Source organism: Micromonospora sp. DT63 (genome assembly GCF_049841615.1).
GTDB lineage: Bacteria > Actinomycetota > Actinomycetes > Mycobacteriales > Micromonosporaceae > Micromonospora.
The window spans coordinates 464884-521664 of the sequence record NZ_JBNCKQ010000004.1 but is presented as its reverse complement, the minus strand read 5'-3'; the positions used below and the strand labels follow the sequence as shown (position 1 = coordinate 521664).

The following is a 56781-nucleotide window of genomic DNA, read 5'->3' as shown; positions in this document are numbered from 1 at the left end:
CGCCCCAGACGCCGCCGCCCCGGTCTAGAAAGCCCCGCCGGGTTGCCCCCGTTCGCGCGCTGCGCGAACTGACGGGCTCGGTGGATGTTGTGAGGGTTGGCCCTGGGTGTGGGCTGGTTCTGGGGTGGGTGGGGTTGGCGGGTGTTGACGGGTTGGCCTGGTGTGGGGCTGGCCTGTGGCTGGCGGTGTCGGCGGGTGTTGTCGGTTGGCCCTGGGTGTGGGGCTCGGCGTGGCTGGCGGGGTTTGCGGGGTCGGTAGGTGCAGTCGAGCTGCACCGGGTTTGGGGCTGGCCCGGCCCTGCGGCTGGCGGTGTTGGCGGGTGCTGTCGAGCTGCACCGGATGTGGGCCGGCGCTCCGCTGCCCCTGCAGGGCGCTCCGGCAGTGGGGGGAACTGGCGCCTGGGTGGGCCGCGGCCGCGGCTCCCGGCCATGATCAACTCGAGATCGCCGATATCGGGGTGACCGGGCGCCCTGGACACCCCGATATCGGCGATCCCGAGTCGATCAATGCCTGACGTCGAGCCATCGGAGGCACTCCGCCCCACCAGCGGGGCAGCTCGACAGGGAACGCAGCAGGCGGGCAGGGTGCCGCTCCGGATCCACGGATCCGCAGGTCCGCGCGTCCGCAGGTCCGCGCCTGCACGGGTCCGCGCATCCGCGCATCCGCGCGCCGACGGGTCCGCGCGCCGACGGGTCCGCGCGCCGACGGGTCCGCGCGCCGACGGGTCCGCGCGCCGACGGGTCCGCGCGCCCGCGGGTCCGCGCGCCCGCGGGTCCGCGCCGCGCCTCCGCAGGTCCGAGCCTCCGCTTTAGGGCCGCTGCCTCGTCGTCGCCGGTTGCGGGCCGCCGGTTGCGGGCCGGCGGTTGATGGCCGCGCGAGGTGGCCGCCGGTCCAGGGTTTGTGGGGTCGAGGGGGCTTGGGGGGTGTTCGGCTGCGGGGTCGTTCGGCTTCGGGGCGGCCCGACCGTGCGGCGGCCGTGCAGCGGCCGTGCGGCAGCGGCGCGGGCGGGCCGCGAGGGGGCAGGATGGCGGGTGATGTCGGTCACCGTGGCCGGTGTCGATGGCCCAGGTGATCGCCGGGCGGGACGGGTACGAGCCCGCGCCGCCCCGGTCGGAGGGAGGCGCACGGTGAGCGACGAGTTCGACGTGGTGGTGGTGGGGGCGGGGCCGGCCGGGGCGGCTGCGGCGCTGACGGCGCGCAGGGCGGGCGCCAGTGTGTTGCTGTTGGACCGGGCGGACTTCCCTCGGGACAAGGCCTGCGGCGACGGGATCGCCGCGCACTCGGTGGACGTGCTCGCCGAGCTGGGCGTGACCGAGGCGGTGGCCGGCTACGCCGCGCTGCCCGCGCTGCGAATGGTCTCCCCGGGCGGCCAGGCGGTCGCTCGGGCGCTGCCCCGGCCCGCGTACACGGTGCCTCGGGAGGTCTTCGACGCGCGGCTGGTGGCGGCCGCGGTGGCCGCCGGGGCGCAGTTGCGCCGGCACAACGTCCGGCGGGTCCAGCCGCGCTCCGACCGGGTGGTGCTCGACGGGGAGCTGTCCGGCCGGGTGGTGGTGGGTGCGGACGGCGCCGGGTCGGTGGTGCGCCGGGCACTCGGCCACCCGGTGAACCCCGACCGGCACCTGGCGCTGGCCATCCGGGGGTACGCCCCGGCGCTGCCCGGCCCACCCGAGCAGCTCATCGTCACGTCGAAGGCACGCTGGCCGGCGTACGCCTGGTCGTTTCCGATCGGCGACGGGCGGGCGAACGTCGGGTACGGGGAGGTGCTGCGCGGCGAGCCTCTGAGCCGGGCGTACCTGCTGGACCGGCTGGCCGCGCTGCTGCCCGGCACGGACCTGTCGACGGTGACCGCGCTGCGCGCCCACCACCTGCCGCTGTCCACGCACCGGCCGGCACCGGGTCGGGACCGCACCCTGCTGGCCGGTGACGCCCTGTCGCTGATCAACCCGTTCACCGGGGAGGGCATCTTCTACGCGCTGCTCTCCGGTGCGCTGGCCGGCGCCGCGGCGGCCCGTGCGCCCGAGGCGGCGGCGCGGCGCTACGCCCTCGGTCTGCGTCGTCGCCTCGGCACCCACCTGCGGCACAGCTCGGTCGCCGCGTGGCTGGCACGACGGCGGCGGGTGGTCGACGCGGCGGTCCGGGCGGCCCGCCGGGACGACCGTGTGTTCGACGATGTGGTCGAGCTGGGGCTGGGCGACGGGCGGCTCACCGCCCGTACGCTGGGCATGATCGGCATCGAACTGTCCGGCGGGGATCGGCCTCCGAAGGGGTGATCCCGCTGGCGGGTCGCTACGCTGCTAGGTGATGACGCTGCGGAACCTTATCTACTCCGTGTACGAGCGCCGGCTCACGGCGAAGCTCGCGGGCAAGCCGGTGCCCCGACACGTCGGGGTGATGTGCGACGGCAACCGCCGGTGGGCGAGGGAGATGGGCTTCGTCGACCCCAACGACGGGCACCGGGTCGGCGCGGCGAAGATCAAGCATGTCCTCGGCTGGTGCGACCAGGCCGGCATCGGGCACGTGACCCTCTATCTGCTGGCCACCGACAATCTGCGCCGTCCCGCCAGCGAGTTGGACCCGCTGCTGCAGATCATCGAGGACCTGGTGGTGGAGCTGGCCGAGGAGGGCAACCCCTGGCGGCTGCGTATCGTCGGCGCGCTTGATCTGCTGCCCGCCCAGACGGCGGCGGCGCTCAAGGGCGCGGAGGAGCGCACCCGGGACCGCAGCGGCGGCGCGGAGGTCAACATCGCCGTCGGCTACGGCGGCCGACGGGAGATCACCGACGCGGTCCGTTCGCTGCTGCTGGAGCACGCCGCCTCGGGCGGCACGATCGAGGAGCTGGCCGAGGTGCTGGACGTCGAGCACATCGCCGAGCACCTCTACACCCGCGGCCAGCCCGATCCCGACCTGGTCATCCGCACCAGCGGGGAGCAGCGGCTGTCCGGTTTCATGCTCTGGCAGTCCGCGCACTCGGAGTTCTACTTCTGCGAGCTCAACTGGCCGGATTTCCGGCACATCGACTTCCTGCGCGCGCTGCGCTCGTACGCCACCCGCCAGCGCCGGTACGGCGCCTGAGCCCTGCTGCGGGCGGAGGCGAGCCCGGTCAGGGCAGCCGGGTCAGGGCAGCCGGGTCAGGGCCCGGGTGAGGAAGTCACCCAGCGCGGCCGGGGACTCGATGGTCAGGTCGGCGGCGTTGGCCACCTCCTGACCGGTCTCCGGGTTGGCGACGGCCACGCAGACGCCGAAGAAGTCCGGGTCCGCCTCGGCGCGGGCGCGTAGCGCCGCGAACGCCTTGATGTCCGAGACGTCGTCGCCGAAGTACCAGGCGCCGGTGGCGCCCTGGACCACCTCGCCGATCACCATTCCCTTGTCCCGGTCGACGGGCGGCTTGAGCTCCAGCACCATCCGCCCGGCCTGCACCCGGAGCCCCAGCCGGTCGGCCTGCGCCTGACCCCACTGCTGCACGGTCGCGCCGAGCTGCGGCGCGGTACGCCAGTGCAGCGCGACCGAGAGCCGCTTGAACTCGACGAGCGTGCCGGGTGGCAGTTCCGCCCGGGCCAGGTCGGCCAGCTCGGCCATGGTCGGCACCCACGGCAGGGCGGTGGGCTCGGTGACGGTCTCGCCACCGGAGTGGCTGTGCTCCAGCCCGTAGAGACCGTAGAGGTCGACGCCGCTCAGCTCGCCGAGGCGGTCCCGGAGGAACTCCACGGGCCGCGCGGAGACGATCGCGATCCGCTGCACCATCGGGGCCAGCGCCTCGATCGCGGCGAGGGCGTTGGGTGCGGGGCGGACCGCCGTCGGGTCGTCGTCGACGGGCGCGAGTGTGCCGTCGAAGTCGAAGAAGAGCACGGTCCCCGCCGCCCGGCCGGCAGTGAACTGCCATGCCTGATCGGCGTCCAACGGGGTCCTCGGCTGGTGGTTGCCCAGATTCAACGGTGGCACGCGCGTCAGCGTACCCCGGCGTTGAGGGCTCATTCCTGGCCGAGCACCACCGCTCGGCGGCGCGCGATCAGCGTTCGGCGGCTCCCCGTCCGCGGCGTCCGAATGGCACCACCGCAGCGTCCTGCCCGTGGCTGAGCAGGTAGCCCTCCACGAAGCCGGTGTTGCGGTCCCCGGTGCGGGTCTCGATCTCGTTGAGTCGTGCCACCAGGAACTCGGTGAGTGCGCTGATCCGGTCGTTGAGCCGCTCGTGCAGCTCCGCGACGACGGCCAGGATGACCGCCGTGCCGGCGCTGATGAGGGCGAGAAGGTTGACGGGCAGCGGCAGCTGCCCACCGTTGACCGCGAGGGTCACCACGTTGCCGGTCGCCCACAGTGTCATCGACACCGTGGCGACCACGACTGCCCACCACTTCAGGGTCATGGACAGACCCCTCCTTATGTCCCGCAGGGCTGGGTTCGGCCTTGTCCCGTCCCCCCGCCGATGACGAGCCCAAGCAGTACGAGTACGGACGCTAGCGTGCCCGTTCCGACCCCGGAGCGAAACGAATGAACCTGACCAGGCGTTCTTTCGCCATCTGAGGAACTAGCCTGCCTGATTGCCTCTATTTCGGACATCGACCGGCAACGTTGGGCGGTATGCGAGATATCTGATGGTTTCGCGGATGTGGAACTTCTCCGCGTCCGACACGTTCGGGTCGACGAGGCGGCGCAGCAGAGCCTCCACGTCCGGGTCCATCGGTGGGGCCGGCTGGCCGGCGCGCGGGCCGGTCGCGGTGCGGTCCCAGCCGAGCGCGGCGAAGGCGGCGGCGGGGTTCAGGCCCAGGCCCTCGCAGAAGGCGACGACGCGTTCGGCCTCGGGGTCGCTGGCCCAGTCTCCACGGACCCACCGGTTGATGGTCTGCCGGGAGACGCCGGTACGTCGGGACACCTCGGTGCCGCTCCAGGCCCGCGTCGCCCGCGCCTCGTCGAGGGCACGCCGAACGAAGGTGGCGAAGGCGATCTTTCGCGCATTGGCCGTCTCGGTCACCCCGTGACGGTACGACCAGCCTGGTTCGGGCGTACGCCCAGGCACGCTGCTGTCACGCTGACGTGACGGCTCTCTCGGATTCGTGGTAAACGATCCAGCGCCGCTCTGGAGGGGTGTCACCCGGGCAGAATAGATGCCCGTAGTGGCGAATGTAAGAGGACGAAAAGCTGATACTGTCACGCTCATGGGACAATCTACGGTGTGTCACGTGCATGAGACGACTGGTGCTCACATGCGTCACGCCCCCGGTGCCGAGGGGGTGTGGTGACCGAGCTCGCCACCCGAGCCCAGGCCTTCGGGCTGATCGCCGAGGGAGTGGCCGCGGGGCTGAGTGCCCCGTGGCGCCTCTATCTCGCCCGAGGCTGCCGATACCTGTCGCTGAGCGTGGGCGACCGCACCGAGTGGAACGCCTGGCGTACCCACCTCGGCTGCCCCGAGTTGAGCGTCCGTGTCTACGACGCCGGCGGGGAGATTCGCCGCTCCTCCGTCGCCGAGGTCGTGCTGGACGGCTGCCGGATCAGCGTCGAACTGGTCGAGGAGGTCAGCACCGACGACCTGGACCGGCTGCTGGTCGCGGATCCCACCGCCGACCCCACAGCGGCCGAGCCGGAGGAACGATGACGCGGCGTCCGGGCCGGGCCGGGGCCGCCCGATGAGCCCGTTCCTCGTGGTCTTCCTCGTCCTGGTGCTCGGTGCCACCAGCTACGCGGCTGGTCGGCTGCACGGGCAGCTCAGCTACCGCATCGGCTACCGCTTCGGCTATCGACAGGGCTACTTCGACGGTGACCGGGGCGCCTGGAACCGGCGTCGACGCGACGCCCAGGCGGCGATCGCCTCCGCCCTGTCGGTCTCCTCGGCGGGGGCCGTCCGCTCCGCCGGCACGGTGGCCCGCCCCGGCACCACGTACACCGGCTCGTCGTTCACGGCGCCGGCCGCCCCCATCACGGGGCGGCACCCGACCGGCACGCTCGTCCGACGGACCGGCTGAGCCGGCCGGCGGGCCGCCCCGGCGGTCCCGCCGACCGGTGCCGAAAAGCGCGGTGCGTCGTCCGCGGCGGACACGCACCGTCGGGGCCACGTCAGACCGGTGACGGTGGCCCCGGCCGGCCGGGATGCGCGCAGGGGGCATGCATCCCGGCCGGCTCGCCGCGCCCCGCTGTCGACCTGGCGGCGCGGTGTTCACAGGGCTGTCTCCGGAGATCCACGATCACGGCACTAGCCGGGACGGTCCGCCGCCGCTAGCGTCTAGGCATGGCACGGGGTTCTCCCGAGCCAGCCGGTCCGCCCGGATCTGCGACCTCGCGCACGGGGTTCCGCATCCGACCCCGTGTCCCCGGGCACCGGACGAGGCGGAACACGGGTGGCCGGGTGCCCATCCGTCGGAGCAGGCCTGTGACGACTCGCCGTACCACCGCCGGTGCCGACCAGATCCCGGCCGCGACTGCCACGACCCGCCGCGCCCCCCGGAGCCGCCGTAGCGCGGCAACCGCGCCGGCTGACCCCAAGGAGCCGCGACCAGCGGGCCAGGCTTTCGTTCTGGACACGTCCGTGCTGTTGTCCGACCCGGCGGCGTTCCACCGCTTCGCCGAGCACGAGGTGGTGCTGCCGCTGGTGGTCATCACCGAGCTGGAGGGCAAGCGGCACCACCCGGAGCTGGGCTGGTTCGCCCGGCAGTCGCTGCGCATGCTCGACGAGCTGCGGATCCAGCACGGCCGGCTGGACACGCCGGTGCCCGCCAACGACGCCGGTGGCACGTTGCGGGTGGAGTTGAACCACACCGACGACGGCGTGCTGCCCCCCGGGTTCCGCACCGAGAGCAACGACGCCCGGATCCTCTCCGTGGCGCTCAACCTCGCCGCCGAGGGCCGGGACGTCACCCTGGTCAGCAAGGACATGCCGCTGCGGGTCAAGGCTGCCTCGGTGGGTCTGCGCGCCGACGAGTACCGCCACGGCCAGGCCAGCGACCCGACCTGGACCGGCATGTCCGAGCTGGAGTTGGGCGAGGAGCAGATCTCCGCGCTGTACGCCGGCGACACGCTCGACGTCGACGAGGCGGCGGGTCTGCCCTGCCACACCGGCCTGGTGCTGCACTCGACGCGCGGCTCCGCGTTGGGCCGGGTGCTGCCGGACAAGTCCGTCCGGTTGGTCCGGGGCGACCGGGAGGCGTTCGGCCTGCACGGCCGCTCGGCCGAGCAGCGCGTCGCCCTCGACCTGCTGCTCGACGAGACGATCGGGATCGTCTCGCTGGGTGGGCGGGCCGGCACCGGCAAGTCGGCGTTGGCGCTCTGCGCCGGGCTGGAGGCGGTGATGGAGCGTCGCCGGCACAAGAAGGTGATCGTCTTCCGCCCGCTGTACGCCGTCGGCGGCCAGGAGCTGGGCTACCTGCCCGGGTCGGAGTCGGAGAAGATGTCGCCGTGGGCGCAGGCGGTCTTCGACACGCTCGGCGCTGTGGTGCACGAGAACGTGCTGGAGGAGGTCACCTCGCGGGGCATCCTGGAGGTGCTGCCGCTGACCCACATCCGGGGGCGCAGCCTGCACGACGCCTTCGTGATCGTGGACGAGGCCCAGTCGCTGGAGCGTGGCGTGCTGCTGACCGTGCTCTCCCGGATCGGGCAGGGCTCCCGGGTGGTGCTCACCCACGACGTCGCCCAGCGGGACAATCTGCGGGTCGGCCGACATGACGGCGTGACCGCGGTGATCGAGGCGTTGAAGGGCCATCCCCTCTTCGCCCATGTCACGCTCAGCCGGTCGGAGCGGTCGCCGATCGCCGCGATGGTGACCGACCTCTTGGAGGACATCCCACTGTGATGGGGGTTTTGTAGGCTTTCGTCCAGATTTTCGGTGTGGTGCAGATCACAAACAGGCCGGTTGGTTTCCCATCAGCCTCACTGTGCGCGATCGTGTCCCACGAGCGCCCACGCACCACAGGCATCGTTGGTGATCGTTCGTCCAGGCTCTGGACGGCATCGGTGACGGTCGGTGCGTCGGCGCGACCGGCTCACCGGTCGGGGCGCTCACGGCACGGCTGAGGGCCCACCTGGCCTGGCGCCGCGTCGTGTCCTTGCCCCCAACGAAGGGACCACTTCGTGAGTCGGCTGTGGAGCCGGTTGGGCGCCCGTACGGCCGCTGTCGCGCTGCTCTCCGTGGGCGTGGCCGGTGGCTTCTATCTGGGCCAAGACCGGGAAACCCAGCAACAGGGTCTGACCGCGCAGGAGAGCGTCGAGGTCGATCGGATCGACTTCGCCTACCAGCGCGAGCGCCAGGCCAGCCACCAGATCGCGTTCGCCCGGCAGCGGGCCGCCGAGTACCAGGCCAAGCTGCGGGCGGCGGAGGCCGCCAAGGAGGCCGCCGAGCGGGCCCGCCGCGCCGAGGCCGCCGCGGCGTCGCGCAAGCGTGAGCGCGAGGCCGCCGCCAAGGAGGTCACCAAGCCGTACGAGGGGCCGATTCCGGCGTCCTGCGCCGAGTACAGCGGCAACCGCAAGATCGGCTGCGCGCTGATGCTCGAAGCGGGCTTCGGCATCGCCGAGTTCCCCTGCCTGGAGAAGCTCTGGACCAAGGAGAGCGGCTGGAACCACAAGGCCAGCAACTCCTCCTCCGGCGCGTACGGCATCCCGCAGTCGTTGCCGGGCAGCAAGATGGGCTCGATCGCCGACGACTGGCGGACGAACCCGGCCACCCAGATCAAGTGGGGGCTGGGCTACATCAAGGGCCGGTACAAGACGCCCTGTGGCGCCTGGAGCAACTTCCAGAACAACGGCAACTACTGACGTCGTCGAACGGCGGGGCGGGTGGGCGACCACCTGCCCCGCCGTCGCGCGTACGACAGGCAAGCGAGCGGGACGCGAGTGGCGGTCGGCCCCTTTTGCTGATAGCAGTTGGGGGGTGAGCCTGCAGCCGCCAAGCGGCGACCCCTACCGGTTCGGCACCGAGGCGTTCTACGCCGCGCTCGGCCGGGCCTTCGTCGCCATGTGCGCGGTGGTCCCGTTCCTCTTCCTCATCGAGGCCGTCGACCAGGGGCTCGCGTTCGGCCTGGACGCGACGGCCGGCATCATCCCGCACCGCATCGACGGCCTGGACGGCGTCTTCTTCTCGCCGTTCCTGCATCACGGCTTCGACCACCTCTACAGCAACAGCATCCCGCTGATCCTGTTGGGCACCTTCGTGCTGGCCGCGGGCGCCCGCCGGTTCCTCTGGTCGACCCTGATCATCATCCTGGTCAGCGGGCTCGGGGTCTGGTTCACCGGCTCGCCCAACTCGGTGGTGGTCGGCGCCAGCGGGGTGATCTTCGGTTACCTGGGCATCCTGCTCACCCGGGGCATCGTCGAACGCAGTTGGTGGAACTTCGCCGTCTTCCTGCTCGTCGGTCTGCTCTACGGCTGGCAACTGGTCGGCATCCTCCCCACCGACGAGCGGATCTCCTGGCAGGGCCACCTGTTTGGGCTGCTCGGCGGCGTGGTGGCGGCGATCCTGTTCCGCCGTCGCCGCCCGGCCGTGGACGGCCCGGACTACTCGGGCTCCCCCCTCAGCCTGCCCTGACCTGCTCCTCGGCACGCCCCTGGGACATGCTTGCCCGACCGCTGTGCCCCGCCTACCGTCGAGATCAGCACGCGTTGATCCGTGAGCGGAAAGCGACGGTACGCCATGCGCGAGGTCGATGTCGCCGTGATCGGGGCCGGTCCAGCCGGCCTCTTCGCCGCGTACTACGCCGGGTTCCGAGGGTTGTCCGTGGCGGTGATCGACGCGCTTCCGGAGCCGGGCGGCCAGGTCACCGCCATGTATCCGGAGAAGTTGATCCTCGACGTGGCCGGCTTTCCCGCCGTGAAGGGCCGCGACCTGGTCGCCAACCTGGTCGCCCAGGCGGCGCCGTTCGGCCCGCAGTACCTGCTCGGCACGAGGGCCGAGAAGCTGTCGTACGCCGATGACCGGCCGGTGCTCGGCCTGGCCGGCGGAGAGCAGCTCGCCTGCGGCGCGGTAGTGGTCACCGGCGGGCTCGGCAGCTTCAGTCCACGGCCGCTGCCCTGCGCCGACGGCGCTCCCGGCGCCGGCATCGTCTACTTCGTCACCGACCCGGCCGAGCTGACCGACCGGGACGTGCTCATCGTCGGCGGCGGCGACTCGGCCTTCGACTGGGCGCTGGCCCTGCAACCGGTGGCCCGCTCGGTGACGCTGGTGCACCGGCGGGAGAAGTTCCGGGCGCACGCCTCGACTGTCGCCCGGGTGTTGTCGCTGCCGGTGCGGGTGGTGGTCAACGCCGAGGTCACCCGCCTGATCGGCGATGCCACGGTGACCGGCGCCGAGGTGACCGTACGCGGCGGCGCGGCCGAGACCCTTCCGGTGGACACTGTCGTCGCCGCTCTCGGCTTCACCGCCGACCTGGGCCCGCTCGCCGAATGGGGCCTCCAGCTGGACCGCCGGCACATCCTGGTGGACAGCGCCATGGCGACGAACCTGCCCCGGGTCTTCGCGGCCGGCGACATCACCGAGTACCCGGGCAAGGTGCGGCTCATCGCCACCGGCTTCGGCGAGGCCGCGACGGCGGTCAACAACGCGGCGGTGGCCATCGACCCGGCCGCCCACCTGTTCCCCGGGCACTCCTCCGACGCCGGCTGACCGTCGGTATCGGACACACACCGCCGCGTGTCCGGACCGAGACGCGCCGGGCCGATCCTGAGGGGATGACGGGGCCCGAGACATCACCTGACGGCGCTCCCACGACACTGTCGTGGCTCTGCCACCCGGCCACCGTGGTGGCCCTGGTGGTGCTGGTGGTCAACGACCGCATGCTGAAGGCGGCGTTTCCCGGCCTGCTCACCGGCAAGCTGAGTGACGTCGCGGGTCTGGTGCTCGCGCCGCCGCTGGTGGCGGTGCTGCTCACGCTGCTCGCGCCGCGCCTGCCGGCCCGGGCGGCCGCGCTGGTCGGCCTGATCGCGGTGGGCGTCGGGTTCGCGCTGGTGAAATCCAGTGGGTACGCCGCTGAGCTGGCCTCCTCGGCCTGGACCGCGCTGGCCGGGCCGTCACTGGTACGAGCCGACTGGACCGATCTGCTCACCCTGCCGGCGCTCGGTCTGGCCTGGTGGAGTTGGACCCGGGCCCGGCGGCGACCGGTGCGTCAGCGCGCGGCCCGGCTGGTGCGGCTGCTGGTCGTGCTGCCGCCGGCGGTGCTGGCGGTGGCCGCCACCAGCGCTGTCCACTACCCGTACGCGCTCGGCACCACGACGCTCGACGGCCGCCCGGCGATCTCGATCGGCTCCGGCTTCCAGGATCCGTACATGCCGGACAAGCCGGCCGACGGCCGTTGGCGGGTCAGCGAGGACGGCGCGACCACCTGGCGAGAGTCCACCGACAACGAGGAGGCCCGGCTGGACGGTCTGGACTCCCCGCGCCAGCAGGCGTGTGCGCCGGACGACCCGCGACGCTGCTACCGGGTGGCCGCCGGGCACCTGCGGGTGGAGCAGAGCGACGACGCCGGCATGACCTGGCAGGTTTCCTGGGAGGTGGCGGACGCCCGGCGTGACGAGTTGGCCCGCCGGTACGACGACCCGGGTGACTTTCGCCGGCACTTCTCATCTCGCGAACTCGTCGTCTACCCGCACGCCGGGGGCGGCCACGAGGTGCTGGTCGCCAACGGCCGGGACGGATTCGTACGCCGCCTGTCGGACGGCGGGTGGCGGCGCGAGGGCTTTCTCAGCCTCCAGTCGTACATGGCTGACACGCCCGAACTGCCCGACGTGTACGACGGCGGGCGGGTCCAGCGCGCGATCGACGTGTGGCTCGCGCTCGCGCTCGCGTTGCTGCTCGGCTGCGCGGTCACCGTGGTCGCCGGTCATCTGGCGATCCGACGTGGTGGCGGCGGTCGCGGTTGGGGGATCGCCGGGGCCCTCACGCTCCTGCTGGCCGGGCTCGTGTTGAACGCTTCCTGGTCCCAGGTCGACGGCACCGGCGTGGTCACCGTGCTGGTCGTCGTGCCATTGGGCGCGGTGGCGGTGGCGGTGCTGCTGCTCGTACCGTGGCTCGGCCCCGCACCGGGCCGTTGGGTGCTGTGGACCGTGGGCAGCTTCCTGCTCACGATGGTCCTGGCCGGGCTGCCGATGGTCGGCTGGCTCAACGGGACCCCGGAACAGGCCTGGGTCGCGGTCCCGCTGGCCCTGCTGGCCACCGTGCCGGGACTGCTGCTGGCCGTCCGGCTCGCCAGCCTGGCCGACCCGACCCGCGAGGAGAACCGGCGCGACACGCCGCCCTACCCGCCGTACCAACCCCTGCCGCCGCGAGTGCCGCTGCGCTGACGGTCAGCGGCGGGCCGGTGGTGCCAGCGCGGCGATCAGCACGGCCACCATGGTCAGCGCGGCCCCGAGCAGGGTGTTCACACCAGGGTGTGAGGCCGCCGTGGGCAGCACCAGGTCCAGCAGGACCGCCCCCACGATCTGGCCGGCGATGGTGGCCAGGCCGAGCAGCAGCACACCGGTGAACCGCACGATCGCTGCGGCGATGGCGATGAACACGATGCCGATCGGGCCGCCCAGGTAGAGCCACGGCTCGCTCGGCAGGTGACCGGTCGGCCACCCTCGTACGGCGACGTCGATGGCGAACGCGACGAGCAGGGTGGCCGTGCCGACGGCGAAGTTGACGAGCGTGGCGGTCAACGCGCTGCCGGCAGCCGCCCGGACCCGCCCGTTGACCGCCTGCTGCCAGGCCGTGCCCACCCCGGCGACCAGGGGCAGGAGGGCCAGCGCCAGCGCGCCCGGAGCACTGAGCCGGTCGCCGACCGCCAGGCCGACCGCCAGCACGGTGAGGACCGCGCCGGCCAGCCGTTGCCGGGTGACCGGCTGCCGGCCGGTCGGCCCGATGCCGGCGCGGTCCACGGCGAGGCTGCTGCCGGACTGTCCGGCGACCACGGCCACGGTGAAGACCGCCACGCCCAACGTGCCGATGGTGAGGCCCTGGGAGGCCACCAGGAACGCGCCGCACATTCCGCCCAGGCACTGCCACGGTCGCAGCGCGCCCGCCGCGAGGGCACGACGCAGCGCGACCAGCCCTCGTCGCCCGCCGGGGGTGGCGGGCACCAGCACCAGCAGCACCACCAGACCCAGCCCGAACGAGACCACCGCGGCGGCGAACCCGTCGGCCAGGCGTACGCCCAGTTCGCCGTTGATCCGGGACTGCACCGCCACCGCGACTCCGGAGAACGACGCCAACGCGACACCGGCGATCCGGCGGGTCGCGGAGAGGGCCTGCGGCGTCGCGGCGTCGGTGGCGATCACTCCTGCTCGGCCAGCGGACGACCGTCGAAGTCGACAGCGGAGTAGAGCGCCAGCTTCTCCAGCCGGTGGTACGAGTCGATCACCCGGATGGTGCCGCTCTTGGAGCGCATCACGATCGACTGGGTGTACGCGCCGCCGGCCCGGTACCGCACCCCGCGCAGCAGGTCCCCGGAGGTGACCCCGGTCGCCACGAAGAAGCAGTTGTCCCCGGTGACCAGATCGTCGGTGCCGAGCACCCGGTCCAGGTCGTGCCCGGCGGCGAGTGCCTTCTCCCGCTCCTCGTCGTCGCGCGGCCACAGCTTGGCCTGCATCGCCCCGCCCATGCACTTCAGCGCGCAGGCCGAGATGATGCCCTCGGGGGTGCCGCCGATGCCCATCAGCACGTCGACGTCCGACTCGCCGCGGGCCGCCGCGATGGAGCCGGCGATGTCGCCGTCGGAGATGAACCGGATGCCCGCCCCGGTCCGGCGGATCTGGCTGACCAGGTCGTCGTGGCGGCTGCGGTCCAGCACGCAGACCGTCACCTCGGACACATCGGTGCCCTTGACCTTGGCGATCCGGCGCACGTTCTCGGCGACCCCGGCGTTGATGTCGATCACATCCGCGTACGCGGGACCGACGGCGAGCTTCTCCATGTAGAAGACCGCGCTCGGGTCGAACATGGCGCCCCGCTCGGAGACGGCGAGCACCGCCACCGCGTTCGGCATGCCCTTGCTCATCAGGGTGGTGCCGTCGACCGGGTCGACCGCGACGTCCACCTCGGGGCCGGTGCCGTCGCCGACGTGTTCGCCGTTGAAGAGCATCGGGGCGTTGTCCTTCTCGCCCTCGCCGATCACCACGACGCCGCGCATCTGGATGGAGTTGATCAGCTTGCGCATGGCGTCGACGGCGGCGCCGTCGCCGCCCTCCTTGTCGCCCCGGCCGACCCAGCGGCCGGCTGCCATCGCCGCGGCCTCGGTGACCCGGACCAGGTCGAGGGCCAGGTTACGGTCGAGATCCTGTGGGATCCGCGTCCTGGTGTTCGTCATGACGGCTGCTCCTCCTCGCGACGGTGCGGGGACGGCCGGCGGCGGAGCGGTCCCGCGCCGGCTTTGTCGCTGATCCTCACACGATGGCCGACCGGGCGTCGGCGCGGGGCGGTGATGGGCCGGATACCGCCGGTCGGGCGGCTGCGAAGATAGCAGGGTGGAACCCGCACAGCCTGCCGACCGCGTACCCGCCGACCGCACGCCGCCCGGTGGCCAGCCGCCGGTCGACCAACCCGCCGGCGCCGAGCCCGCCGCGACCGGTCCGACGACGCCGGGCACCGGCGAACCGGCCCTTGTCGCCGGTGAGTCGTCTCCGGCTGCCGACGAGCCGGCCCTCGTCGCCGGTGAGCGGGCGCCGGCTGCTGGTGAGCCGTCGCCGGACCCGTCGCCGCGGCCTTCGGCCGCCCGGCCGGGTGCGGCCGCCGGTGGGCCCGGCGACGCCACGGGGACCGGTGAGCGGTCCGCGCCGCCGCCACGGGTGGCCGCGGCGGCGACCAAGGCCGAGCGGTCGCCCAAGGACATGGCGATCTCGCTGCTGGTGCTGCTGATCCCGATCGCGCTGCTGCTGGCGTTCTACCGGGGTTTCCTCGGCGGCGATCAGGCCACCACTGTCGATGCGGCCCCGGCGATCGAGCAGGCGCGGTCGGCGAACACCTTCCCGGTCAGCGAGCCGCAGGGGCTCGGCTCCGGCTGGCGTACGGTCAGCGCCCGCTACCAGACCGTCGAGGGCGGCGCGAACCTGCGGATCGGCTACCTCACCCCGGAGGGGCGGGGTGTCCAGCTGCTGCAGAGCAACGTGCCGGCGGAAAAACTGCTCCCCGCCGAGCTGACCGACCAGAGTCAGCCGCAGGGCCCGACGGAGCTGGCCGGGCGCACCTGGCAGCGCTACACGGCCCGGGGGAACCAGCAGGCGCTGGTGCTGCTGGAACCGGCCCGCACGGTGCTCGTCGTCGGTGACGCCCGGGACAACGAGCTGCGCGAACTCGCCGGCGCGCTGCGCTGACAGTCCGACATCGATACGCCCCCCGCGACGCTGGGGGCGTATCCGTTACGCTCCCTCGGCTCGGTCCGGTCCGCACACTGCGGCCGGGCCATGTCCATCTTCGTGAAGTGAGATCTCAGTGAACATTCGACGGTGGAGCTTCGGCTTCCTCGCCGCCGCCCTGCTCATCCCCGGCCTGGCCGCGTGCAAGTCCGACGCTGCCGAGCCGGCCGCTGCACCCAGCCCGTCCGCGCCGGCGGTGCCGGCCGACCCGAAGGAGGCGCTGCTCGCCTCCACGAAGGAGGCGGCCAAGGGCGACTTCACCTTCACCCTGACGGGCGCCGACCTGACCGGCGGCGGCCTGGTGCACAAGCCCAGCAACAGCGCGCAGCTGACCATGAAGCTGGGTGACGCCTCCCAGGACGTGTCGATGGAGATGGACCTCATCTACATCGACTCGGAGAGCTGGGTGAAGATGGACATCGGCGGTGCCATGGCCGCCATGGTCCCCGAGCTCGCGAAGAACAAGGGCAAGTACCAGCACCTCGACAAGACCAAGGTCAAGGGCATCAAGGACCTCCAGCTCGACCCGGAGACGCTCGACCCGATCGACAGCGAGACGCTGGTCAAGGGCGTGACGGACGTGCAGAAGACCGGCGAGGGCACGTACGCCGGCAAGATCGACATCAGTGCCTCCACCGACTCGGTCGCCCTCGACGAGGACGTCGTCACCGCGCTGGGCGCGCAGGCCAAGGCGCTGCCGTTCACCGCCAAGCTGGACCCGCAGGGCCGCCTCACCGAGCTGGTCATCTCGGTGCCGGCCGCCGGCGAGACCGCCGCGCACGACGTCAAGATCGCGTACTCGGGCTACGGCACCGGCACCGGCGCGAAGAAGCCGTCGGCGGACAAGGTCGTCGAGGCCTCGGCCGAGACGTACGAGATGTTCAAGTAGGTCGGCACGACGGATCGGGGTGGCCCTGGGCCACCCCGATCCTGCATTTCGGGGCAGGTTGGCGCGAGCAACCGGACGATAAGGGTGATTGTTCGACGCGTCGACGGGGAACAAAGAGGGAGTGATCCGGGCGTGCCGCTCGTCCCGGATCGCGCGACGTGGCCGAAGGGCTGCCGCGTCGCCCGGTTTCCGGCGCCGACCAGGTCGTCGGGTGACCCCCTTGGGAGACACGTATGACTGTTCGACGACTCGGTGCCGGCCTGGTAGCCGCCGCCCTGTTCACGCCCGCCCTGGCCGCCTGCGCCGGCGGTACCACCGGCACCGCCGGATCGACCGCGTCCCCCACGGTGAGCGCGTCCGGCGTGCCCAGCGCGTCCGGCGGCACGCCCGTGGCGGGCGACGCCAAGCAGGCGCTGCTGGATTCCACCAAGGAGATCAGCAACGGCAACTTCCGGTTCAGCCTCTCCGGCGCCGGCTCGGTCGCCGAAGGCCTGGTGCACCAGCCCAGTCAGAGTGCCGCGATGAAGATCTCCATCGGCGGCCCCTCCTCCGACCTGGCGATGAAGCTCGACGTGATCCACTTCAAGCCGGACAGCTGGGTGAAGCTGGAGCTGACCGGCCCCACCGCCGACAGCCTGCCCGCCATCAAGCAGCTCAACCTCGGCAAGTACCAGCACCTCGACCAGGCCCGCATCAAGGGCAACAAGAACCTCGGCTTCGACTTCGAGAAGGTCGACCCGGCCGGCAGCGCCGTGCTGACCCAGGGCATCACCGAGGTCCGCAGCACCGGCACCGGCACGTACGCCGGCACCCTCGACGTCACCAAGGCCGCCGAGGCCGGTTCGCTGAACGCCGCCACGATCGCCGCGTTGGGCACCCAGGCCAAGACGATTCCGTTCACCGCGAAGGTCGACCCGCAGGGCCGGCTCAGCGAGCTGGTGCTGCAACTCCCGGCCGCCGGGCAGACCGCCGCCCAGGAGATCAAGATGACGTACTCCGACTACGGCTCCGCCACCGCCGCGCAGAAGCCGCCGGCGGACCAGGTCGTCGAGGCGCCGGCCGAGCTCTACAGCCTGTTCAGCTGACCGTCGTACGCGGGTGGGGCGGCTCCGGCCGCCCCATCCGTGATCAGGACGCGGGGTCCTGCCGGGCGGCGTCGATCCGCGCCCGAGCGCCGTCCAGCCAGCGCTGGCAGATCACCGCCAGCGCCTCGCCGCGCTCCCAGAGCGCCAGCGACTCCTCCAGGGACGTGCCGCCGGCCTCCAGCCGCTCGACCACCGAGGCCAGTTCGGCGCGGGCCTGCTCGTAGCTGAGCCGCTCGTCCGGCCCGGCCTTCGTGTCGTCAGTCATCGCGTCCATCTCAGCACACCCCTGTCCGGGTCACCGCGTCGCCACTGCGCCGTCGACAGTCGCGGCGAGCTCACCGTCGGCGAGGCGGACCCGCAGCGGGTCACCCTTGGCGACCTCGGCCGCCGCCCGCACCACGTGACCGTCGGCGCGTTGCACGATCGCGTACCCCCGGTCGAGGGTGGCGGCGGGGGACAGGGCGCGCAGCCGGGCCACTGTGTGCCGCAGGTCGTCGCCGGCGCCGGCGAGCCGGTGGTCCAGGCAGCGGCCGGCGCGCTGGCGCAGCGCGGCCAGCTCGGTCGCGCGCTGCTCCACCATCACCTGCGGCCGGGCCAGCACCGGCCGGGACCGCAGACTGTCGAGACGGTGGGACTCCCGGTCGACCAGGTTGCGGACCGCCCGCTCGAGTCGGTGCCGGGCCTGGCCGATGAGGCGTACCTCCTCGGTGAGGTCGGGGACCACCCGCTTGGCCGCGTCGGTCGGGGTGGAGGCCCGCAGGTCGGCGACGTAGTCGATCAGCGGCGCGTCCGTCTCGTGGCCGATCGCGCTGACCACCGGCGTACGGCAGCCGAACACGGCCCGGCAGAGCGCCTCGTCGGAGAAGGGCAGCAGATCCTCGATGCCGCCACCGCCCCGCGCGATGATGATCACATCGATGCTCGGGTCGGCGTCCAGGACCTTGAGCGCGTCGACGATTTGCGGCACGGCGGACGGGCCCTGTACTGCCACGTTCACCGTCCGGAACTCCACGGCCGGCCAGCGCCGACGGGCGTTGGTCAGCACGTCCCGCTCGGCGGCCGACGCGCGACCGGTGATCAGCCCGATCCGGCCGGGCAGGAACGGCAGCCGGCGCTTGCGCGCCCGGTCGAACAACCCCTCGGCGGCGAGCAGCTTCTTGAGCTTCTCCAGCCGGGCCAGCAGCTCACCGAGCCCCACCTGCCGGATCTCGTCGGCGCGCAGGCTCAGCGTGCCCCGGGCGGCGTAGAACTCCGGTTTGGCGTGCAGCACCACGCGGGCGCCCTCGCGCAGCTCCGGCGCCCCGGCGTCCAGCACGTCGCGGTTGGTGGTGACGGTCAGGCTCAGGTCGGCGGACGGGTCACGCAGGGTCAGAAAGACAGTGGTGGCCCCGGGGCGGCGGCTGATCTGCGCGACCTGCCCGTCCACCCACACCCAGCCGAGCTTGGCGATCCACGCCCCGACCTTCTGCGAAACGACCCGAACCGGCCAAGGCTCCTCCGCGCTACTGGCCCCGCCGCTCCCCGCTCGCGCCCCACCCTCAGTCACCCGCCCACCCTACGACCCAGCCCATCTGGACCGTCGATCATGAAGTTGTCGCCTCCGCAGCGGCGTGTCGGGGCAACAACTTCATGATCAGCGCAGAGTGGGGGGTGGGGTCGTCGCCCGGTGCCGGTGGGAGAGCCGGCACGTACGATGGGGGGGTGACTGATCTCCGGACCGGCAAGCGCGTGCTCCTGGCCAAGCCCCGCGGCTACTGCGCGGGTGTGGATCGCGCCGTGCAGACCGTCGAGGAGGCGCTGAAGCTCTACGGCGCCCCGATCTACGTGCGTAAGCAGATCGTGCACAACAAGCACGTCGTGCAGACGCTGGAGGCCCAGGGCGCGATCTTCGTGGAGGAGAACGAGGAGGTGCCCGAGGGCGCCACAGTCATCTTCTCGGCGCACGGCGTGGCGCCCGAGGTCTACGAGCAGGCACGGGAGCGCTCGTTGAAGGCCATCGACGCGACCTGCCCGCTGGTCACCAAGGTGCACCAGGAGGCGAAGCGCTTCGCCGCCGAGGACTACGACATTCTGCTGATCGGCCACGAGGGGCACGAGGAGGTCATCGGCACCGCCGGTGAGGCTCCCGCGCACATCCAGCTCGTGGACGGCCCGGACGGCGTCGACAAGATCACCGTTCGCGACCCGGAGAAGGTCGTCTGGCTCTCCCAGACCACGCTCTCGGTGGACGAGACGCTGGAGACCGTCGCCCGGCTCAAGACCCGGCTGCCGCTGCTGCAGTCCCCGCCCAGCGACGACATCTGCTACGCCACGTCCAACCGGCAGCACGTCGTCAAGGAGATCGCCCCCGAGTGCGACGTGGTGATCGTCGTCGGCTCGACGAACTCCTCCAACTCGGTCCGGCTGGTCGAGGTTGCCCTGGACGCCGGCGCCCGCGCCGGTCACCTGGTCGACTTCGCCCACGAGATCGACGACGCCTGGCTGGCCGACGCCCGCACGGTCGGGGTGTCCTCCGGGGCCAGCGTCCCGGAGGACCTGGTCAACGATGTGCTGACGCACCTGGCCGCACGCGGGTTCGACGACGTGGAGGAGATCACCACCGCCAACGAGCGGCTGACCTTCTCGCTTCCGCAGGAGCTGAAGCGGGACATGAAGGCCGCCGCGAGCCGCGGCTGAGCACGTTCGGGCGCCGGGGCACGCCGTGCCGCCGGTGATCAGGAGGCGAATCACTGTGGGAACGCCACGCGGTCCCGGTGCGTCGAAGGCGGCATGAGGACCCTTCGGCTCGTCGTCCCCGCCCTGGTCGCCCTCGCGGCGCTGAGCGCCTGCGGGGGGACGGACGGCTCCACCACCCCCGGAGCGCCGTCGGCAACTGCCGGGCAACCCACTGCGGCGTCGCCCAGCAGTCCCGCACCGGCGATCACGCCCTCGGACCCGCTCAAGTCGCCGGGCGGGCCCACCGTCCCGCCGCCGGTCGGCGCCACCGAACTCACCGGCACGATCACCGCCGGGGTGGAGCCGAACTGCCTGCTGCTCGACGGCTATCTGCTGGTGGGCGGCCCGCGGGACGTGCTGGCCGCCGGCACCCGGGTCACCGTCACCGGCCGGGTCGAGAAGGGCATGATGACCACCTGCCAGCAGGGCATGCCCTTCGTCGTGGAGAGCGCCAATCGCAGGTAGGAGCAGGCGCGGCGCGGTCAGCGGTCGGCGTCGTCCAGCAGCTCCGGTGCCTGGGGCTGGCGGGGAGTCAGCTCGATCTGCGCGGGGGTCGCCAGCTCGTCGTCCGAGACGCCCAGCTCGGCGAGCTTGCGGGCGCTGACCAGCACCCGCGCCTCCAGCGAGCCGACCGCCCTGTTGTACGCGGTCACCGCGCCGGCCAGCGACGAGCCGAGCTTGCCCACGTGGTCACCGAGGGTGGAGAGCCGGCCGTACAACTCCCGGGCGAGGGTGTGGACCGCCACCGCGTTGCGGGCCAGGGCCTCCTGCCGCCACGAGTAGGCCACCGTGCGGAGCAGGGCGACCAGGGTGGCCGGCGTGGCCAGCACCACGTTGCGGGCGAACGCGTGCTCCAACAGCGTCGGGTCGCGTTGGAGCGCGACGTCGAGGAACGGGTCGGCGGGCACGAACAGGACCACGAACTCGGGTGAGCTGTCGAACGCCGACCAGTACGACTTCGCCGCCAGCGCGTCGACGTGCCCGCGCAGGTGGCGGGCGTGCGCGTCGAGGTAGGTGTCCCGGCCGCGCTCGTCGCGGGCCTCCATGGCGGTGAGGTACGCGTCGAACGGCGCCTTCGCGTCCACCACCACCGACCGGCCCCCGTGCAGGCGGACCACCAGATCCGGGCGGACGACCTGGTCGTCGGTGGCGGCCGTGACCTGCTCGGAGAAGTCGCAGTGCTCCAGCATGCCGGCCGCCTCGACGATCCGGCGCAGCTGGTGCTCGCCCCAGCGGCCCCGCACCTGTGGCGCGCGCAGCGCGGCGACCAGCTGCTTGGTCTCGGTGCGCAGCTCACCGGAGACCGCGTTCATCGAGCGGACCTGCTCGCGCAGCTCGGCGTACGCGTCGGCCCGGTCGTGCTCCAACTCGGCGACCCGCTGCTCGTAGCGGCGCAGGCTGTCGTGCAGCGGCGCCACGGCACGGGCCACCGCCTCCTGCGACTGCGCGGTGGCCTCGTAGCTCAGCGCCCGCATGGACTGCTCCAGCCGCCCCTCGCCCTCCCGCGTCGCCGTCAGGGTGGCATCCAGCCTGGCGATGTCGGCCGCCGACCGGGACCGGGCCGCGAGCCAGCCCACCGCCCCGCCGGCACCGAGGCACACGATCACCACCAGCAGCGTCGAGACGTCCATCACCGGAGCTTGCCAGACGGGTACGACGTGACACCCGGGGGTACGTTCGATGACATGGAACTTGTGCTGTGCCTCGCGATCGTGCTGGTCGGCGCGCTTGGTGCCGCGGCGCTCATCCGTGCCCAGGGCACCGCCCGCCGGCGCACGGAGCTGGGCGACGCCCGCGCCGAGGCGCACCGCTGGTACGAGCGCCTCGGTGGTCAGCTGTTGACCCTTCAGGGCGACGAGCCGGCGGTCCGCCAGGCGCTGGCCGACGCCGGTGAGCGGTACAACGCGGCGGGTTCGCAGTTGGAGCAGGCGCGTACGCCGCACCAGTTCGCGCTCGCCCGGGAGACCGCGCTGGAGGGACTGGCGTACATCCGGGCGGCGCGGACCGCGCTGGGGATCGATCCCGGCCCCGAGGTGCCGGCGCTGGCCGCCGCGCGGGGCGTCGGGCAGCTCACCAAGGAGCGCGAGGTCGACGTGCAGGGGCAGACCTTCCGGGCCGGCCCGCAGCCCGGTCGGCAGACGCCGTACTACTACCCCGGTGGCCGCTACCAGGGTCGGCCGGTGCCGGCGGGCTGGTATTCGACGCCGTGGTGGAAGACCGCGTTGGGTGCGGGGGCCGGCGTGCTCGGCGGCATGTTGATCGCTGACGCGCTGTTCTCGCCGGCCTTCGCCGACCCGGGCTACGGGTACGACGAGGGCTACCAGGAGGGCTTCGGTGACGGCGCCGACTACGCAGGCGACCAGGGCGGCGATGCCGGCGACCAGGGCGGCGACTTCGGCGACCAGGGCGGCGACTTCGGCGGCGGCGACCAGGCTGGCACCGTCGGCGGCGGCGACTATGCCGGCGGTGACTTCGGCGGCGGCGGCGACTTCGGTGGCGGCGACTTCGGCGGTGGTGACTTCGGCGGCGGCGACTGGTGAGCACCGCTGGCTGAGCATGCGGAACGGGCCCCGGTCGTGGTGACCGGGGCCCGTTGCCGTGCTGCTTGATCAGCCGGTGTTGCGCATGCCGGCGGCGATGCCGTTCACCGTGGTGAGCAGTGCCCGCTCCAGGGCCGTGCCGTCGCTCGGGGCGCGTCGGCCACCCGGGGCGGTGGCCACCGCACGGCCGGCCGCGCCGGATTCCCGGTACTGACGCAGCAGCGCCACCTGGAGGTGGTGCAGCGGCTCCAGGTAGGTGTCCCGGACGGCCAGGGTGCGCTGGAGCACCGGCGAGTTCTCCAGCAGGGCGGGCGAGGCGGTGACCGCCAGCACCTCGCGCTTGGTCAGCTCGTACTCCTGCTCGATCTGCTCGAAGATCGGGTGCAGCTTCTTCGGCACGAGGGTCTCGACGTACCGGCGGGCGATGCTGAGGTCGGTCTTGGTCAGCATCATCTCGACATTCGACAGGAACGTGCGGAAGAAGTGCCAGTTGCGGTGCATCTCGGCGAGCACGTCCGCCAGACCGGCCTCCCGGGCGGCGGCCAGGCCGGAGCCGACGCCGAACCAGCCCGGCACGATCTGCCGGGTCTGCGTCCAGCCGAACACCCACGGGATGGCCCGCAGCCCGGAGAGCCCGGCGCCCGTGTTGGGGCGCTTCGCCGGCCGGGAACCGATGTTCAGCGCACCGAGCAGCTCGGTGGGGGTGGACGCCCAGAAGTACGCCGGCAGGTCCGGGTCCTCGACGAGCGACCGGTACGACCGGAACGCCGATTCGGAGACCACGTCCATGGTCGCGTCCCAGCGTTCCAGCATCTCGGCCGGCTGCCGGGGCGCGGTGTGCAGGAGCGTCGCCTGGAGCACGGCGGCGAGGGTCAGCTCCAGGTTCTCCCGCGCCAGCGAGGGCAGGGTGTACTTGTCGGAGATCACCTCGCCCTGCTCGGTCACCTTGATCGCGCCGTCCAGCGTGCCGTACGGCTGCGCCAGGATCGCCTCGTGCGTCGGGCCGCCGCCGCGGCCGACGGTGCCGCCGCGACCGTGGAACAGCCGCAGGCGTACGCCGTGCCGGGCCGCCACGTCACGCAGCGCGCGCTGGGCCCGGTGGATCGACCACTGGCTGGTGGTGATCCCGGCCTCCTTGTTGGAGTCGGAGTAGCCGAGCATGACCTCCTGCACGTCGCCCCGGGCCGCGACGAGCGCCCGGTACGCGGGCAGCGACAGCAGCTCGTCGAGGATCTCCCCGCCGGCGTTCAGCTCGCCCGGGGTCTCCAGCAGCGGCACGAAGCCGATCCGGGCCCGGCCGCTGTGCACGTCGACCAGCCCGGCCTCGCGGGCCAGCACCACGGCGGCGAGCACGTCGTCCACGCCGAGGGTCATCGAGATGATGTACGACTCGATGACCTCCGCGCCGAACCGGTCCTGCGCCTCGCGGATCGTGCTGAACACGTCGAACGTCTTGCGGGCCGACTCGGTCAGCGGGGTGTCCAGGGTGGACAGCGGCCGCCGGCCGGTCAGCTCGTCGGCGAGCAGCTTGGTGCGCTCCAACCGGCTCAACGCCGGGTAGTCGGGCACCTCGCCGACCGCCTCGTAGAGCTGGGTGAGCACCTCGTGGTGCTTCTCGGCGTGCTCCCGCACGTCCATCGTCGCCAGGTGCAGGCCGAACGCGGAGACCGTCCGGATGGTGGAGGCGAGTCGGCCGACGGCGGTGAGCTGCCCGGAGTTGCGGGCCAGCGAGGCGCGCAGCAGGTCCAGGTCGGCGATCAGCTCGGCGGAGCCGCGGTAGTCGCGGCCCGGAACGTGGGCGGTGCCCTGGCGGAGCCGCTGCCGGGTGTTGGCCAGCTTCGCCTTCACGCAGCGGGCCTTGAGCCGGTACGGCTCCTCGGCGTTGACCCGACGGAACCGGGGGGCCACCTCGGGCAGCGCGTCGAGGTCGGCGGCGAGGCTGGCGGAGAGGTCCAGCGACACCCCGCGCAGTCGGCGGGACACCGACACCTCGTTGATCAGGTGGTCCATCGCCTTCTCGGTGGCCGCGATGCCGTGCTCGTGCTGAATGGTCAGCACCTCGCGGGTGACCGCCGGGGTGACGAACGGGTTGCCGTCCCGGTCGCCGCCGATCCAGGTGCCGAAGCTCAGCGGGCGGGCCGTCGGCGACGTCTCCACGCCGAGGGTGCGCAGCGTGTCGGCCAGGTCGTCGAGCACCTGCGGGGCGGCCTCGGCGTACAGGTCGCGCAGGTAGTAGATGGCGTTGCGGGCCTCGTCGGTCGGGTCGGGCCGGTCGAGCCGCAGCTCGTCGGTCTGCCACATCAGGTCCAGCAACTCGGCCAGCCGGCGGTTGGCCGGGCCCTCGTCGCTGGCGCCGTAGAGGATCGCGTTGGCGGTCTCGGTGTCCAGCTCGTCGGCGATGGCGCGCAGCTTGGACAGGATCGAGCGGCGGGCCGCCTCGGTCGGGTGGGCGGTGAAAACCGGGCGGACCGCCAGCCGGCGGGCCGCGGCGGCGATCTCCTCGGCCGGCACCCCCCGCTCGGCGATCATCTTGGCCGCCTGGTCCAGCCAGCCGCCCTGCACGGCGCGACGGCGACGCAGGTCCCGGGCGCGGTGCACCTGCTCGGTGATGTTGGCCAGGTGGAAGTAGGTGGAGAAGGCGCGGGCCAGCTTGGTGCCGGTGGTCACGTCGAGCCCGCCGAGCCGCTCGGCGGCGGCCGGGACGTCGGAGCGGACCTGGGCGCGGATCTCCTCGACGAGGTCGAGCAGCGGGCGGCCCTCCTGGCGGGCCAGGGTCTGGCCGAGGAGGGTGCCGAGTCGGCGGATGTCAGCGCGCAGCGCGGCGTCCGGGCCGTCGTGGTCGTGCTGGTCGGTCACGATGCGCTCCTTACGTGAGTACGAAGGACAGCGCTGTCCGACTCCCTGGATGGTATCCACGTCGGGGCGGCTGGCAGGAGGGGCTCTCCGCATGCCGCGTCGTGACACGGAACACCCCGGAGATCACTTCAGGCTCTTGCGCCGGGGGTCGCCCGACGCCCCCGCACCCGGGTCGCGCCGAGCAGGGCGGCCAGCGCGAGCACCGCCCAGAGCGCCAGACCGGTCACCGGCCAGCCGATCGAGCGCCTGTCGAAGTACACGGCTGACTTGATCAGGTCGGTGGCCAGGCCGGGCACGTTCCATCGGTGCATTCCGCGCAACCAGGTGGGCAGGAACTCGGGCGCGTAGATGCCGCCGGAGCCCGGATTGCCGAGCACCACCAGCAACAGGATGACCAGCCCGGTGCCGAGGACGCCCAGCCATCCCTGGACCGCCGCGGCGACCATCGCGGCGGCGAAGGCGGCCAGCATCCCGGCGCCGGCGACCGCCGGCAGGTCGTGGTGCCAGACGTCCAGCACCGGGCCGACGATCACCGCCCCGACGATGCCGAGCGCCACGCTGTAGACGGCGAGCGCCCCGATGCGCAGTCCCGCGCGGCGCAGGGTGCGCGGGGCGGTACCGGCGGAGACGCCGAGCACCGTCGAGGCCAGGTATCCGCCGAGGACGTACCCGATGGCCAGGTAGAAGGGGACCAGGCCGCGGGGGTCGGTGGCGGCGACCGGCACCTCGTCGGTCACCCGCAGCGGCAGTCGGGCCTGCTGGGCGGCGCTGGTGAGCACCTGGGTGACCAGGTCGGTGGCGGACGGTGCGCCGGCGCTGGCGGTGGTCAGGACGAGCCCGCCGTCGGGGGCGGAGCTGAGCACCGCGTACACCTCGCGGCCGGTCAGGCCGTCGTCGGCGGTGCCCGGGTCCGCGTACTCGATGGCTTTGATCCTGTCGGTCCGGTCGCGGACGGCGGCCAGGACCGTGCGGGCGGCCTGGTCGCTCGCCGCCACGCCGACCGGCACGTCCCGGGGGTGGGGCTGGTGCAGGGCGCCGACGTACGCGGCGATGAAGGCGGTGGCCAGCGCGAGGGTGCCGAGCAGGAGGCCTGCGGTGCGGGGGAGCCAGTCGCGTACCCGGACCTCCGGCGCCTCGTCCACCAGATCAGCCTAGGGCGACATTTGCCCTGTTTACGGCATTTCTCGGCGAGTGGTGAAGGTGAGCAATTTTCTTCAAGACCGTCCGGGGGGCGCTCGGGAGGATGGTCTCCGTTGGTCCGGGAGCCACCCCGCAGAGGTGGCCGGATCGGGGCATGCGGGCCTGTTCGGGGAGGTCCGACGCCTCGGCCGGACCTGTCGCGGGCCGCTTCGGGCGTGCCCGAAGGAGGTGCCGTACGCCCCCCGTGCGGCACCTCCGCCGGCCTCCGGGCTCAGGCTGTCGCGGACGGGTCCTCGCGGGTCGCGGTGAGCAGGCGGCGCAGCCTGGCCGGAGGGTGACCCACCTGCTCGCGGACCACCCGGGTCAGGTGTGCCTGGTCGGCGAAGCCGTACTCGCTGGCGAGCGCGCCGAGCGGGCGGCCGTCGGGCTCGGCGAGGGTGTCCAGCACCGCACGCACCCGCAGCCGGTTGCGGTACGCGGTCAGGCTGCTGCCGGTCATCCGCTGGAACACCCGGCTGAGGTGGTGCGGTGAGCTGCCCACCTCCCGGGCCACCTCGTCAAGGCCCATCGTGAACCCCGAGTTGGCCAGCACCTCCCGGGCCCGGTCGGCGAGCCGCCGGTGCGCGGCGAGCGTCGCCGGCCGGCGGCGGACCGCCCGCTCCACCGCGCCGTCCTCGCCGTTCTCGCCGTTGGAGGCGAGGGCGCTGTGGCTCAGCAGGCGGGCCAGGAACCGCTGGAGCCGCTCGGCCATCTCGAAGCCGTCCAGCCCGCGCCGGAACTCGGCCACCAGCAGACGGTGCGCCAGGTCCAAGGTGGCGTCCGAGGTGCCGGCCCAGCCGGCCCGGTCCATCCAGCGCTCCGCGTCCGGCCGCTGCGCCAGCACCGCCGAATCGATCTCCAGGCAGGTGTACGAGTCGCCGCAGCCGAACGGGTGCGCCACCGCCATCTCGTCGCCGGGCCGGGTCAGCAGCATCGACGTGGCGTCGGAGACCTCGACCCGCCCGTTGAGCCGGCGCCGGTACGCCCCGGAACGCCCCAGGATGACCTTGTGCCGGTCCTCCGCGACAGTCTCCGTCCAGCCGTGGTTCTCCACGATGCAGCGCACCTGGTAGATCAGCATGCCGTCCGGATGCCCCAGCACCCGCCACCGGGCCGGCGTGGTACGACGACGCGGATCACTGCCGACTCCCTCAGCGGGCATCGTCCCCCCTTGCACGGCGATCTCGCACTACCCGGCTCGATTCTGGTCACTCACCAACCCCTGGTCCACCCCGAGCGACGGGTCGCTCCGCAGCGGCTCTTCGGGTCTGTGCCGGCCCGTGCTGGCCCGTGCCGGTCCGTGCTGGCCCGTGCCGGCCCGTGCCGGCCCACCTGGTCGGCTGTGGTCGACCGGCTCGGTTTGCGCCTCGGTCGGCTCGATCCCGTGGTCGGCGGGTTCGCGGGTCGGGGAGTCGGCGTGGATCAGGGATTGACAACGGCGAAGGCGCGGACCGGGAAGGTGCCCATGCCGGCCACCATCGGTGGGGCCGCGGTGAAGCGGAACCCGCTCGGCGGCAGCGCGCCCAGGCCGGTCAGGTGCTCCACGATCGGGACGCCGGCGGCGAGCAGCGTGCTGTGCGCGGGGCGTACGCCTCGGGCCGCCGGGCTCATGTCGTCGATGTTGATCGAGTCGATGCCGACCAGTGCTGCGCCGGCGTCGACCAGCGCCTGCGCGGCGTCCCCGGTCAGGTACGGCGCCTCCGGTGCGCCGTACCGCTCGGTGCCGAAGTGCACGTCCCACCCGGTGTGCAGCAGCACCGCGCGCCCGGCCACCTCGTACGGAGCCAGCATCAGCCGGTCCACGGCTCGGGTGCCGGCCGGTACGCGGACCAGCAACCCGGGCAGGTCGGCGAGGCGGTCCAGGGACACCCCGGTCAGGTCGTCGCCGCCGGACCAGCGGTGGGCGGGAGTGTCCACGTACGTGCCGGTGTTGGCGATCATGTCGATCCGGGCCACGTGGAACTCGGTGCCCGGCGCGTACCGCTCGCGGGATTCCGCGAAGGTCAACCAGTCGGCGATCCTCGGAGGGGACCACCCCGGCAGCGTGGTCATCCCGTCGCGGATCACGTGGCTCAGCTCGACCAGCCGACGATCGGCGCCGGACTCCTCGACGCCGGCGCCCCGACCGCCCTTGTGCGGCTCCTCGATGATCGTCTTCGCGCTGATCCGGACCTCGGCGACCATCAGCAGTCCGAGGTGGCGGACGAACAACGCCGCCAGATCGTCGTCGGTGATCTCCCGACCCGGAATGTCCAGCCGGAACCCCTCCGTGCGCAGGCCGCCGCCGTTGGCGAAGCTCACCTCCGCGTCGAACTGTGCGCGCCACTGCTCACTCATTCCGAAACCCGACCACGCCTGCCGGCGCCGGTCAAGATCTTTTCGCGGCGTGGGTGGCCTGTAGTCGGCTGCCTGTGCTCGGCTGCCTGTGGTCGGCGTCGTCCAGGTGGCCAAGATCGTGCTCGAACCAGGAAAGAGTGCGATCCGACGGATTCGAGACCACTACATCCTGGATCGAGCACGATCTTGGTCGGTGTCGCCCCGTGCAAGGCGGCAGCGCGCCCCATCACCCCCGCGCAATGGCGTGTCCGCGCTCCGGGACGGCCGAGGACGCTTCCAACCCCGCAAGATCCGCGCAACATCAGGGAACTTGCTGCCTCCCGCGCTCCGGAGGCAGCAACTTCCCCGATGTTGTGCGGATCTTGGGGCGAGAGGGACTGCGGAGGGGCGGACCCGTGCCGGGTGCGGACCTGGTCGGGGTGCGCGGGCCAGGGGCGCGGACGACGCGACCTGGGCGGAACGGGGTGGGTGTCGGTGCGCGGGGATAGGCTGGTTGGCGTGCACCCCCCGTCCGGTTGGACGAGGGGCCCAAGTGGTGTGCGCCGACTCCCCTGGAAGGATTCCCTTGCTCACCGGTCTGTTCTCCGCCGCTCTGGCCGACCCCGGGCTGACCCGGGCGCGTGACCTGGCGCGCTCCGGTGCCGCCCAGGTTGACGGCCTCGACATCACCGCTCCCGCCGCGCTGCGCCCGTTCGCGGTGGCCGCCGTCGCGGCCGACCCCGACGGCACCGGTGGCGGGGCCGGGCGGCCCGTGCTGGCGGTGACCGCCACCACCCGGGAGGCCGACGACCTGGCCGCCGCGCTGGGCGCGCTGCTGCCGCCGGAGCAGGTGGTGGTCTTCCCCTCCTGGGAGACGCTGCCGCACGAGCGACTGTCCCCCCGCTCCGACACGGTGGGCCGCCGGCTGGCCGTGCTGCGCCGCCTCGCGCACCCCGAGTCGACCGACGCGCACGGCGGCACCGGGCCGCTGCGGGTGGTCGTGGCGCCCGTCCGTTCACTGCTGCAACCGCAGCTCAAGGGCCTCGGCGACCTGGAGCCGGTGCAGCTCGCCGCCGGCGAGGAGGCGGACCTGGAAGAGGTCGCCCGCCGGCTGACCGACATGGCGTACGCCCGGGTCGACCTGGTCACCAAGCGAGGCGAGTTCGCGGTGCGCGGCGGGATCCTGGACGTCTTCCCGCCCACCGACGAGCACCCGTCCCGGGTGGAGTTCTGGGGCGACGAGGTGGAGGAGATCCGCACCTTCGCCGTCGCCGACCAGCGGACCATCGAGCAGGTTCCGCTGCTCTGGGCGCCGCCCTGCCGTGAGCTGCTGCTCACCCCGGCGGTGCGCGAGCGGGCCGCCGCGCTCGCCGAACAGCACCCCGAGCTGGCCGAGATCCTGGACAAGCTGGCCGAGGGCATCCCGGTGGAGGGGATGGAGTCGCTGGCCCCGGTGCTGGTCGGCCCCGACTCGCTGGAGCTGCTGCTGGACGCCATGCCGGCCGGCACCCACGTCCTGCTGTGCGACCCGGAGCGCATCCGCACGAGGGCGCACGACCTGGTGCGTACGTCGGAGGAGTTCTTGCAGGCCAGCTGGGCCGCCGCCGCGGTCGGTGGCCAGGCCCCGGTGGACGTCGGCGCCGCCGCCTTCCGCACCCTGGGCGAGGTCCGCGCCACCGCGGCCACCCTCCGCCAGCCGTGGTGGACGCTGTCCCCGTTCGGCCTGGTCGAAGCGGAGACCGCCGAGACACGGCAGCCGTGGGAGGACGCGCCCGAGCAGGCCAGCGTGACCCCCGACGACGCCATCGCGGTGACCCTCGCCGCGCAGCCGGCCCCGCTCTACCACGGCGAGACCGCGCGGGTGGTCGACGACCTCAAGCGCTGGGCCGGCGAGGGCTGGTCGATCGCGCTGGTCTTCGAGGGGCACGGCCCCGCCCAGCGGGCGGTGGAGGTGCTGCGCGACGCCGGGCTGGGCGCCCGGCTCACCGGGGAGGTGCCGACCGCGCCCGCCCCCGGCGAGATGGTCGTCACCTGCGGCGCGCTGGGCAGTGGGTTCGTCGACGAGGCGTCCCGTTTCGTGCTGCTCACCGGCAACGACGTCACCGGTGGTCGGGGCGCCTCGACGCGGGACATGCGCAAGATGCCGAGCCGCCGGCGCAACACCATCGACCCGCTGGAGCTCAAGGCCGGCGACTTCGTGGTGCACGAGCAGCACGGCATCGGCCGCTACGTCGAGCTGGTGCAGCGCACAGTCAACGGCGCGAGCCGGGAATACCTGGTCATCGAGTACGCGGCCAGCAAGCGTGGCCAGCCCGGCGACCGGCTGTTCGTCCCGACCGACCAGCTCGACCAGCTCTCCCGCTACGTGGGCGGTGAGCAGCCGACGCTGCACAAGATGGGCGGCTCGGACTGGCAGAAGTCCAAGGCCCGCGCCCGCAAGGCGGTCCGGGAGATCGCCGCCCAGCTCATCCAGCTGTACGCCGCCCGCAAGGCGTCCAAGGGCCACTCGTTCGGCCCGGACACGCCGTGGCAGCGGGAGTTGGAGGACGCCTTCCCCTGGCAGGAGACGCCGGACCAGCTCGCCGCTATCGACGAGGTCAAGCGGGACATGGAACAGACCGTCCCGATGGACCGGCTGATCTGCGGCGACGTCGGCTACGGCAAGACCGAGATCGCGGTCCGGGCGGCGTTCAAGGCCGTGCAGGACGGCAAGCAGGTGGCGGTGCTGGTGCCGACGACGCTGCTGGTGCAGCAGCACTACAACACCTTCGCGGAGCGGATGAGCCAGTTCCCGGTGCAGATCCGGCAGCTGTCGCGGTTCCAGACCCCGAAGGAGACCGAGCGGACGTTGGAGATGGTCGCCGACGGCACCGTCGACATCGTCATCGGCACCCACCGGCTGCTGCAGACCGCGACCCGGTTCAAGCAGCTCGGCCTGGTGATCGTGGACGAGGAGCAGCGCTTCGGTGTCGAGCACAAGGAGCACCTGAAGACGCTGCGGGCCTCGGTGGACGTGCTGAGCATGTCGGCCACCCCGATCCCGCGCACCCTGGAGATGGCGATCACCGGCATCCGGGAGATGTCCACCATCGCCACTCCGCCGGAGGAGCGGCACCCGGTGCTCACCTTCGTCGGCGCGCAGGACGACCGGCAGGTCGCCGCGTCCATCCACCGCGAGCTGCTGCGCGACGGGCAGGTGTTCTACCTGCACAACCGGGTCGAGTCGATCGACCGGGCGGCCCGGCGGCTGCGGGAGCTGGTCCCCGAGGCGCGGGTCGCGGTGGCGCACGGCCAGATGGGCGAGGAAGCCCTGGAGAAGGTGATGGTCGGCTTCTGGGAGAAGGAGTTCGACGTCCTGGTCTGCACCACGATCGTCGAGTCGGGCATCGACATCCCGAACGCCAACACCCTGATCGTGGAGCGGGCCGACCTGCTCGGCCTGGCCCAGCTGCACCAGATCCGTGGCCGGGTCGGCCGCGGGCGGGAGCGGGCGTACGCGTACTTCCTCTACCCGCCGGAGAAGCCGCTCACCGAGCACGCCCACGAGCGGCTGGCCACCATCGCGCAGCACACCGAGCTGGGCGCCGGCATGTACGTGGCCATGAAGGACCTGGAGATCCGGGGCGCCGGCAACCTGCTCGGCGGCGAGCAGTCCGGGCACATCGAGGGCGTCGGCTTCGACCTGTACGTGCGCATGGTCGGCGAGGCGGTGTCCGCGTTCAAGGGTGAGCGGCAGGAGGAGGAGACCGACGTCAAGATCGACCTGCCGATCGACGCGCACCTGCCGCACGACTACGTGAGCGTGGAGCGGCTGCGCCTGGAGATGTACCGCAAGCTCGCCGAGGCACGCGACGAGGAGCGTCTGCGCGAGGTCGTCGCCGAGATGACCGACCGGTACGGCGAGCCGCCGGCCCCGGTGCAGAACCTGGTGGCGGTGGCCCGGTTCCGCCTGCTGGCCCGCCGGTACGGCCTGAGCGACGTGACGATGCAGGGCAAGCACATCCGGTTCGGGCCGCTGCCGCTGCCCGACTCGAAGCAGATGCGGCTCAAGCGCTACCACCCGGACGCGGTCTACAAGCAGGCCACCGACCAGGTGAGCGTGCCCCGACCGACCACCCGTCGGATCGGCGGCGAGCCGCTGCGCGACCAGGCGCTGCTCGAGTGGTGCGCGCAACTGCTCTCCGACGTGCTGGGCGCCCCCGCCCCGCTGGTCGCCGCGGCCGGGTGAGCGCGGCGGCCCGACGGTGCGGGTGCGTCGGAGTCGCCGGGCCGGGCGCGACGGGTGGAGGTGGGGGGCGTCACAGCGCCGGGTGATGGCGTGAGAGAGTGACGGACATGCGTGCTCGCCGTCTTGTCGCCGCCGCCACCGTGGCGGTCGGGATCGTCGCCCTCTCCGGTTGCCGTGCCGAGCCCGGTGTCGCCGCCTATGTCGGGGACCACCGCATCACCCAGGATGCGGTCACCGCCATGCTGGACGATCTGCGGGCGAAGAACCCGACGCCCCCGGCGGACGACCCGTCCGCCGCCGCGCGTCCGCCGCTGCCCGGTCCGGCCGAGGTGGCCAGCGTGCTGGTGCTCGGCGAGGTGTGCGGGCGGGTGTCCAGGGAGAAGAACTACCAGCCGCGCGCCCAGGTGTCGCCCGAGCAGGCCGCCCAGCAGTTCGGGCTCGCGCCCGAGACCCGGTACGCGCGCTCGGTCGCCGAGCTCTACACCTGCCTGTCCGGGGTGCCGTCCGGCGAGGCGGTCGCCCCGACCGACAAGGAGTTGGCCGACGTGGTCGCGGCGGGTCGCAAGGCCGCCAAGATCCCGGCCGACGTGAGCGACGAGGACGCCGCCCGTCAGCTCGACGGCGAGCAGTCGCGTGACCAGTTGCGCGCCGCGCTCGCGACCCGCCGGGCGCTTGTCGAGGCGGTCGAGAGCCACGACGTGACAGTCAACCCCCGGTACCGGCCGCTGGAGTTCCCGGTGCTGACCTTCGAGGGCAACGCTCCCGCGGTGAGCGTGCCGCTGGGCGAGGCGGGCTCCGGAACGGTCACCGACGTCTCCACCCCGGACGCGGTGCCGTCGAGCGCGAACCCGGACGCCGAGGGCACGGCCAGCTGAGCATGACGGCACGGATCGTCCTGCTGGTCACCTCACCCCGGTTGCCGGCCGGCCTGCTGACCTCGGCCGCCTGGGATGTCGTACGCCAGCATCCGGTCCTGGCCGGTGCGGAGAGCGAGTTGACCACGGCCGTGCGTCAGGCGGGCGCCGAGGTGCGGATCGTGAACGGCCCGGCGACGCAGCCGCTGCTCGACACGGTAGCGGCGCACGGTACGGCGGTCTGGTTGGCCGGCCCGGCCGGCGACGAGGCCCTGGCCCGGGAGTTGGGTCTGCGGCTGGCCCGGGAGCCGGGGCTGGCCGAGTTGGAGCTGATGTACGGCTCGTGGGACCCGCCGGGGGCCCGGCTGCTCGACGCAGTGGCCGTGCTGGACCGGCTGGCCTCACCGGGTGGCGACCCGTGGAAACGGGCGCAGACGCACCGCAGCCTCGCGGGCTACCTGCTGGAGGAGAGCTACGAGGCGTACGACGCGATGGTCGAGGACGACACCGACTCGCTGCGTGAGGAGTTGGGCGACGTGCTGTTGCAGGTGGTCCTGCACGCCCGGCTGGCGGAGGAGTTGCCCGAGGGCGAGCGGTGGACCATCGACGACGTGGCGGGTGGCCTGGTCGACAAGATGATCCGGCGTAATCCGCACGTCTTCGCCGGCGCGGAGGCGGGCACGTTGGAGGAGATCACCGCCAACTGGGAGCGGATCAAGCGGGTCGAGAAGGCGCGCGATTCCGTCCTGGACGGTGTGGCGCTCAGCCAGCCCGCCCTGGCCCTGGCCGCGCAGGTCCTGGAACGCGCCACCCGTAACGGCATCGAGGTCCCGCCTCCGCCGGTCGCCACGCAGGTGGACGCCGAGGCGAGACTGGGCGCGAGCCTGCTGGCGGCAGTCGTCGCGGCCCGTGAGGCGGGAATCGACAGCGAAGCGGCCCTGCGCCGAACCACCCTGGCCTACGCCCAGGCCGTCCGAGCCGCCGAAACCGCACCCCCACCCCCACCCGTCGACCCGAGTTGATCAAGAGGTTCGCGTCGGAATCCGGCTCGGATCCGACCCAAACCTCTTGATCACCGAGGTGGGCGCGGAGGGCTGGGTAGGGTGGGGCCGGTGGAAGAATTTGGGGTGCTCGCGGAGCGGGTCGTTGAGGCTCTGCTGGAGTCGCGGCCGGGTGTCGCCACCGCCGCCGGGGATCATCGGTTCGACTCCCGGCTTCCGGATCTGTCCGCCGACGCGCTGGCCGCCGACCGGGTGATGCTCTCCGACGCGGCGAACGCGTTGTCCGAGTTGGACCCGGACTCGCTGGACGTCGACGAGCAGGTGGACCACGCGCTGCTCACCTCCTTCGTGGACCGGGAGTTGTTCGAGCTGACCGAGATCCGGTCGCACGAGTGGGATCCCCTGCACCACAACCCCGGCCCGCTGCTGCACCCGTTGCTGGCCCGCCCGTACGCCCCGGCCGAGGTGCGGTTGACGCAGCTGGCGGGGCGGCTCGCCGCCGTACCGGATGCGCTCGCCACCGCCCGCGCGACGCTGCGGGACATGCCGCGGATCCACGCCGAGACGGCGGTGGGGCAGTTCACCGGCACTGCCGCGCTGATCCGCGACGAGTTGCCGCCGCTGCTCGCCCAGGCCCCGGGCAGCCTCGGCCAGGTCGAGCCGGCGGCCACCGCCGCGATCGCCGCGCTGGAGGAGTTCGTCGCCTGGCTGCGCGCCGGCCTGGCCGCCGACGCGGGCCCCGGCCGCGACCCGCGACTGGGCCGCCGCCGCTGGGAGGCGCGGCTCTGGCACACCCTCGACACCGAGCTGGGGGCCGCCGAGATCCAGCGCCGCGCCTGGGCCAACCTGGACCGGGTGACCGCGGAGATCCGGGCGGCGGCCGTCGAGCTGGTCGGCGGTCCGGCCGACGACGCGACGGTACGCCGGGCGCTGGACGTGCTCGCCGCCGAGCACCCGGACGACTCGACGATCGTCGAGCTGGCCGGGGTGACCCTGGACGAGGCTACCGACTTCGTCCGCCTCCACGACCTGGTGACAGTTGTCGACGACCGGTGCGTGATCCAGGAGATGCCGGAGTTCGCCAGGGGTGTCGCGGTGGCCTACTGCGACGCGCCCGGCCCGCTGGAGACCGCCGCCCTGCCGACCTTCTACTGCATCGCGCCCACTCCGGCGGACTGGTCGGCGCGGCGCGTGGACTCCTTCTACCGCGAGTACAACGACCACATGGTCCGCAACCTCACCGTGCACGAGGCGATGCCCGGCCACTTCCTCCAGCTCGCCCACGCCCGGCGGCACGCCGGTGGCACGAGGGTGCGGGCGTTGGCCCGCTCCGGCCCGTTCGTCGAGGGGTGGGCGGTGTACGCCGAGGAGCTGATGGCCGGGCTCGGCTTCGGTGGCCTGCCGGTGCGGTTGCAGCAGCTCAAGATGCAGCTACGCATGACCATCAACGCGCTGCTCGACCAGTTGGTGCACGCCGAGGAGCTGCCCGAGGCCGAGGCGATGGCGCTGATGACCGGGCGCGGCTTCCAAGAGGAGGGCGAGGCGGCCGGCAAGTGGCGCCGGTCGCTGCTCACCTCGACGCAGCTGTCCACCTACTTCGTGGGGTACAGCGAGATGGCGGAGATCGCCGCGGCCCGCCCGGACGGGGTGTCGGTGCGCGACTGGCACGACGCGATGCTCGCCCAGGACTGCCCGCCCCCGCGCCACCTGCGCACCCTGCTGGGCATCTGACCGGGTCGGTCGGGCCGGTCAGGAGCCGCCCGGCCGACGGTCCACCACGCCGGCTCCGGCGGGCGGGTCGAACGCGTTCGTCTCCACCGTCTCGGAGTAACTGCTCAACGCCAGCTCCATCGGCTTGCCATCGACCGCGCCGAGGAAGCTGCCGAGCACGCCCTCGGTGGTCACGCAGGCGCTGAAGTCGCCGTCCGAGCGCTGCACCTCGACGCATGCGGCGTGATGCCCGGCGACTGTGGTGTCGCTCTGCTTGATCACCGCCTGCGGGTCGAGTGCGGCGGCGGTCAGCAGCCCGACCACCACCGGTGGGGTGACGAGACCCTGCCGGTTCGCCTCGGTGAAGAGCGCCACGGTGGGCTTGGTGCCCGGGGTGGGTGGCGCCACGAGCGTGCACGACATCCGACCTGCGGTCGACGTGCAGCGGGTGACGGCGTCCGGTGTGACGGTGAGCCGCCCACCCGGGTAGGTGTACGCGGAGCGGGCCGGATCCTGCGCCTGCACGATCGCGGCGCTCTGGCCGCCGGGCAGTTGGTAGTCGGCCGAGTAGGTCAACTCCAGCGCCCGGTCGAGGCGGGCGGCGAGGTCGTTGACGAGATCCGAGCGACCCATGGCGGTGCCGGCGTCCTCGTATGTCTGACAGCCGGTGACCGTGAGCGACGCGATGACCGACACGGCGAGCATGCGGAGGGTGGTCGAGGCGGCGGGCATGACGACCAGCCTGGTGGATCAAGTCGGCGCAGCGCAAACCCGTTGCCGGTTGACGCCCGGAAATCCGGGAATGTCCGTCAGTGCGGGGCGACTCGGGTGCGCGGGCGACGCCGTGCCCGATCCCGCCGCCCGATACGCTGCGTTCAACACCTGCCTCAGCCGCACCGTCGCGGCCCACCCACGGACCGGATCACAACAACGAGGAGCGACTCAGTGGCAACCATCGAGGGAATCGTCGCCCGGGAGATTCTCGACTCGCGGGGCAACCCGACGGTCGAGGTCGAGGTCGGCCTGGACGACGGCACGGTGGCCCGCGCCGCAGTGCCCTCCGGCGCCTCCACCGGCGCGTTCGAGGCGATCGAGCTGCGCGACGGTGACGCCGACCGCTACCAGGGCAAGGGCGTGGAGAAGGCGGTCTCCAACGTCGAGGACAAGATCGTCGACCAGATCATCGGGTACGAGGCCAGCGAGCAGCGGCTCATCGACCAGAAGATGCTCGACATCGACGGGACCGACAGCAAGTCGGAGCTGGGCGCGAACGCCATCCTCGGGGTCTCCCTGGCGGTGGCGAAGGCGGCTGCCGGCAGCGCCGAGCTGAGCCTCTTCCGCTACCTGGGCGGCCCGAACGCGCACCTGCTGCCGGTGCCGATGATGAACATCCTCAACGGTGGCGCGCACGCCGACTCCAACGTCGACATCCAGGAGTTCATGGTCGCGCCGATCGGTGCGCCCACCTTCCGTGAGGCGCTGCGCTCGGGCGCGGAGGTCTACCACGCGCTCAAGTCGGTGCTGAAGAAGAAGGGCCTGTCGACCGGGCTCGGCGACGAGGGTGGCTTCGCGCCGAACCTGCCCACCAACGCGGCCGCCCTGGACCTGATCGCCGAGGCGGTCGAGAAGGCCGGTTACCGGCTCGGCACCGACATCGTGTTCGCCCTCGACGTTGCGGCCACGGAGTTCTTCGACAACGGCACCTACACCTTCGAGGGCGCCGCGAAGTCCGCCGAGGAGATGAGCAACTACTACACCAAGCTGGCCGGTGACTACCCGATCGTGTCGATCGAGGACCCGCTGGCCGAGGACGACTGGACGGGCTGGCAGACGCTCACCGCGTCGATCGGCGACCGGGTGCAGATCGTCGGCGACGACCTGTTCGTGACCAACCCGCAGCGCATCGCCCGCGGCATCGCGGAGAAGGCGGCCAACGCCGTCCTCGTCAAGGTCAACCAGATCGGTTCGCTGACCGAGACCCTGGACGCCGTGGACCTGGCCCACCGGGCCGGCTTCAAGTGCATGATGAGCCACCGCTCCGGCGAGACCGAGGACACCACCATCGCCGACCTGGCGGTGGCCACCGGCTGCGGCCAGATCAAGACCGGCGCACCGGCCCGCTCGGACCGGGTCGCCAAGTACAACCAGCTGCTCCGGATCGAGGAGGAGCTGGCCGACGCGGCGCGCTACGCGGGCGCGGGTGCGTTCCCGCGTTACCGTTCGGCCTGAGAGGTTGTCGGGAAGCCCCACTGCGGGGCTTCCCGACGCACTCGGCACCACACGTAGCCTCGGGGGAGGGGTGTGACGATGCAGCGCCGCACACCGGGTGGTCAACGTCCCGCCCGTCGACCGGGTCAGTCCGGCCGACCGGGTGCCGGCCGGGCCACCCGTGGGTCGCTCCGGGACGCCGGCGTACGCGCCGAACCGCGCGGTGCCGCCGGTCGGGCGCCGGGCGCGGTCCGGGGCGCCGAGGGCGTGCGCTCCGCGAACCGTCCGGCCGCCGCCCGTCGGACGGCCTCGGGCGGTGCCGTGAAGCGGCTCGCCGCACCCCATCCCCGTCGCTTCACCGGCCGGGCCACGGTGCTCTGCGCGGTGCTGATCGCGCTCGCCCTCGCGTACACCTATCCGGTGCGCGTCTACCTGGACCAGCAGGCCGACATCGAGCGGATGGAGGCCGCCCAGGCGGCGCAGGAGGAGGAGATCGCCAAGCTGGCCGCGGAAGCGGCCAAGTGGCAGGACGACGAGTACATCACGACGCAGGTTCGGGAGCGGTTCTTCATGGGCCGGCCGGGCGAGAAGATGATGGTGGTCTTGAACGACCCGGAGGGTGCCGCCCGCGACGCCGGGAAGTCGCCCGGCTCGGGCGCCCCGGCCGGTCCGACGACCTGGTACGACACGCTCTGGTCGAGTGTGCGGGCGGCGGACAGCCAGCAGCCGGGCAAGTGAGCCACCGACCAGCACACCAGGAGAGACGAGCACCGTGACTGTCGCACCACCGCCGGAGTCGGCGGCGGATTCCGTACCCCTGCCGCAGCGGGAGCCGGCCACCGAGGCCGACCTGGCCGCGGTGGCGGCGCAGCTCGGCCGCACGCCCCGGGGCACCCGTGCGGTGGCCCACCGCTGCCCGTGCGGCCTGCCCGACGTGGTGGAGACGACGCCCCGCCTCGCCGACGGCACCCCGTTCCCGACGCTGTACTACCTGACCTGCCCCCGGGCGACCGCGGCGTGCAGCCGGCTGGAGTCGGCCGGGCTGATGCGGGAGATGGCCGACCGGCTGACGACGGATCCGGAGCTGGCCGCCCACTACCGGGCCGCGCACGAGGACTACCTGGCCCGCCGGGAGGCGATCGGCGAGGTGCCGGAGATCGCGGGCATCTCCGCAGGTGGGATGCCGGGCCGGGTGAAGTGCCTGCACGTGCACCTCGGCCATGCCCTGGGTGCTGGCCCCGGCGTGAACCCGTTCGGTGACGAGACGTTGGCGCTTGTCGAGCCCTGGTGGGCGAGCGGCAGGTGCGTCGACGTGCCCCCGGCCGAATGACAGCTCAGGCCGAGGGGCAGATCCTGGTGCGGCGGGCCCGCACCGGGGACGTCCGGGGCATCCGCCGGTTGGTCGACACGTACACCGACGACCGGCGGCTGCTGAGCAAGGCCACCGTCACCCTCTACGAGGACGTGCAGGAGTTCCGCGTGGCGGTCCGGCCCGACGACGGCGTCGTGGTGGGCTGCGGGGCGTTGCACGTGATGTGGGAGGACCTGGCCGAGATCCGCACGGTGGCCGTCGACCCGTCCTGCCGGGGCCAGCGGATCGGGCACCGGCTGGTGGGTGAGCTGATCGACGCGGCCCGGGAGCTGGGCGTCGCGCGGATCTTCGTGCTCACCTTCGAGACCCGGTTCTTCGGCTCGTTCGGGTTCCGGGAGATCGACGGCGCTCCGGTGCCGCAGCCGGTCTACGAGCAGCTGCTGCGCTCGTACGACGAGGGTGTCGCGGAGTTCCTGGACCTGGAGCGGGTCAAGCCGAACACGCTGGGCAACACCCGGATGCTGCTGCGTCTGTAGCGGCCCGGCCGCGTTCGGCGTCGAGCTGTCGGGGCCGGTCACTCGGTTGAGCGTGATGCCTGTGCGGCATCAAGATGACACAGAGGCATCACGCTCATCGGCGACCAGCCGGTCCGTCCCGCCGATCGCGTCGGTGCCCCGGCGGGTGGCTGTCGTAGGGTTGCCGGGTGACGACGCGTGTGGCGGCCATCGACTGTGGGACCAACTCGATCCGACTGCTGGTCGCCGACCTGCCCGACGAGTCGGCCGGGCCGCAGGCTCCGCTGACCGACGTGACCCGGCGGATGGAGATCGTCCGGCTCGGGCAGGGCGTGGACCGGACGGGACGGCTGGCGCCGGAGGCGATCGAGCGGACGCGGGTGGCGCTGGCGTCGTACGCCGCCGACATCGAGAAGCTGGGTGCCCAGCGGGTGCGGATGTGCGCCACCTCGGCCTCCCGGGACGCTTCGAACGCCGCCGACTTCGCGGAGATGGTGCGGGCGACCCTCGGGGTCGAGCCCGAGGTGGTCAGCGGCGACGAGGAGGCCCGGCTGTCGTTCACCGGCGCGGTGCGCGGGCTGCCCGCCGACGCGGTGGAGCCGTTCCTGGTGGTCGACATCGGCGGTGGCTCCACCGAGTTCGTGGTCGGTGACCGCGCCGGCGGCGTCCGGTCGGCCATCTCCGTGGACATCGGCTGCGTCCGGATGACCGAGCGGCACCTTCCGGGCGACCCGCCCACGCCGGAGCAGGTGGCGGCCGCTGAGGCCGACATCGCCGCCGTCGTGGACCGGGCGCTCGCGGCGGTGCCCGGCCGCGAGGCCGCCACGCTGGTCGGCCTCGCCGGGTCGGTCACCACAGTGGTCGCCATCGCTGTGGGCCTGCGGGAGTACGACCCGGAGCGCATCCACCACGCCCGGGTGTCGTACGAGGCGGTGGCCCAGGTGACCGCGGACCTGCTGTCCCGTACCAGCGCGCAGCGGCTGGAGATCCCGGTGATGCACCCGGGCCGGGCCGACGTGATCGGGGCGGGCGCGCTCGTGCTCCGCGTGATCATGGAGCGGGCCGGGATGCCCTCGGTGGTCGCCTCCGAGCACGACATCCTCGACGGCATCGCCTGGAGCCTCCAGTAGGCCACCAGCGCCCTTGACCGACGTCGTGTTGATCTGAGACCGGACGCGGCCCGTCGGGGCGGAATCGTTGACGCTACTGCGCATTGCGCACTAGTGTGCAATGCGTGGACACCACACAGTTGTTGAAGGGCGTGCTCGACCTGGCCGTCCTGGCCGTCCTGAAGGAGGAGGACGGCTACGGTTATGACATCCTGCGCCGCCTCCGCGAGGCCGGCCTGGAGGAGATCGGCGACGCCTCGGTCTACGGCACGCTGCGCCGTCTCTTCGCCGCCGGCCTGCTCACCACGTACGTCGTGCCGAGCGAAACCGGCCCGCACCGCAAGTACTACTCACTCAACGCGGCCGGGCGTGACCAGTTGACCCGCTCCGGCAAGCTCTGGCGCTCGTTCGCCACCACAATGGACACTCTGCTCGACGATCGGGGGCTGGCGGCATGACCGTCACGGAGCAGGAGATCACCGACTACGTGGCGCGGGTCCGGGCCGCTCTGGCCGACCTTCCGCCCGACCGGCTCAACGAGCTGACCGAGGATCTCGCCGACCATCTCACCGAGGTCGCCGCCGAGGCCGAGGGCACCCTCGTCGAGCGGCTGGGCGAGCCGGAGACGTACGCCGCCGAGCTGCGCGCCGCCGCCGGCGTCGGCGTGGGTGGCGGGCGCAACCTCGACCAGCGGGTCGCCACCGCAGTGGTCCGGCTCCGCGGCCGGCTGCGCGCGATCGACACCCGGCTCGGCCCACCCCTGGGGTACGCGACGGCCAGCGACTTCCTCGGCCTGCTGCGCCCGGGTTGGTGGGTGCTGCGCGGCTATCTGGCGGCGATGCTGGTCACCGTGATCACCACGGGTGGCAGCTTCGGCCTGCTGCCCCGGTTCGGTGGGGAGCTGCTGGCCGGCCTGATCCTGCTGGTCGGTTTCGTGCTCGCCTCGATCTGGCTCGGTCGCCGATCCGGTCAGTTGAGTCGCTGGCCACGGTCGGCGCTGCAGGTCGGCAGCGCGGTGCTTGTGGTGTTCGCGCTCTCCGCCCTGATGCAGGCCGAGGACCGGATGCGCTACGGCGACTACGGCTACGACCCGACGTCGGTCGACAACCCGTACGACCGGATCCGGGACGTCTTCGTCTACGACAGCGAGGGTCGGCTGGTGGAGAACGCCCGGCTCTTCGACGAGAACGGCAACCCGATCCGACTCGGCTATCCGGACTGCGCCGACCCCGCCGCGGCCTACGGCAACCCGCTGCTGCGGGCGTACCCGTACTGCCCGGACCAGGCGCCCTTCGGACCGCGGGGCCCGGGTATGCCCGGCCGGCCGACGAGCGGACCGCAGCCGACCGACACGTCGACGCCGAGCGAAAGCCCCGCGGTTCCGACCCCTTCGGCGAGCCCGAGCGTGACGCCGAGTGTCACACCGAGTGGCGGTCCGACCCCTACCGCGACGAGCTGACGGGCGATGTGAACCACATCATGCACACGATGCTGGGAAATAGCTGAACGGACGAGGCGAGCGGGGCGACGCCGGAAATCAATGATCGTTACGGTGTCGTCTGCTCATCCACCCCTCGGAAGGAACCCCCGTGTCAGAGCAGGTCGCACCGCCCCCCGCGTCCGACGCCGCGCCGCAGCAGCCGGCCGTCGAGACGCCGCCCCCGGCCGAGCCGGAGGCGAAGAAGTCCGGTGGGAAGAAGGCGCTCGGCATCATCGGCGCGATCGTCGTGTTTCTCGTCGTCGCCGGCCTGAAGTTCGGTCTCGGCGCGGCGATCGGCAACTTCGTGAACAAGGACGAGACGGCCGACGCCAAGGCCGGTGACTGCATCGCGGAGCTGCCCGAGATCAAGGGCACCAAGGAGGAGGAGGTCGACGGCGCCAAGGTCGTCGAGTGCACCTCCACCGACGCCGCGTACAGCGTGGTGGGCCGGATCGACGGGCAGACCGAGGCTCAGGCCAAGGCCGACACCACCTGCAACGAGTTCTTCAAGGAAGACCAGGAGGGGTACGTCTTCTACAGCATCGAGTCGGGCAAGAAGGGTTACGTGCTCTGCCTGACCAAGAAGGCCTGACCGAAAAGGTCAGACCGAGCTGAGAGACCGATGACGGCGGCGGGGGAGTGTTCCCCGCCGCCGTCGGCGTACTCCCGGTCACCGCCCGGCGAACAGGAGGTGAATGCCACTGTTCCGGCGTCTTCCCGGCGGAGGCGCGGCATGGCAGGCTACCGGCACGTAGGACCACTGGGCGACCAGCCAACGATGACTGACCGCTAGGAGGACGGCCGATGGGCGACATGGTGAGCTACCGCAGCAACGGGGGTACGAGCGAGGGGTATCTCGCGATACCCGCCAGCGGCACGACCAGCCCCGCCGTCATCGTCATCCAGGAGTGGTGGGGTCTCGTCCCGCACATCCGGTCGGTTGCGGACCGGTTCGCCGAGGCCGGCTTCGTCGCCCTCGCCCCGGACTTCTACCACGGTGAGACCACCAGCGAGCCGGACGAGGCGCAGCGTCTGCTGCTGTCGATGCGGATGGACGAGGCGGCGAAGGACATCGCCGGTGCCGCCGACTACCTCGCGGGGCGGCCGGAGGTCGCCGGCAAGGTCGGCGCCGTCGGGTTCTGCGCCGGCGGCAGCCTGGCCCTCTGGTCGGCGACGCTCTCCGAGCGGATCGTCGCCACCGCCGGCTTCTATCCGGTGCTGCCCTGGGAGTCGATGCGCCCCGACTGGGTCGACTACGCCGGCAAGACGGCAGTCATCCACTGCTCCGAAGAGGACGGCACCTCGACCGCCGACGGTGTGCAGACCGCACGGCGGGCCATCGAGGAGGCCGGCGGCACCTGCCAGCTGTACGACTACCCGGGCACCTCGCACGCGTTCTTCAACGACGACCGGCCGGAGGCGTTCGACCAGCGTTCCGCAGCCAGCGCCTGGGCCCGCACCCTCGAACTCTTCCGGGCCAAACTTGGCTGAGTCGCGTACCCCCGACCAGGTCGTCGCCCGCGCCGCGCGGGCGACCGACCTGGCCGACCTCGACGCGGCCGTCAGTGACTGTTTCGCCTGTCCGCGGCTGGTCCGGTGGCGGGAGGAGGTGGCCCGCACCCGGCGGGCCGCCTTCCGCGACCAGGAGTACTGGGGTCGACCGGTGCCGGGCTTCGGCCCCGCCGACGCGCGGATCGCCATCCTCGGGCTCGCGCCCGCCGCGCACGGCGGCAACCGCACCGGCCGGATCTTCACCGGCGACCGCTCGGGTGACGTGCTCTTCGCGGCCCTGCACCGGGCCGGGCTGGCGAACCAGCCGACCAGCGTCTCCGCCGACGACGGGCTGGCGCTGCGCGACACCCGCATCTTCTCGGCCGTCCGCTGCGCCCCGCCGGACAACAAACCCACCCCGGATGAACGCGACACCTGCGCGCCCTGGCTGCACCGCGAGGTCACGCTGATCCGGCCCACCCTGCGCGTCGTGGTCGCGCTGGGGGCGTTCGCCTGGGCCGCGTGGTGGCCGGTGCTGCGCCAGGTGTACGGGCAGCGCCCGCCCAGCCCGCGACCGGCGTTCGGTCATGGGGCACACTGGTCCGGCGCGGCCGTGCCGGAGTTGCTCGGCTGCTATCACGTCAGCCAGCAGAACACCTTCACCGGGCGGCTGACACCGGGGATGTTGGACGATGTCTTCGGCCGGGCCAAGCAGCTGGCCGAAGTGGACTGAGAACGCGTGGGGTGGTGGCGATGACGAGCGCAGCACGCCCGCCCACACCGTCCCCGGTCGCCGGGTCGGGTGTGGTCCGCCCGGTGCTCGGCCTGCTGCGCCGATGGTGGCCGGTGGGTGCGGTGGCGGCGCTGCTCGCGGCCGCCGCGCTGGCGTCGGCGCACTCGTCGATCGGCGCCAGTCAGATCCCGCCGGCCGCGGAGGACGTCCCCTGGGTGCCCGAATATCCGACGGACACGCCGTCGCCGCCCCCGTCGATTCCGGTCGAGCCGAGGGACGCCGGCGAGGCCACGCAGGCGCACATCCCGCAGTGGATCGCCACCGTGGCGATGGCTCTGCTCGGGCTGGCCATCCTCGCGGTGCTGGGTTATCTCAGCTGGATCCTGCTGCGTGGCGCGCTGCGCCGCACCTCGCGGGCGCTGCCGGCGCAGCGGGCCCGGCGTACGGCCGAGGGCACCGCCCGCGAAGTGGTCGCCGCCCTGGACGCCGGCCTGGTGGAGCTGGACGACCAGGCCACCGATCCGCGCGTCGCGGTGATCGCCTGCTGGGTACGCCTCGAGGAGGCCGCCGCCGCGGCCGGTGTTCCCCGGCTTCCCGGCGACACCCCGACCGACCTGGTCACCCGGCTGCTGCGGGGTGATGAGTCGACCGGGGTCCCGGCGATCGTCAGCGCCGACGTGCTGGCCGAGTTCGCGCACGTCTACCGCGAGGCCCGGTACGCCACGCGCGAGGTCGACAAGAGCACCCGCGACCAGGCCCGCGCCGCGCTGCGCCGGCTCCGCGGTGAACTCACCATCGTGACGACGGGCGCCCGCGAGGTGTCGTCGTGATCGGGCCGGGGACGGTGGGCCGGTGAGTGGCAGCGCCAGCATCGACGACCTGCTCGCCTTCGAGGAGGAGCGGCCGAGGCAGGACGACCGGGAGCGGGGTGGCCGGGCCGGGCGCGTCTTCCGCGCCCTGGCCGGCAACGCCGCACTGGTCGCCGTGCTGGTCGTGGGCCTGCGGGCGGTAGGTCTGCAGGTGTCGTTGGTGATCCTGGTGGCCGGGGTGTTCGCGGTGTCGGGGGTGCGCCGGATCGCCGCCGCGCTCGCGCCGCCACCGGCAGCGAGGTCCCGTCCTCCGGTGTCCCAGTACGACGACGGCACCTGGAACTGGAGCGCCCGGGACGCGCTGCGCGCCGCCATCAACGGCTGGGAACTCCCACTGGACTGGTCCACGACGCGACCCGAACGCTTCACCGGGGTCATCCTGCCCCGGCTCGCGGAACTGGCCGACGAACGGCTGCGCCTGAAGCACGCCGTGACCCGCGAGTCGGACCCGTTCCGCGCCCGTGCCCTGCTGGGTGACCGGCTGTGGACGTTCCTGGAATCCCCGCCCCGCCGCCCCCCGTCGCCGCGCGATCTCGCGGTGATCGTCGCCGAACTGGAGAAGATCTGATGAACGACGTGGACCGGAGCATGCCCGCCGCCGAGGTCGGTCGCCTGGCCCAAGCCGTCCTGGACGCGGTCGGCACCGTCGTGGTCGGCAAGCGGGACGCGCTGGAGCTGGTCCTCGCCGGGATCCTGGCCGGTGGGCACGTGCTCCTGGAGGACCTGCCCGGCCTGGGAAAGACGCTCACCGCGCGCTCCTTCGCCCAGGCGCTCGGGCTGGACTTCCGCCGGCTCCAGTTCACCCCGGACCTGCTCCCCGCCGACGTCACCGGCTCCTTCCTCTACGACCAGCGCAACGGCGACTTCGCCTTCCGGGCCGGGCCGGTGTTCACCAACCTGCTCCTCGCCGACGAGATCAACCGGACGCCGCCGAAGACCCAGTCCGCGCTGCTGGAGGCCATGCAGGAGAAGCAGGTCTCGGTGGAGGGCGTGACGTACAAGCTGGACGAGCCGTTCCACGTGCTGGCCACCGCCAACCCCATCGAGTACGAGGGGACCTACCCGCTGCCCGAGGCGCAGTTGGACCGGTTCCTGCTGCGGGTCTCCTTCGGCTATCCGGAGCACGAGGAGGAGTGGGAGGTGCTGCGCCGTCGGATGGGCCGCCGCCGTGAGGAGGCGGACATCAAACCGGTAGTCGACGCCGCCACCCTGCGGGCGATGCAGGCAGCCCTGGAGGACGTGGTGGTGGAGGACTCCATCGGCCGGTACATCGTGTCGCTGACCGCGGCCACCCGGGAACATCCGTCGGTGCTGGTCGGCGCCTCGCCGCGTGGCTCGCTGGCGCTGCTGCTGCTGTCCCGGGTACGCGCGGTGTTCGGCGGCCGGGACTACGTGGTGCCGGAGGACGTCAAGGAGGTGGCGGCGCCCGCCCTGGCCCACCGGATCACCCTGCGCCCGGAGATGTGGCTGCGCCGCGTCGACCCGGCCTTCGTGGTGGGTGAGGTGTTGGAGGCCACGCCCGCCCCGGCCAGCGGCGCGCTGCCCAGCTACGCCGCCGGCGGGCTCCGGCGCTGATGACCGGCCCGACCGCGCCCGCGCCGCGATCCGCCGAGCCGGAGTCGGCCGCCGGCTGGGCGCCCACCCCGGCGCTCGGCCGCGCGGTGCTGCTCGCCGGCCTGTTGCTGGTGGCGGGGGTCCTGCTGGGGCGGGTCGATCTCGTCGTGCTGGCGGCCCCGTTCGCACTGGGCACCGCGTACGCGCTGCGCCGCCGGCCCACGACGCTGCCGCAGGTCTGGATCACCGCCGGGGACGACGGACCGCTCGTCGAGGGCGGCGAGGTGTCGGCGGCCGTCAGCGTCGGCAACCCGGACGCGATCGACTACGACCTCGTGGTGGTGCGGTCCCGGGTCTCGCCGTGGTTGCGGATCGCCCGTGCCGGTTTCGCCGGCACCGGCCCTGCCGACGATGCCCCGCCCGCCGACGCCCCGCCCGCTGCCGGCACGTCCCCCGGCACCGGCCGTTCCGTCGCCGACCGGCCGTTCGTGACCTCGCTGCCGGCCGCCGAGGCGGTGGACCTGGAGTTGGCCGGCCGGGCTCTGCGCTGGGGCCGGCATCCGGTCGGCCCGGCCGGCGCGCGGGTCGCCGCGGCGGGCGGCCTGCTGGTCTCCCGAGCGGTGTTCACCGAGCCGGTCGGGGTGCGGGTCTACCCGCGTACCGAACCGTTCGAGGCGGTGGAGGCGATGCCCCGCGCCGCCGGCCTGGTCGGCGCGCACCACTCCCGCCGGCCCGGTGAGGGCGGCGAGCTGGCCGGCGTACGGATCTTCGCCCCCGGTGACCGGCTGCGCCGCGTCGACTGGCGGGTGTCGCTGCGCGCCCGGCAGTTGCACGTGGCGGCCACCCTCTCCGACCGGGACGCCGAGGTGGTGGTGCTGCTCGACGTGCTCGCCGAGGCCGGGCGCTCCGGCGGCGTGGACGGCTCCGCGTCGGTGCTGGACACCACAGTGCGGGCCACCGCGGCGATCGCCGAGCACTACCTGCACCGGGGCGACCGGGTGTCGCTTGTGGAGTACGGGCCGGGTGCCCGCCGGTTGCGCGCCGCCGCCGGCCGCCGGCAGTACCTGACCGTCCTGGAGTGGCTGCTCGACGTACGCGCCGAAGCCTCCCAGCACGAGCCGTACGACCAGGTCTTCGGCCCGCAGCAGCTCTCCTCGGACGCGTTGGTGGTGGTCCTCACCCCGCTGTTGGACGAGCGGTCGGCGCAGATGCTGGCGCGGCTGGCCCGCTCCGGCCGGTTCGTGGTGGCGGTCGACACGCTGCCGGCCAACCTCACACCGCCGAAGGATCGGGGTTGGGCCGAGGTGGCGTACCGCCTGTGGCGACTGGACCGGGAAACCATGATCGGGCAGCTCCGGGAGCACGGCGTGCCCGTCGTGCGCTGGGCCGGCGCGGGCAGCCTGGACCAGGTGCTGCGGGACGTGGCGCGGCTGGCGACGGCCCCAAGGGTCGGTTCCCGGTGAGCGTGAGGAGTGAGCCGGGTTTGCGAGCCCCGCAGTCGCGAGCGACAGGTGGCCTGGTGAGCGTGAGGAGTGAGCCGGGTTTGCGAGCCCCGCAGTCGCGAGCGACAGGCAGCCCGGTGAGCGCTAGGGGTGTGTGCAGATGATCGACGCGATCACCGGGCGGGTTCGGGCTGCTCAGAATGCTGTTTCACGGATCAGCGCCGTTCCGCTGATGGTCCGGGCCGCGATCTTCGTCACCGCCCTGGCCGGGCTGGCGCTGGCGTTTCCCGCCGAGGTGTTGACCGGTCGGCCGCTGCTGTTGCTGGCGGTGGCCGCGCTGCTGCCCGCGATGGGTCCGCGGCGGCTGTGGCCGACCTTCGTGGCGCTGGTCATGGCCGGGGGCTGGCTGCTCGCCACCGACGGATACGGCCGGCCGGTGGCGTTGTGGCGCCTGCTCGCCGTCGCCGCGCTGTTGTATCTGGGGCACTCCCTGTGCGCGCTGGCGGCGCTGCTGCCGTACGACGCGATGGTGGACCCGGAGCTGGTCACCCGGTGGTTGCTGCGGGTGGCGGCGGTGCTGTTGGGCACGGCCGTGCTGGGGGTGCTGCTGTTGCAGGCGGCGGACCTGGGCGGGGAGGCCGGTCATCAGTGGGTCACGGTGCTGGGGCTGGTGGTGGCGGTGGGTCTCGTCGCGTTGCTGGGTTGGCTGCTGCGGCGTAGGTGAACCCCTGTGGCGACAGGGTTACGCAGGTCACAGGGGTTGTGTTCCGTCACAGATGGGGGGCGCGAGCGGGATTACCTGAGCCGGGCGGGGAAAGATAGATGACGTGAATCCGAAGCGGATCCTTGTGGTGGGTGCCGGGCACGTCGGTCTCTACGCGGCCCTGCGCCTGTCAAAGAAGCTCAGCTCCCGTGAGGCTGAGGTCATCGTCGTGGACCCCCAGCCCCACATGACCTACCAGCCGTTCCTGCCCGAGGCCGCGGCGGGGAACATCTCCCCCCGGCACTCCGTGGTGCCGCTGCGGCGGGAACTGCGCCGGTGCAAGGTGGTGGCGGGAACGGTCACGCGTGTCGAGCACGACCGCAAGGTGGCCACCGTGCAGCCGATCGTCGGCCCGGCCCGGGAGATCGCGTACGACCACGTGATCGTCGCGCCGGGTTCGGTGTCCCGGACGCTGCCGATTCCCGGCCTGCACGAGCAGGGCATCGGGTTCAAGACCATCGGTGAGGCGATCTACCTCCGTAACCACGTGCTGGACCGGCTGGACGTCGCGGCCGTGACCCCGGATGCGGAGGTGCGCCGCTCGGCGCTGACCTTCACGTTCGTCGGTGGCGGTTACGCGGGCATCGAGGCGCTCGCCGAGATGGAGGACATGGCCCGGGACGCCCTGCGCTACTACCCGGAGCTGAAGCCGGAGGACATGCGCTGGGTGCTCGTCGAGGCCACCAACCGCGTCCTGCCCGAGGTCGACCGGGACATGGGCGCCTACACGGTGCAGCAGCTCATGAAGCGCAACATGGACATCCGGTTGGACACCCGCCTGGAGTCCTGCGTCGACGGGGTGGTCAAGCTCTCCGACGGGGACAGCTTCCGGTCCGACACGATCGTCTGGACGGCAGGCGTGAAGCCGTCGCCGATGCTGGACGCGACGGACTTCCCGCGTGACGACCGCCGGCGGGTCACCTGCATCCCCACCCTGCAGGTGGTCGACGGTGACCGGGTCATCGAGGGCGCGTGGAGCGCCGGTGACTGCGCCGCCGTACCGGACCTGACCAAGGAGCCGGGCAACTTCTGCTCGCCGAGCGCCCAGCACGCGGTGCGCCAGGCGGCGCGGATGGCCGACAACATCGCGAATGTGATCCGGGGCCGCGAACCGGTCAACTACAAGCACAAGCACGCCGGCAGCGTCGCCAGCCTCGGCCTGCACAAGGGCGTCGCCCAGGTGTACGGCATCAAGATGACCGGCTGGCCGGCCTGGTTCATGCACCGGACGTACCACATGAGCCGGATCCCCTCGTTCAACCGCAAGGTCCGGGTGGTCGTGGACTGGTCGCTGGCGTTCTTCCTCAAGCGTGAGGTCGTCGCCCTGGGTCAGCTGCACGACCCGCGCGAGGAGTTCGTCGAGGCGTCCCAGCCGGTCGGCGCACCCCGCGTCTGAGCGAACTGGACGAAAGGGCCCCTCCTGTTCGGGAGGGGCCCTTTCGCGATTTTCGGCGTCAGACCCGCCAGATCCAGGCGTCGGCGACGCGGGTGGCCGGGCCGTACAACTGCTCCAGGGTCGCCCGCAGGCTGTCGGCGTGCGGCGCGTCGTCGGCCAGTGCCACGCAGGACGCTCCCCAGAAGTCGACGTCCCGGGCGGCCTGCCGGCGCTGCTCGTCGCCGATGGCCGGCTGGTCGCCGCGGCGGGCGACATCGGCCAGCAGGGCCGAAGTGGGCTGCTTGAAGGTGCCCATGGCGGCGGTGCCATGGCGTCCGTACGGGCCGATGAAGAACCCCTCGGGCAGGCCGAACCCGGCGTCGGCGGCGGCTGCCCAGCGCATCGGCCACGGTTCCTTGGGGGTGGGCAGCGGCACCGGGACCAGCACCCCGCCCGGGCGGACGCACTGCCGCCAGTGCCCGCCGGTGATGAACTCCGGCACGGCGGGCCGCTCGGTGGTCGGCAGGGGAGTCGGGAAGATCGGCAGCAGGGCTGCGATGACGGCCAGCGGCACCAGCCGCCGCGCCCGGCCGGTGCCGCGCAGCGCCCGGTCGACGGCCACGACGAGCACCGTCGCCACGATCGGGAGCAGCGCCAGGCCGAACCGCATCGGCAGCGCGCCGTCCACCACCGGCAACCCGGCCAGCAGGGCGTACGGGCCGGGCAGCGCGGTGCGGGTGCCGCCGAGCACCACCTCCGGGCCGAGGGAGAGCGCGCCCATCACCAGCGCCGCCACCACGCAGGCGAGCACCAGCCGGCGCCGGCCGGCCCAGACCGCGCAGACGGCGGTGACCAGCAGCAGCGGCCAGCCGAGGAAGGTGTTGTATTCGGCGGGGCCGGTGGTCAGCCGGGACGCCTCGTCACTGCCGGCGACGGACAGCGGGGAGACCGCCCACCAGCTGCTGAGGTCGGCCGAGAAGTAGGCCGGGCTGAACATCCCGTCGGCGACGCCCTGCGGTCCGGCGAACTGGAACCAGAGCGGGTAGCCGAGCACCAGCAGCGCCAGGCCGGCGGCGATCGCCAGCCCGCCGGCGAATCCGGGCAGGGCGCGGCGGGCGAGGTCCCGGTCCGCCACGGCGTAGCTGATCGCCATCACCAGCAGCGCGACGGCGCAGAGGAACAGGACCTCCTCGCCGATGAAGACCTGCGCGGTGACGGCCGCGGCCAGCCCGGCTGCGGAGCTGATCATCCGCCGTCGGTCCGGGCCGACGGATCGGGCGCGGCCCGTCCCGTCGGTCGTCGTGGGGCCGGGGTCGGACGCGCGGAGCAGCCGGAGCACCAGCCAGACGATCACCGGCACCAGCCACTGCGCCGTCATGTGCAGATGGCTGTTGGACTGCGAGATCATGCCCGGACCGAAGCCGCACAACCCGCCGCCGAGCGCGGCGGCGAGGCGGTGGGCCCGCAGCGTCCGGTGAAACAGCAGGTACCAGGCGAGGGCGGTGCCGGCCAGGTTGGCGGCGGCGAGCAGCGCGAAGGTGGTGGGTGCGCCGAGCAGGAGGGTGATCGGCGCGCAGACGACGCCGAGCGCGATGACAGTGGTGTTGGCCATCAGGTTGACGCCGTCCGGGGCGTTGAGCCGGTCGGTGAGCAGGTGGAAGTCACCGAGCAGCGCCCGCGCGTCGACAGCCAGGAACCACTCGTAGAGCGTCTGGTCCTCGGGGTTGAGCGCCAACGTCCGCCCATTTGGGTCGGGCCACAGGCCGTGGGTCAGCCAACCGGCCAGCGCCACCCAGACCAACGCGATCAGCAGGTCCGTCCGGTGGCGGCGGACGGCGGAGCGCAGCCGGACGGCCCGGGGTCGGCGGATGACCTGATCGTCGAGACGGAAGACCTGGTCAGGGGCGGCGTCGGGGGCCGTTGGGGCTGCGCTGCTCACGGCATCGACCCTAATGTGGCCACCCCGGCGGGGTACGCCGGGTCGCCGTCGACCGGCTACGGTGACACTGGACCGTGCGTGTCGGCGCGCGGGTGCCACCCGCCCGGGTGGTGGAACGGCAGACACGGCCGCCTTAAAAGCGGCTGCCGAAAGGCATGCGGGTTCGACCCCCGCCCCGGGCACCCAGCCGCCACGGCCGCCGCGTTCTCATCGTGATCACCAGGAGTGGGTCGGGCAGTTTACTCTTGGGGTGCACGTTCACGTGCAAACGACCCCCTGAGGGAGGCCAGAAAGTGAAGACCTCGAACCCGGTGCTCGCCCGGCTCGGCCAGGCGGCCGAGCGGGAGCGCTCCGCCGGGTACGCACCGGCCGGGCCGTACGGACAGCCCGGCATTCCCCAGCAGTACCCGTCCCAGGCCGGCTACCCGGCCGCGCCGCCCGCCGTGGCGCCGATGACCGTCGACGACGTCGTCGTCAAGACGGTTGCTCTGTTCGGCATCCTCGGCATCACCGCCGCGGCAGCCTGGGTGCTCGTGCCCGACGCGCTGGTCGGCACCGCCTGGATCGGCGCGGCGGTCGTCGGCCTGGTGCTCGGCCTGATCATCTCGTTCTCCCGGATGGCCAACCCGGCGCTCGTCATCGCGTACGCGGTCGTCGAAGGTGTCTTCGTCGGCATGGTCAGCAAGGCGTTCGAGTCCGCCTACGACGGCATCGTGCTCCAGGCCGCCGTGGCGAGCTTCGGCATCTTCTTCGTGATGACGATGATCTACAAGGCGAAGATCATCCGGGCCACCCCGGTCTTCGTCAAGGTCATGACTTCGGTGATCATCGGCCTCGCCGCGGTCATGCTGATCAACCTGGTGCTGGCGCTGTTCGGCGTCAACACGGGTCTGCGTGACGGCAGCCCGCTGGCCATCGGCTTCAGCCTCGTCTGCATCGTGGTCGCGTCGCTGAGCTTCGTGCTCAGCTTCAAGGAGATCGAGGACGGCGTCCGGATGGGCCTGCCCCAGCGCTACTCCTGGGTCGCCGCGTTCGGCATCCTGGTCAGCCTGGTCTGGCTCTACATCGAGATCCTGCGCCTGCTGAGCTACTTCCAGGGCGACGACTGACCTCGTCCGTCCCGTCCGACCGGCGCCCGCTCCCGCTCATCGTGGGGGCGGGCGCCGTCGTTGGCGCCGTTTCGCCGCCGCCGTCGGGCCGTCCGGGGCAGAGTGACTGCCAGGGGTACGCGGGCGAAGGAGGCGACGGTGCGCAGCAACAACCCGGTGCTCAACCGGCTGGACGAGACCGGCCGGTTGGAGTCCCGGGTGGTCAGCTCCCGCGACGTCGAGCCGATGACAGTCGACGACGTGGTGGTGCGTACCGTCGGACTGCTCCTGCTCACCGGCGTGGCCGCCGCGGTGTCCTGGGCGCTGGTGCCCGACGCGGTGTGGTCGGGGGCGGCCCTGGCCGGCACCGCCCTGGCCTCGATCGCGCTGGTCCTGGTCATCTCGCTGCGGGGGATCACCAACCCGGTGCCGATCGTCGGCTACGCGTTGCTCCAGGGGTTGCTGCTGGGGGTCGCCAGCCGGACCTTCGAGCAGGTCTATCCGGGGATCGTGGTGCAGGCGGTGGCCGGTACGTTCGGCGTCTTTCTCGGCATGGCCGCGCTGTACCGGGCGCGGGTGATCCGCGCGACGCCCCGGCTGGCCCGCCTGGTCATCGGCACGCTGCTCGGCATCGCCGTGCTGAGCGTGGTCAACCTCGTGTCGTACCTGATCTCCGGCCGGCCGGGACTGGCGGTCTACAGCGTCAGCGGGGAGGTCGGCTGGCTGCCGTACGCCTTCTCGGTCGTGGCGATCATCGCCGGTGCGTTCAGCTTCATCCTCGACTTCGACCTCGTCGAGCGTTCGGTGCGCGACGGCCGACCCCGCCGGTACGCGTGGCTGAGCGCGTTCGGCCTGCTCACCGGCCTGGTCTTCCTCTACTGGCAGCTGCTACGGCTGCTCAGCTACCTGCGCCGCTGAGCGGCCCGCGATGTCGGGGCCGGCGTCGGCCGTAGACTCGGCGGCGATGAGCGCAGAGGAGTTGGAGCGGACCGTGCGGTTGCTGGTCCGCCAGGTCGGGCACTGGGAGCAGCGGCGCTGGGCGGCGGCGGCGACCACCGGCAACGTGCCCCGCGCCGACCTGATGCACCGGTTGGTGCAGGAGATCGCCAACCTGGCAGCCGACGCCGAGGGGCAGCCCCGCCGGACCGTGCCCCGGCTGGACAACGACCTGGCCCTGCCCGACCAGCTGCGCGTGGTCACTGCCGACCTGCTGGCCGCCGGGGCCGACGCCGAGGCGCTGGCGCGGGCCGCCGCCGAGGTGACGGCGACCCGCGGCGCGCTCTGACGTCGGGTCAGCTCAGGCGTTCGAGCACCATGGCCATGCCCTGGCCGCCGCCGACGCACATCGTCTCCAGACCGATGGTCTTGTCGTGCCACTCCAGCGCGTTGAGCAGGGTGCCGGTGATCCGGGCACCGGTCATGCCGAACGGGTGGCCGACCGCGATCGCACCGCCCATGACGTTCAGCTTCTCCTCCGGGATGCCCAACTGCCGGTAGGAGGGGATCACCTGGGCGGCGAACGCCTCGTTGATCTCGACCAGGTCGACGTCGTCGATGGTCATGCCGGCCCGCTTCAGGGCCTGCCGGGACGCCTCGACCGGTCCGAGGCCCATGATCTCCGGCGACAGCGCGGTCACGCCGGTGGAGACGATCCGGGCCAGCGGGGTCAGACCCAGCTCCTGCGCCCGCTGGGCGCTCATCACGACGACGGCGGCGGCGCCGTCGTTGAGCGGGCAGCAGTTGCCCGCGGTGATCCGGCCGTCCGGACGGAACACCGGCTTCAGGCCGGCGACCGCGTCCAGGGTGACGCCCGCGCGGGGGCCGTCGTCGGTGCTCACCACTGTGCCGTCCGGCGTGGTGACCGGGGTGATCTCCCGGGCCCAGAAGCCGTCGGCGATGGCCTTCTCGGCGAGGTTCTGGCTGCGGACACCGAACTCGTCCATGTCGGCGCGGGTGACGTCGTACACCTGGGCCAGGTTCTCCGCGGTCTGCCCCATGGTCAGGTAGATGTCCGGCAGCTCACCGGCCTCGCGCGGGTCGGTCCACACCTCGGCGCCGCCCTGCGCGCGACGCTTGGAGCGCTCGCCGGCCGCCGCGAAGCGCGGGTTCTCCCAGCCGCCGCCGACGAGGGCCTGCGCCTCGGGAGGCAGCCCGTCGGAGCTGCCGCGGGCGTAGCGGGAGACCATCTCGACACCTGCGGAGACGAACACGTCGCCCTCGCCGGCGCGGATCG

Annotated in this window: 54 protein-coding genes and 1 tRNA gene (2 of these 55 cut by a window edge); 40 read left to right on the top strand and 15 right to left on the bottom strand. The window is 72.6% G+C overall.

Annotated features, from left to right (window positions below; translation table 11 throughout):
* From ACLQ27_RS18195 to ACLQ27_RS18185, 3 genes are all read left to right on the top strand, one after another.
* Positions 1–28 carry the 3' portion of a hypothetical protein gene (locus ACLQ27_RS18195; protein WP_357573312.1) on the top strand. 833 nt of this gene lie to the left of the window's left edge, so only the last 28 of its 861 coding nucleotides appear in the window; its start codon lies beyond the left edge, outside the window; its stop codon occupies positions 26–28.
* 1099 nt (positions 29–1127) lie between these two features.
* The gene (locus ACLQ27_RS18190; protein ID WP_425867744.1) at positions 1128–2270 is read left to right on the top strand and encodes an NAD(P)/FAD-dependent oxidoreductase; all 1143 of its coding nucleotides are present in this window, start codon (positions 1128–1130) and stop codon (positions 2268–2270) included.
* 31 nt (positions 2271–2301) lie between these two features.
* Positions 2302–3072: an isoprenyl transferase gene (locus ACLQ27_RS18185; RefSeq protein WP_234589120.1), complete on the top strand. Its 771-nt coding sequence runs from the start codon at positions 2302–2304 to the stop codon at positions 3070–3072.
* Positions 3073–3114: 42 nt separating this feature from the next.
* Here the strand turns inward: ACLQ27_RS18185 and otsB are convergent, their stop codons facing one another.
* The 3 genes from otsB to ACLQ27_RS18170 form a co-directional block, all read right to left on the bottom strand.
* Positions 3115–3939, bottom strand: a complete 825-nt coding sequence (gene otsB, locus ACLQ27_RS18180; RefSeq protein WP_234589122.1) for a trehalose-phosphatase — start codon at positions 3937–3939, stop codon at positions 3115–3117.
* Positions 3940–4006: 67 nt separating this feature from the next.
* Positions 4007–4360 (bottom strand): hypothetical protein, encoded by a 354-nt coding sequence (locus ACLQ27_RS18175; protein WP_234589124.1) that lies wholly within the window; start codon positions 4358–4360, stop codon positions 4007–4009.
* Positions 4361–4522: 162 nt separating this feature from the next.
* Positions 4523–4966: an XRE family transcriptional regulator gene (locus tag ACLQ27_RS18170; protein ID WP_204943358.1), complete on the bottom strand. Its 444-nt coding sequence runs from the start codon at positions 4964–4966 to the stop codon at positions 4523–4525.
* 264 nt (positions 4967–5230) lie between these two features.
* Here ACLQ27_RS18170 and ACLQ27_RS18165 point away from each other — a divergent pair, with 264 nt between their 5' ends.
* The 7 genes from ACLQ27_RS18165 to ACLQ27_RS18135 all read left to right on the top strand — a co-directional run bounded on the left by ACLQ27_RS18165 (position 5231) and on the right by ACLQ27_RS18135 (position 12249).
* Positions 5231–5587: a hypothetical protein gene (locus ACLQ27_RS18165; protein ID WP_234589126.1), complete on the top strand. Its 357-nt coding sequence runs from the start codon at positions 5231–5233 to the stop codon at positions 5585–5587.
* A gap of 31 nt (positions 5588–5618) precedes the next feature.
* Positions 5619–5954: a hypothetical protein gene (locus tag ACLQ27_RS18160; protein ID WP_007455629.1), complete on the top strand. Its 336-nt coding sequence runs from the start codon at positions 5619–5621 to the stop codon at positions 5952–5954.
* Positions 5955–6358: 404 nt separating this feature from the next.
* A complete protein-coding gene (locus ACLQ27_RS18155) occupies positions 6359–7774 on the top strand; it encodes a PhoH family protein (RefSeq protein WP_234589129.1) in 1416 nt (471 codons plus the stop codon).
* Between the two features lie 278 nt (positions 7775–8052).
* Complete coding sequence (locus tag ACLQ27_RS18150; RefSeq protein WP_357493630.1) at positions 8053–8733, top strand: lytic transglycosylase domain-containing protein; 681 nt, start codon at positions 8053–8055, stop codon at positions 8731–8733.
* 115 nt (positions 8734–8848) lie between these two features.
* Positions 8849–9502, top strand: coding sequence for a rhomboid family intramembrane serine protease (locus tag ACLQ27_RS18145; RefSeq protein ID WP_234589133.1), 654 nt, complete (start codon positions 8849–8851; stop codon positions 9500–9502).
* Positions 9503–9607: 105 nt separating this feature from the next.
* Positions 9608–10576: an NAD(P)/FAD-dependent oxidoreductase gene (locus ACLQ27_RS18140; protein ID WP_357573765.1), complete on the top strand. Its 969-nt coding sequence runs from the start codon at positions 9608–9610 to the stop codon at positions 10574–10576.
* Between the two features lie 65 nt (positions 10577–10641).
* Positions 10642–12249: a hypothetical protein gene (locus ACLQ27_RS18135; RefSeq protein ID WP_425867740.1), complete on the top strand. Its 1608-nt coding sequence runs from the start codon at positions 10642–10644 to the stop codon at positions 12247–12249.
* A 3-nt stretch (positions 12250–12252) separates the two neighbouring features.
* On the opposite strand, the gene ACLQ27_RS18130 is transcribed toward ACLQ27_RS18135, so the two are convergent.
* Positions 12253–13224 carry a DMT family transporter gene (locus ACLQ27_RS18130; protein ID WP_234589137.1) on the bottom strand — a complete coding sequence of 324 codons (972 nt, stop codon included), beginning with the start codon at positions 13222–13224 and terminating at the stop codon, positions 12253–12255.
* Complete coding sequence (gene glpX / locus ACLQ27_RS18125; RefSeq protein ID WP_234589139.1) at positions 13221–14252, bottom strand: class II fructose-bisphosphatase; 1032 nt, start codon at positions 14250–14252, stop codon at positions 13221–13223. The genes ACLQ27_RS18130 and glpX overlap by 4 nt, the downstream gene beginning before the upstream one ends.
* Before the next feature lie 157 nt (positions 14253–14409).
* On the opposite strand from glpX, the gene ACLQ27_RS18120 reads away from it, so the two are divergent.
* From ACLQ27_RS18120 to ACLQ27_RS18110, 3 genes are all read left to right on the top strand, one after another.
* Positions 14410–15255 carry a DUF4245 domain-containing protein gene (locus ACLQ27_RS18120; protein WP_357573309.1) on the top strand — a complete coding sequence of 282 codons (846 nt, stop codon included), beginning with the start codon at positions 14410–14412 and terminating at the stop codon, positions 15253–15255.
* Between the two features lie 118 nt (positions 15256–15373).
* Complete coding sequence (locus tag ACLQ27_RS18115; protein WP_234584124.1) at positions 15374–16186, top strand: hypothetical protein; 813 nt, start codon at positions 15374–15376, stop codon at positions 16184–16186.
* A 233-nt stretch (positions 16187–16419) separates the two neighbouring features.
* Positions 16420–17271, top strand: coding sequence for a hypothetical protein (locus tag ACLQ27_RS18110; RefSeq protein WP_425867737.1), 852 nt, complete (start codon positions 16420–16422; stop codon positions 17269–17271).
* 43 nt (positions 17272–17314) lie between these two features.
* Here ACLQ27_RS18110 and ACLQ27_RS18105 read toward each other — a convergent pair whose 3' ends face one another.
* Complete coding sequence (locus tag ACLQ27_RS18105; RefSeq protein ID WP_234584122.1) at positions 17315–17536, bottom strand: exodeoxyribonuclease VII small subunit; 222 nt, start codon at positions 17534–17536, stop codon at positions 17315–17317.
* A gap of 30 nt (positions 17537–17566) precedes the next feature.
* Positions 17567–18817, bottom strand: coding sequence for an exodeoxyribonuclease VII large subunit (gene xseA / locus ACLQ27_RS18100; RefSeq protein ID WP_357493642.1), 1251 nt, complete (start codon positions 18815–18817; stop codon positions 17567–17569).
* Between the two features lie 83 nt (positions 18818–18900).
* Between xseA and ACLQ27_RS18095 the strand changes: the two genes are divergently transcribed.
* Positions 18901–19947 (top strand): 4-hydroxy-3-methylbut-2-enyl diphosphate reductase, encoded by a 1047-nt coding sequence (locus ACLQ27_RS18095; protein ID WP_357573308.1) that lies wholly within the window; start codon positions 18901–18903, stop codon positions 19945–19947.
* A gap of 93 nt (positions 19948–20040) precedes the next feature.
* A complete protein-coding gene (locus ACLQ27_RS18090; RefSeq protein ID WP_425867736.1) occupies positions 20041–20451 on the top strand; it encodes a hypothetical protein in 411 nt (136 codons plus the stop codon).
* A 17-nt stretch (positions 20452–20468) separates the two neighbouring features.
* On the opposite strand, the gene ACLQ27_RS18085 is transcribed toward ACLQ27_RS18090, so the two are convergent.
* Positions 20469–21617, bottom strand: coding sequence for a DNA recombination protein RmuC (locus ACLQ27_RS18085; protein WP_425867734.1), 1149 nt, complete (start codon positions 21615–21617; stop codon positions 20469–20471).
* A gap of 54 nt (positions 21618–21671) precedes the next feature.
* On the opposite strand from ACLQ27_RS18085, the gene ACLQ27_RS18080 reads away from it, so the two are divergent.
* Positions 21672–22526, top strand: a complete 855-nt coding sequence (locus ACLQ27_RS18080; RefSeq protein ID WP_425867732.1) for a hypothetical protein — start codon at positions 21672–21674, stop codon at positions 22524–22526.
* Between the two features lie 69 nt (positions 22527–22595).
* Here ACLQ27_RS18080 and ppc read toward each other — a convergent pair whose 3' ends face one another.
* The 4 genes from ppc to ACLQ27_RS18060 all read right to left on the bottom strand — a co-directional run bounded on the left by ppc (position 22596) and on the right by ACLQ27_RS18060 (position 28898).
* Entirely contained in the window at positions 22596–25382 is a 2787-nt protein-coding gene (gene ppc / locus ACLQ27_RS18075) for a phosphoenolpyruvate carboxylase (protein ID WP_234584116.1), read from the bottom strand.
* Between the two features lie 128 nt (positions 25383–25510).
* Entirely contained in the window at positions 25511–26524 is a 1014-nt protein-coding gene (locus tag ACLQ27_RS18070; protein WP_425867730.1) for a hypothetical protein, read from the bottom strand.
* Between the two features lie 269 nt (positions 26525–26793).
* Positions 26794–27723, bottom strand: a complete 930-nt coding sequence (locus ACLQ27_RS18065) for a helix-turn-helix domain-containing protein (RefSeq protein ID WP_357573306.1) — start codon at positions 27721–27723, stop codon at positions 26794–26796.
* Between the two features lie 260 nt (positions 27724–27983).
* Positions 27984–28898 (bottom strand): cyclase family protein, encoded by a 915-nt coding sequence (locus tag ACLQ27_RS18060; protein ID WP_425867728.1) that lies wholly within the window; start codon positions 28896–28898, stop codon positions 27984–27986.
* A 565-nt stretch (positions 28899–29463) separates the two neighbouring features.
* On the opposite strand from ACLQ27_RS18060, the gene mfd reads away from it, so the two are divergent.
* From mfd to ACLQ27_RS18040, 4 genes are all read left to right on the top strand, one after another.
* Positions 29464–33105 (top strand): transcription-repair coupling factor, encoded by a 3642-nt coding sequence (mfd, locus tag ACLQ27_RS18055; protein ID WP_425867726.1) that lies wholly within the window; start codon positions 29464–29466, stop codon positions 33103–33105.
* Positions 33106–33212: 107 nt separating this feature from the next.
* Positions 33213–33980, top strand: coding sequence for a hypothetical protein (locus ACLQ27_RS18050; RefSeq protein ID WP_234584111.1), 768 nt, complete (start codon positions 33213–33215; stop codon positions 33978–33980).
* Positions 33981–33982: 2 nt separating this feature from the next.
* A complete protein-coding gene (locus tag ACLQ27_RS18045; RefSeq protein ID WP_425867725.1) occupies positions 33983–34981 on the top strand; it encodes a nucleoside triphosphate pyrophosphohydrolase in 999 nt (332 codons plus the stop codon).
* 90 nt (positions 34982–35071) lie between these two features.
* Positions 35072–36691, top strand: coding sequence for a DUF885 domain-containing protein (locus tag ACLQ27_RS18040; RefSeq protein WP_357573303.1), 1620 nt, complete (start codon positions 35072–35074; stop codon positions 36689–36691).
* A gap of 18 nt (positions 36692–36709) precedes the next feature.
* On the opposite strand, the gene ACLQ27_RS18035 is transcribed toward ACLQ27_RS18040, so the two are convergent.
* A complete protein-coding gene (locus ACLQ27_RS18035) occupies positions 36710–37402 on the bottom strand; it encodes a hypothetical protein (RefSeq protein ID WP_425867723.1) in 693 nt (230 codons plus the stop codon).
* A 213-nt stretch (positions 37403–37615) separates the two neighbouring features.
* Here ACLQ27_RS18035 and eno point away from each other — a divergent pair, with 213 nt between their 5' ends.
* The 16 genes from eno (at position 37616) to ACLQ27_RS17955 (ending at position 51542) form a co-directional block, all read left to right on the top strand.
* Entirely contained in the window at positions 37616–38899 is a 1284-nt protein-coding gene (gene eno / locus ACLQ27_RS18030) for a phosphopyruvate hydratase (RefSeq protein ID WP_234584107.1), read from the top strand.
* A 78-nt stretch (positions 38900–38977) separates the two neighbouring features.
* The gene (locus tag ACLQ27_RS18025; RefSeq protein ID WP_234584106.1) at positions 38978–39616 is read left to right on the top strand and encodes an FtsB family cell division protein; all 639 of its coding nucleotides are present in this window, start codon (positions 38978–38980) and stop codon (positions 39614–39616) included.
* A 34-nt stretch (positions 39617–39650) separates the two neighbouring features.
* Positions 39651–40208, top strand: a complete 558-nt coding sequence (locus ACLQ27_RS18020) for a DUF501 domain-containing protein (RefSeq protein ID WP_234584105.1) — start codon at positions 39651–39653, stop codon at positions 40206–40208.
* Complete coding sequence (locus ACLQ27_RS18015; protein ID WP_234584104.1) at positions 40205–40726, top strand: amino-acid N-acetyltransferase; 522 nt, start codon at positions 40205–40207, stop codon at positions 40724–40726. Before ACLQ27_RS18020 ends, ACLQ27_RS18015 begins: the two co-directional genes overlap by 4 nt.
* A 179-nt stretch (positions 40727–40905) precedes the next feature.
* Positions 40906–41835, top strand: coding sequence for a Ppx/GppA phosphatase family protein (locus ACLQ27_RS18010; protein ID WP_357573764.1), 930 nt, complete (start codon positions 40906–40908; stop codon positions 41833–41835).
* Between the two features lie 104 nt (positions 41836–41939).
* Positions 41940–42272 (top strand): PadR family transcriptional regulator, encoded by a 333-nt coding sequence (locus ACLQ27_RS18005; protein WP_234584103.1) that lies wholly within the window; start codon positions 41940–41942, stop codon positions 42270–42272.
* Complete coding sequence (locus tag ACLQ27_RS18000) at positions 42269–43273, top strand: HAAS signaling domain-containing protein (RefSeq protein WP_425867720.1); 1005 nt, start codon at positions 42269–42271, stop codon at positions 43271–43273. Before ACLQ27_RS18005 ends, ACLQ27_RS18000 begins: the two co-directional genes overlap by 4 nt.
* A 130-nt stretch (positions 43274–43403) precedes the next feature.
* On the top strand, positions 43404–43886 hold the full coding sequence (locus tag ACLQ27_RS17995) for an LppU/SCO3897 family protein (protein WP_234584101.1): 483 nt from the start codon (positions 43404–43406) through the stop codon (positions 43884–43886).
* Between the two features lie 212 nt (positions 43887–44098).
* Positions 44099–44785, top strand: coding sequence for a dienelactone hydrolase family protein (locus ACLQ27_RS17990; protein ID WP_234584100.1), 687 nt, complete (start codon positions 44099–44101; stop codon positions 44783–44785).
* Entirely contained in the window at positions 44778–45518 is a 741-nt protein-coding gene (locus tag ACLQ27_RS17985; RefSeq protein WP_305076133.1) for a uracil-DNA glycosylase, read from the top strand. The genes ACLQ27_RS17990 and ACLQ27_RS17985 overlap by 8 nt, the downstream gene beginning before the upstream one ends.
* 20 nt (positions 45519–45538) lie before the next feature.
* On the top strand, positions 45539–46348 hold the full coding sequence (locus ACLQ27_RS17980) for a DUF4129 domain-containing protein (RefSeq protein ID WP_425867717.1): 810 nt from the start codon (positions 45539–45541) through the stop codon (positions 46346–46348).
* 22 nt (positions 46349–46370) lie between these two features.
* Complete coding sequence (locus ACLQ27_RS17975; RefSeq protein WP_425867715.1) at positions 46371–46955, top strand: hypothetical protein; 585 nt, start codon at positions 46371–46373, stop codon at positions 46953–46955.
* Positions 46955–47962 carry an AAA family ATPase gene (locus tag ACLQ27_RS17970; protein ID WP_234584098.1) on the top strand — a complete coding sequence of 336 codons (1008 nt, stop codon included), beginning with the start codon at positions 46955–46957 and terminating at the stop codon, positions 47960–47962. Before ACLQ27_RS17975 ends, ACLQ27_RS17970 begins: the two co-directional genes overlap by 1 nt.
* Positions 47962–49404 carry a DUF58 domain-containing protein gene (locus ACLQ27_RS17965; RefSeq protein ID WP_357493674.1) on the top strand — a complete coding sequence of 481 codons (1443 nt, stop codon included), beginning with the start codon at positions 47962–47964 and terminating at the stop codon, positions 49402–49404. The genes ACLQ27_RS17970 and ACLQ27_RS17965 overlap by 1 nt, the downstream gene beginning before the upstream one ends.
* 139 nt (positions 49405–49543) lie before the next feature.
* Positions 49544–50107 (top strand): hypothetical protein, encoded by a 564-nt coding sequence (locus ACLQ27_RS17960; RefSeq protein ID WP_357493676.1) that lies wholly within the window; start codon positions 49544–49546, stop codon positions 50105–50107.
* A 103-nt stretch (positions 50108–50210) separates the two neighbouring features.
* Positions 50211–51542, top strand: a complete 1332-nt coding sequence (locus ACLQ27_RS17955) for an NAD(P)/FAD-dependent oxidoreductase (RefSeq protein WP_357493678.1) — start codon at positions 50211–50213, stop codon at positions 51540–51542.
* A 58-nt stretch (positions 51543–51600) separates the two neighbouring features.
* Here ACLQ27_RS17955 and ACLQ27_RS17950 read toward each other — a convergent pair whose 3' ends face one another.
* Positions 51601–53460, bottom strand: a complete 1860-nt coding sequence (locus ACLQ27_RS17950) for a hypothetical protein (protein WP_425867712.1) — start codon at positions 53458–53460, stop codon at positions 51601–51603.
* 101 nt (positions 53461–53561) lie between these two features.
* Here ACLQ27_RS17950 and ACLQ27_RS17945 point away from each other — a divergent pair.
* From ACLQ27_RS17945 to ACLQ27_RS17930, 4 genes are all read left to right on the top strand, one after another.
* A tRNA-Leu gene (locus tag ACLQ27_RS17945) sits at positions 53562–53642 on the top strand.
* 111 nt (positions 53643–53753) lie between these two features.
* On the top strand, positions 53754–54569 hold the full coding sequence (locus ACLQ27_RS17940) for a Bax inhibitor-1/YccA family protein (RefSeq protein ID WP_357493682.1): 816 nt from the start codon (positions 53754–53756) through the stop codon (positions 54567–54569).
* Between the two features lie 138 nt (positions 54570–54707).
* Positions 54708–55466 (top strand): Bax inhibitor-1/YccA family protein, encoded by a 759-nt coding sequence (locus ACLQ27_RS17935; RefSeq protein WP_234584092.1) that lies wholly within the window; start codon positions 54708–54710, stop codon positions 55464–55466.
* Between the two features lie 46 nt (positions 55467–55512).
* Positions 55513–55833 (top strand): hypothetical protein, encoded by a 321-nt coding sequence (locus ACLQ27_RS17930; protein WP_425867710.1) that lies wholly within the window; start codon positions 55513–55515, stop codon positions 55831–55833.
* A 7-nt stretch (positions 55834–55840) separates the two neighbouring features.
* Here ACLQ27_RS17930 and ACLQ27_RS17925 read toward each other — a convergent pair whose 3' ends face one another.
* A protein-coding gene (locus tag ACLQ27_RS17925; protein ID WP_357573299.1) for an acetyl-CoA C-acetyltransferase crosses the window boundary here: on the bottom strand, positions 55841–56781 show its 3' portion. 322 nt of this gene lie beyond the right edge of the window; only the last 941 of its 1263 coding nucleotides appear in the window; its start codon lies beyond the right edge, outside the window; it ends in the stop codon at positions 55841–55843.

What these genes read in the sequence shown, in the direction of transcription:
- ACLQ27_RS17970 (WP_234584098.1), top strand. Translation starts at nt 46,955, where the DNA reads ATGAACGACGTGGACCGGAGCATGCCCGCCGCCGAGGTCGGTCGCCTG.
- ACLQ27_RS18060 (WP_425867728.1), bottom strand. Translation starts at nt 28,898, where the DNA reads ATGAGTGAGCAGTGGCGCGCACAGTTCGACGCGGAGGTGAGCTTCGCC.
- glpX (WP_234589139.1), bottom strand. Translation starts at nt 14,252, where the DNA reads ATGACGAACACCAGGACGCGGATCCCACAGGATCTCGACCGTAACCTG.
- ACLQ27_RS18080 (WP_425867732.1), top strand. Translation starts at nt 21,672, where the DNA reads ATGGAACTTGTGCTGTGCCTCGCGATCGTGCTGGTCGGCGCGCTTGGT.
- ACLQ27_RS18045 (WP_425867725.1), top strand. Translation starts at nt 33,983, where the DNA reads ATGACGGCACGGATCGTCCTGCTGGTCACCTCACCCCGGTTGCCGGCC.
- ACLQ27_RS18035 (WP_425867723.1), bottom strand. Translation starts at nt 37,402, where the DNA reads ATGCCCGCCGCCTCGACCACCCTCCGCATGCTCGCCGTGTCGGTCATC.
- ACLQ27_RS17930 (WP_425867710.1), top strand. Translation starts at nt 55,513, where the DNA reads ATGAGCGCAGAGGAGTTGGAGCGGACCGTGCGGTTGCTGGTCCGCCAG.
- ACLQ27_RS18135 (WP_425867740.1), top strand. Translation starts at nt 10,642, where the DNA reads ATGACGGGGCCCGAGACATCACCTGACGGCGCTCCCACGACACTGTCG.
- ACLQ27_RS17980 (WP_425867717.1), top strand. Translation starts at nt 45,539, where the DNA reads ATGACGAGCGCAGCACGCCCGCCCACACCGTCCCCGGTCGCCGGGTCG.
- ACLQ27_RS18085 (WP_425867734.1), bottom strand. Translation starts at nt 21,617, where the DNA reads ATGGACGTCTCGACGCTGCTGGTGGTGATCGTGTGCCTCGGTGCCGGC.
- ACLQ27_RS18090 (WP_425867736.1), top strand. Translation starts at nt 20,041, where the DNA reads ATGAGGACCCTTCGGCTCGTCGTCCCCGCCCTGGTCGCCCTCGCGGCG.
- ACLQ27_RS18110 (WP_425867737.1), top strand. Translation starts at nt 16,420, where the DNA reads ATGACTGTTCGACGACTCGGTGCCGGCCTGGTAGCCGCCGCCCTGTTC.
- ACLQ27_RS18000 (WP_425867720.1), top strand. Translation starts at nt 42,269, where the DNA reads ATGACCGTCACGGAGCAGGAGATCACCGACTACGTGGCGCGGGTCCGG.
- ACLQ27_RS18185 (WP_234589120.1), top strand. Translation starts at nt 2,302, where the DNA reads ATGACGCTGCGGAACCTTATCTACTCCGTGTACGAGCGCCGGCTCACG.
- ACLQ27_RS18050 (WP_234584111.1), top strand. Translation starts at nt 33,213, where the DNA reads ATGCGTGCTCGCCGTCTTGTCGCCGCCGCCACCGTGGCGGTCGGGATC.
- ACLQ27_RS17990 (WP_234584100.1), top strand. Translation starts at nt 44,099, where the DNA reads ATGGGCGACATGGTGAGCTACCGCAGCAACGGGGGTACGAGCGAGGGG.
- ACLQ27_RS18105 (WP_234584122.1), bottom strand. Translation starts at nt 17,536, where the DNA reads ATGACTGACGACACGAAGGCCGGGCCGGACGAGCGGCTCAGCTACGAG.
- ACLQ27_RS17960 (WP_357493676.1), top strand. Translation starts at nt 49,544, where the DNA reads ATGATCGACGCGATCACCGGGCGGGTTCGGGCTGCTCAGAATGCTGTT.
- ACLQ27_RS18095 (WP_357573308.1), top strand. Translation starts at nt 18,901, where the DNA reads ATGATCAGCGCAGAGTGGGGGGTGGGGTCGTCGCCCGGTGCCGGTGGG.
- ACLQ27_RS18160 (WP_007455629.1), top strand. Translation starts at nt 5,619, where the DNA reads ATGAGCCCGTTCCTCGTGGTCTTCCTCGTCCTGGTGCTCGGTGCCACC.
- ACLQ27_RS17965 (WP_357493674.1), top strand. Translation starts at nt 47,962, where the DNA reads ATGACCGGCCCGACCGCGCCCGCGCCGCGATCCGCCGAGCCGGAGTCG.
- ACLQ27_RS18140 (WP_357573765.1), top strand. Translation starts at nt 9,608, where the DNA reads ATGCGCGAGGTCGATGTCGCCGTGATCGGGGCCGGTCCAGCCGGCCTC.
- ACLQ27_RS18065 (WP_357573306.1), bottom strand. Translation starts at nt 27,723, where the DNA reads ATGCCCGCTGAGGGAGTCGGCAGTGATCCGCGTCGTCGTACCACGCCG.
- ACLQ27_RS18175 (WP_234589124.1), bottom strand. Translation starts at nt 4,360, where the DNA reads ATGACCCTGAAGTGGTGGGCAGTCGTGGTCGCCACGGTGTCGATGACA.
- ACLQ27_RS18015 (WP_234584104.1), top strand. Translation starts at nt 40,205, where the DNA reads ATGACAGCTCAGGCCGAGGGGCAGATCCTGGTGCGGCGGGCCCGCACC.
- ACLQ27_RS18025 (WP_234584106.1), top strand. Translation starts at nt 38,978, where the DNA reads ATGCAGCGCCGCACACCGGGTGGTCAACGTCCCGCCCGTCGACCGGGT.